This window comes from Pseudomonas sp. R45(2017) (genome assembly GCF_002112305.1).
Taxonomy (GTDB): Bacteria; Pseudomonadota; Gammaproteobacteria; order Pseudomonadales; family Pseudomonadaceae; genus Aquipseudomonas; species Aquipseudomonas paraglycinae.
Genome location: NZ_NEHH01000012.1, coordinates 169,101 through 224,526 on the forward strand (window position 1 = coordinate 169,101; position 55,426 = coordinate 224,526).

At 61.7% G+C, this 55,426-nt stretch carries 55 protein-coding genes (2 of these 55 only partly in view); 27 read left to right on the forward strand and 28 right to left on the reverse strand.

Going from position 1 to position 55,426, the window contains the following annotated elements; all coding sequences use genetic code 11:
* A protein-coding gene (locus CAF74_RS25555; protein WP_085748177.1) for a cysteine hydrolase family protein crosses the window boundary here: on the forward strand, positions 1 to 299 show its 3' portion. Its footprint begins 259 nt before the window's first position; the window shows 299 of its 558 coding nt (coding positions 260-558); its start codon lies beyond the left edge, outside the window; its stop codon occupies positions 297 to 299.
* 149 nt (positions 300 to 448) lie between these two features.
* Here the strand turns inward: CAF74_RS25555 and CAF74_RS25560 are convergent, their stop codons facing one another.
* The 4 genes from CAF74_RS25560 to CAF74_RS25575 are packed head-to-tail and all read right to left on the reverse strand — an operon-like array spanning position 449 to position 2,156.
* Positions 449 to 655, reverse strand: a complete 207-nt coding sequence (locus CAF74_RS25560) for an SEC-C metal-binding domain-containing protein (RefSeq protein ID WP_007955014.1) — start codon at positions 653 to 655, stop codon at positions 449 to 451.
* 5 nt (positions 656 to 660) lie between these two features.
* Positions 661 to 1,146: an LEA type 2 family protein gene (locus CAF74_RS25565; RefSeq protein ID WP_085748178.1), complete on the reverse strand. Its 486-nt coding sequence runs from the start codon at positions 1,144 to 1,146 to the stop codon at positions 661 to 663.
* Positions 1,147 to 1,177: 31 nt separating this feature from the next.
* On the reverse strand, positions 1,178 to 1,654 hold the full coding sequence (locus tag CAF74_RS25570; RefSeq protein ID WP_064382925.1) for a YchJ family protein: 477 nt from the start codon (positions 1,652 to 1,654) through the stop codon (positions 1,178 to 1,180).
* Positions 1,655 to 1,658: 4 nt separating this feature from the next.
* The gene (locus CAF74_RS25575) at positions 1,659 to 2,156 is read right to left on the reverse strand and encodes a DUF6231 family protein (protein WP_011332778.1); all 498 of its coding nucleotides are present in this window, start codon (positions 2,154 to 2,156) and stop codon (positions 1,659 to 1,661) included.
* A 199-nt stretch (positions 2,157 to 2,355) separates the two neighbouring features.
* Here CAF74_RS25575 and CAF74_RS25580 point away from each other — a divergent pair, with 199 nt between their 5' ends.
* From CAF74_RS25580 to CAF74_RS25595, 4 genes are all read left to right on the forward strand, one after another.
* A complete protein-coding gene (locus CAF74_RS25580) occupies positions 2,356 to 3,051 on the forward strand; it encodes an OmpA family protein (protein ID WP_011332779.1) in 696 nt (231 codons plus the stop codon).
* An 89-nt stretch (positions 3,052 to 3,140) separates the two neighbouring features.
* A complete protein-coding gene (locus tag CAF74_RS25585) occupies positions 3,141 to 3,863 on the forward strand; it encodes an OmpA family protein (RefSeq protein ID WP_085748179.1) in 723 nt (240 codons plus the stop codon).
* 162 nt (positions 3,864 to 4,025) lie between these two features.
* Positions 4,026 to 4,304 (forward strand): DUF1145 domain-containing protein, encoded by a 279-nt coding sequence (locus tag CAF74_RS25590; protein ID WP_085748180.1) that lies wholly within the window; start codon positions 4,026 to 4,028, stop codon positions 4,302 to 4,304.
* Complete coding sequence (locus CAF74_RS25595) at positions 4,297 to 5,055, forward strand: collagen pro alpha-chain precursor (RefSeq protein WP_085748181.1); 759 nt, start codon at positions 4,297 to 4,299, stop codon at positions 5,053 to 5,055. The genes CAF74_RS25590 and CAF74_RS25595 overlap by 8 nt, the downstream gene beginning before the upstream one ends.
* 78 nt (positions 5,056 to 5,133) lie before the next feature.
* Here CAF74_RS25595 and CAF74_RS25600 read toward each other — a convergent pair whose 3' ends face one another.
* The gene (locus CAF74_RS25600) at positions 5,134 to 5,598 is read right to left on the reverse strand and encodes a CopD family protein (RefSeq protein ID WP_064382929.1); all 465 of its coding nucleotides are present in this window, start codon (positions 5,596 to 5,598) and stop codon (positions 5,134 to 5,136) included.
* 99 nt (positions 5,599 to 5,697) lie between these two features.
* On the opposite strand from CAF74_RS25600, the gene dinG reads away from it, so the two are divergent.
* The 5 genes from dinG (at position 5,698) to pdxH (ending at position 13,559) form a co-directional block, all read left to right on the forward strand.
* Positions 5,698 to 7,842 (forward strand): ATP-dependent DNA helicase DinG, encoded by a 2,145-nt coding sequence (gene dinG, locus CAF74_RS25605; RefSeq protein WP_007952008.1) that lies wholly within the window; start codon positions 5,698 to 5,700, stop codon positions 7,840 to 7,842.
* A gap of 95 nt (positions 7,843 to 7,937) precedes the next feature.
* Entirely contained in the window at positions 7,938 to 10,418 is a 2,481-nt protein-coding gene (locus CAF74_RS25610; protein ID WP_085748182.1) for a beta-galactosidase, read from the forward strand.
* A gap of 106 nt (positions 10,419 to 10,524) precedes the next feature.
* On the forward strand, positions 10,525 to 11,670 hold the full coding sequence (locus CAF74_RS25615) for an EstA family serine hydrolase (protein WP_011332785.1): 1,146 nt from the start codon (positions 10,525 to 10,527) through the stop codon (positions 11,668 to 11,670).
* A gap of 113 nt (positions 11,671 to 11,783) precedes the next feature.
* Positions 11,784 to 12,887: an OmpA family protein gene (locus CAF74_RS25620; RefSeq protein WP_085605356.1), complete on the forward strand. Its 1,104-nt coding sequence runs from the start codon at positions 11,784 to 11,786 to the stop codon at positions 12,885 to 12,887.
* A gap of 24 nt (positions 12,888 to 12,911) precedes the next feature.
* Positions 12,912 to 13,559, forward strand: a complete 648-nt coding sequence (gene pdxH / locus CAF74_RS25625) for a pyridoxamine 5'-phosphate oxidase (protein ID WP_085748183.1) — start codon at positions 12,912 to 12,914, stop codon at positions 13,557 to 13,559.
* Positions 13,560 to 13,564: 5 nt separating this feature from the next.
* On the opposite strand, the gene CAF74_RS25630 is transcribed toward pdxH, so the two are convergent.
* Positions 13,565 to 13,801 carry a hypothetical protein gene (locus tag CAF74_RS25630; protein ID WP_039771369.1) on the reverse strand — a complete coding sequence of 79 codons (237 nt, stop codon included), beginning with the start codon at positions 13,799 to 13,801 and terminating at the stop codon, positions 13,565 to 13,567.
* A gap of 166 nt (positions 13,802 to 13,967) precedes the next feature.
* On the opposite strand from CAF74_RS25630, the gene CAF74_RS25635 reads away from it, so the two are divergent.
* A complete protein-coding gene (locus CAF74_RS25635) occupies positions 13,968 to 14,432 on the forward strand; it encodes a glycine zipper 2TM domain-containing protein (RefSeq protein WP_007969461.1) in 465 nt (154 codons plus the stop codon).
* 148 nt (positions 14,433 to 14,580) lie between these two features.
* On the opposite strand, the gene nhaA is transcribed toward CAF74_RS25635, so the two are convergent.
* Positions 14,581 to 15,768: a Na+/H+ antiporter NhaA gene (gene nhaA / locus CAF74_RS25640; RefSeq protein ID WP_085748184.1), complete on the reverse strand. Its 1,188-nt coding sequence runs from the start codon at positions 15,766 to 15,768 to the stop codon at positions 14,581 to 14,583.
* Between the two features lie 246 nt (positions 15,769 to 16,014).
* Between nhaA and CAF74_RS25645 the strand changes: the two genes are divergently transcribed.
* The gene (locus tag CAF74_RS25645; protein ID WP_085748185.1) at positions 16,015 to 17,109 is read left to right on the forward strand and encodes a PLP-dependent cysteine synthase family protein; all 1,095 of its coding nucleotides are present in this window, start codon (positions 16,015 to 16,017) and stop codon (positions 17,107 to 17,109) included.
* 66 nt (positions 17,110 to 17,175) lie between these two features.
* Here the strand turns inward: CAF74_RS25645 and CAF74_RS25650 are convergent, their stop codons facing one another.
* The 3 genes from CAF74_RS25650 to CAF74_RS25660 form a co-directional block, all read right to left on the reverse strand.
* A complete protein-coding gene (locus CAF74_RS25650) occupies positions 17,176 to 18,789 on the reverse strand; it encodes an NAD(P)/FAD-dependent oxidoreductase (RefSeq protein ID WP_085748186.1) in 1,614 nt (537 codons plus the stop codon).
* A 95-nt stretch (positions 18,790 to 18,884) separates the two neighbouring features.
* Positions 18,885 to 19,538: a COG3650 family protein gene (locus CAF74_RS25655; protein WP_085748187.1), complete on the reverse strand. Its 654-nt coding sequence runs from the start codon at positions 19,536 to 19,538 to the stop codon at positions 18,885 to 18,887.
* A 59-nt stretch (positions 19,539 to 19,597) separates the two neighbouring features.
* Positions 19,598 to 20,197: a short chain dehydrogenase gene (locus CAF74_RS25660; RefSeq protein ID WP_085748188.1), complete on the reverse strand. Its 600-nt coding sequence runs from the start codon at positions 20,195 to 20,197 to the stop codon at positions 19,598 to 19,600.
* Positions 20,198 to 20,300: 103 nt separating this feature from the next.
* Between CAF74_RS25660 and CAF74_RS25665 the strand changes: the two genes are divergently transcribed.
* Positions 20,301 to 21,209: a LysR family transcriptional regulator gene (locus tag CAF74_RS25665; protein ID WP_085748189.1), complete on the forward strand. Its 909-nt coding sequence runs from the start codon at positions 20,301 to 20,303 to the stop codon at positions 21,207 to 21,209.
* Here CAF74_RS25665 and CAF74_RS25670 read toward each other — a convergent pair.
* The 9 genes from CAF74_RS25670 to CAF74_RS25715 all read right to left on the reverse strand — a co-directional run bounded on the left by CAF74_RS25670 (position 21,158) and on the right by CAF74_RS25715 (position 28,803).
* Positions 21,158 to 21,673: a DoxX family protein gene (locus tag CAF74_RS25670; protein ID WP_085748190.1), complete on the reverse strand. Its 516-nt coding sequence runs from the start codon at positions 21,671 to 21,673 to the stop codon at positions 21,158 to 21,160. The genes CAF74_RS25665 and CAF74_RS25670 overlap by 52 nt on opposite strands.
* Positions 21,670 to 22,428 carry a DUF2063 domain-containing protein gene (locus tag CAF74_RS25675; protein WP_085748191.1) on the reverse strand — a complete coding sequence of 253 codons (759 nt, stop codon included), beginning with the start codon at positions 22,426 to 22,428 and terminating at the stop codon, positions 21,670 to 21,672. Before CAF74_RS25675 ends, CAF74_RS25670 begins: the two co-directional genes overlap by 4 nt.
* Positions 22,425 to 23,312 carry a DUF692 domain-containing protein gene (locus tag CAF74_RS25680; RefSeq protein ID WP_085748222.1) on the reverse strand — a complete coding sequence of 296 codons (888 nt, stop codon included), beginning with the start codon at positions 23,310 to 23,312 and terminating at the stop codon, positions 22,425 to 22,427. The genes CAF74_RS25675 and CAF74_RS25680 overlap by 4 nt, the downstream gene beginning before the upstream one ends.
* 25 nt (positions 23,313 to 23,337) lie before the next feature.
* On the reverse strand, positions 23,338 to 23,643 hold the full coding sequence (locus CAF74_RS25685; protein ID WP_011332799.1) for a DUF2282 domain-containing protein: 306 nt from the start codon (positions 23,641 to 23,643) through the stop codon (positions 23,338 to 23,340).
* 158 nt (positions 23,644 to 23,801) lie between these two features.
* Positions 23,802 to 24,503, reverse strand: a complete 702-nt coding sequence (locus CAF74_RS25690) for an ABC transporter ATP-binding protein (protein WP_003222380.1) — start codon at positions 24,501 to 24,503, stop codon at positions 23,802 to 23,804.
* The gene (gene livG, locus CAF74_RS25695; RefSeq protein WP_007959160.1) at positions 24,504 to 25,271 is read right to left on the reverse strand and encodes a high-affinity branched-chain amino acid ABC transporter ATP-binding protein LivG; all 768 of its coding nucleotides are present in this window, start codon (positions 25,269 to 25,271) and stop codon (positions 24,504 to 24,506) included.
* Complete coding sequence (locus CAF74_RS25700) at positions 25,268 to 26,524, reverse strand: high-affinity branched-chain amino acid ABC transporter permease LivM (protein WP_085605378.1); 1,257 nt, start codon at positions 26,522 to 26,524, stop codon at positions 25,268 to 25,270. The genes livG and CAF74_RS25700 overlap by 4 nt, the downstream gene beginning before the upstream one ends.
* Positions 26,521 to 27,444: a high-affinity branched-chain amino acid ABC transporter permease LivH gene (gene livH / locus CAF74_RS25705; RefSeq protein ID WP_085748192.1), complete on the reverse strand. Its 924-nt coding sequence runs from the start codon at positions 27,442 to 27,444 to the stop codon at positions 26,521 to 26,523. Before livH ends, CAF74_RS25700 begins: the two co-directional genes overlap by 4 nt.
* Positions 27,445 to 27,675: 231 nt before the next feature.
* Positions 27,676 to 28,803, reverse strand: coding sequence for a branched-chain amino acid ABC transporter substrate-binding protein (locus CAF74_RS25715; protein WP_085605380.1), 1,128 nt, complete (start codon positions 28,801 to 28,803; stop codon positions 27,676 to 27,678).
* 352 nt (positions 28,804 to 29,155) lie between these two features.
* Between CAF74_RS25715 and CAF74_RS25725 the strand changes: the two genes are divergently transcribed.
* The gene (locus CAF74_RS25725) at positions 29,156 to 29,461 is read left to right on the forward strand and encodes a DUF2288 domain-containing protein (RefSeq protein ID WP_085748193.1); all 306 of its coding nucleotides are present in this window, start codon (positions 29,156 to 29,158) and stop codon (positions 29,459 to 29,461) included.
* A 250-nt stretch (positions 29,462 to 29,711) separates the two neighbouring features.
* Here the strand turns inward: CAF74_RS25725 and CAF74_RS25730 are convergent, their stop codons facing one another.
* Positions 29,712 to 31,913: a hypothetical protein gene (locus CAF74_RS25730; protein ID WP_011332804.1), complete on the reverse strand. Its 2,202-nt coding sequence runs from the start codon at positions 31,911 to 31,913 to the stop codon at positions 29,712 to 29,714.
* Positions 31,914 to 32,110: 197 nt separating this feature from the next.
* Here CAF74_RS25730 and CAF74_RS25735 point away from each other — a divergent pair, with 197 nt between their 5' ends.
* Positions 32,111 to 33,007 carry an NAD(P)-dependent oxidoreductase gene (locus tag CAF74_RS25735; protein ID WP_176240511.1) on the forward strand — a complete coding sequence of 299 codons (897 nt, stop codon included), beginning with the start codon at positions 32,111 to 32,113 and terminating at the stop codon, positions 33,005 to 33,007.
* Here the strand turns inward: CAF74_RS25735 and CAF74_RS25740 are convergent.
* Positions 32,898 to 35,180: a bifunctional diguanylate cyclase/phosphodiesterase gene (locus CAF74_RS25740; protein WP_085748194.1), complete on the reverse strand. Its 2,283-nt coding sequence runs from the start codon at positions 35,178 to 35,180 to the stop codon at positions 32,898 to 32,900. The two genes, CAF74_RS25735 and CAF74_RS25740, sit on opposite strands and share 110 nt — an antisense overlap.
* 163 nt (positions 35,181 to 35,343) lie before the next feature.
* Positions 35,344 to 35,697, reverse strand: coding sequence for a YkgJ family cysteine cluster protein (locus CAF74_RS25745; protein WP_007959180.1), 354 nt, complete (start codon positions 35,695 to 35,697; stop codon positions 35,344 to 35,346).
* Between the two features lie 303 nt (positions 35,698 to 36,000).
* Here CAF74_RS25745 and CAF74_RS25750 point away from each other — a divergent pair, with 303 nt between their 5' ends.
* The gene (locus tag CAF74_RS25750; RefSeq protein ID WP_085748195.1) at positions 36,001 to 37,350 is read left to right on the forward strand and encodes an MFS transporter; all 1,350 of its coding nucleotides are present in this window, start codon (positions 36,001 to 36,003) and stop codon (positions 37,348 to 37,350) included.
* Positions 37,351 to 37,552: 202 nt separating this feature from the next.
* On the opposite strand, the gene rapA is transcribed toward CAF74_RS25750, so the two are convergent.
* Positions 37,553 to 40,399, reverse strand: a complete 2,847-nt coding sequence (gene rapA / locus CAF74_RS25755) for an RNA polymerase-associated protein RapA (protein WP_085748196.1) — start codon at positions 40,397 to 40,399, stop codon at positions 37,553 to 37,555.
* 242 nt (positions 40,400 to 40,641) lie between these two features.
* On the opposite strand from rapA, the gene CAF74_RS25760 reads away from it, so the two are divergent.
* Positions 40,642 to 40,983 (forward strand): hypothetical protein, encoded by a 342-nt coding sequence (locus CAF74_RS25760; RefSeq protein WP_007959194.1) that lies wholly within the window; start codon positions 40,642 to 40,644, stop codon positions 40,981 to 40,983.
* Here the strand turns inward: CAF74_RS25760 and CAF74_RS25765 are convergent.
* From CAF74_RS25765 to CAF74_RS25775, 3 genes are all read right to left on the reverse strand, one after another.
* The gene (locus tag CAF74_RS25765; protein WP_085748197.1) at positions 40,953 to 42,164 is read right to left on the reverse strand and encodes an aminotransferase class V-fold PLP-dependent enzyme; all 1,212 of its coding nucleotides are present in this window, start codon (positions 42,162 to 42,164) and stop codon (positions 40,953 to 40,955) included. The two genes, CAF74_RS25760 and CAF74_RS25765, sit on opposite strands and share 31 nt — an antisense overlap.
* Positions 42,161 to 42,631 carry a RidA family protein gene (locus tag CAF74_RS25770; RefSeq protein ID WP_085748198.1) on the reverse strand — a complete coding sequence of 157 codons (471 nt, stop codon included), beginning with the start codon at positions 42,629 to 42,631 and terminating at the stop codon, positions 42,161 to 42,163. Before CAF74_RS25770 ends, CAF74_RS25765 begins: the two co-directional genes overlap by 4 nt.
* 88 nt (positions 42,632 to 42,719) lie before the next feature.
* A complete protein-coding gene (locus CAF74_RS25775) occupies positions 42,720 to 43,586 on the reverse strand; it encodes a LysR substrate-binding domain-containing protein (RefSeq protein WP_085748199.1) in 867 nt (288 codons plus the stop codon).
* A gap of 185 nt (positions 43,587 to 43,771) precedes the next feature.
* On the opposite strand from CAF74_RS25775, the gene CAF74_RS29290 reads away from it, so the two are divergent.
* Entirely contained in the window at positions 43,772 to 43,933 is a 162-nt protein-coding gene (locus tag CAF74_RS29290) for a hypothetical protein (RefSeq protein WP_007959203.1), read from the forward strand.
* A 145-nt stretch (positions 43,934 to 44,078) separates the two neighbouring features.
* Positions 44,079 to 44,195 carry a cytochrome c oxidase subunit CcoM gene (ccoM, locus tag CAF74_RS29495; RefSeq protein WP_007959205.1) on the forward strand — a complete coding sequence of 39 codons (117 nt, stop codon included), beginning with the start codon at positions 44,079 to 44,081 and terminating at the stop codon, positions 44,193 to 44,195.
* Between the two features lie 657 nt (positions 44,196 to 44,852).
* Here the strand turns inward: ccoM and CAF74_RS25780 are convergent.
* Both CAF74_RS25780 and CAF74_RS25785 read right to left on the reverse strand, forming a co-directional pair.
* Complete coding sequence (locus tag CAF74_RS25780; protein ID WP_085748200.1) at positions 44,853 to 46,328, reverse strand: inorganic phosphate transporter; 1,476 nt, start codon at positions 46,326 to 46,328, stop codon at positions 44,853 to 44,855.
* Between the two features lie 375 nt (positions 46,329 to 46,703).
* Entirely contained in the window at positions 46,704 to 46,904 is a 201-nt protein-coding gene (locus tag CAF74_RS25785; protein ID WP_007957826.1) for a hypothetical protein, read from the reverse strand.
* Between the two features lie 642 nt (positions 46,905 to 47,546).
* On the opposite strand from CAF74_RS25785, the gene pcaR reads away from it, so the two are divergent.
* The 8 genes from pcaR to CAF74_RS25825 form a co-directional block, all read left to right on the forward strand.
* Positions 47,547 to 48,389, forward strand: coding sequence for a pca regulon transcriptional regulator PcaR (gene pcaR / locus CAF74_RS25790; protein WP_085748201.1), 843 nt, complete (start codon positions 47,547 to 47,549; stop codon positions 48,387 to 48,389).
* A gap of 295 nt (positions 48,390 to 48,684) precedes the next feature.
* A complete protein-coding gene (locus CAF74_RS25795; RefSeq protein ID WP_011332817.1) occupies positions 48,685 to 50,031 on the forward strand; it encodes an MFS transporter in 1,347 nt (448 codons plus the stop codon).
* Positions 50,032 to 50,312: 281 nt separating this feature from the next.
* On the forward strand, positions 50,313 to 51,170 hold the full coding sequence (locus tag CAF74_RS25800) for a CoA transferase subunit A (RefSeq protein WP_003222404.1): 858 nt from the start codon (positions 50,313 to 50,315) through the stop codon (positions 51,168 to 51,170).
* Positions 51,170 to 51,949 carry a CoA-transferase subunit beta gene (locus CAF74_RS25805; RefSeq protein ID WP_011332818.1) on the forward strand — a complete coding sequence of 260 codons (780 nt, stop codon included), beginning with the start codon at positions 51,170 to 51,172 and terminating at the stop codon, positions 51,947 to 51,949. Before CAF74_RS25800 ends, CAF74_RS25805 begins: the two co-directional genes overlap by 1 nt.
* Positions 51,946 to 53,151, forward strand: a complete 1,206-nt coding sequence (gene pcaF, locus CAF74_RS25810; RefSeq protein WP_176240512.1) for a 3-oxoadipyl-CoA thiolase — start codon at positions 51,946 to 51,948, stop codon at positions 53,149 to 53,151. The genes CAF74_RS25805 and pcaF overlap by 4 nt, the downstream gene beginning before the upstream one ends.
* Before the next feature lie 35 nt (positions 53,152 to 53,186).
* Positions 53,187 to 53,891, forward strand: coding sequence for a protocatechuate 3,4-dioxygenase subunit beta (pcaH, locus tag CAF74_RS25815; RefSeq protein ID WP_011332820.1), 705 nt, complete (start codon positions 53,187 to 53,189; stop codon positions 53,889 to 53,891).
* A gap of 1 nt (position 53,892) precedes the next feature.
* Entirely contained in the window at positions 53,893 to 54,459 is a 567-nt protein-coding gene (gene pcaG, locus CAF74_RS25820; protein WP_039771428.1) for a protocatechuate 3,4-dioxygenase subunit alpha, read from the forward strand.
* A gap of 130 nt (positions 54,460 to 54,589) precedes the next feature.
* Positions 54,590 to 55,426 carry the 5' portion of an MFS family transporter gene (locus tag CAF74_RS25825; RefSeq protein WP_039771430.1) on the forward strand. The gene runs 459 nt beyond the window's last position, so 837 of the gene's 1,296 nt are visible here — the first part of the coding sequence; the start codon lies at positions 54,590 to 54,592; the stop codon falls past the right edge of the window.

Consider the following 55,426-nt stretch of genomic DNA (forward strand, 5'->3'; position numbering starts at 1 on the left):
AGCAGGTACCGGATGCGTTTTGTGCCACAGGGCTTGAGGCGAAGTTGCGTGAGTCGGCGATCGGGCAGTTGATCATTGTCGGCGTGGCGACGAACAACTCGGTGGAATCCACGGCACGCACGGCGGGCAATCTGGGGTTCGAGGCGTGGGTGGCGGAGGATGCGTGCTTTACCTTCGACAAGGCCGATTATTTCGGCACCTTGCGTTCAGCTGAAGAGGTGCATGCGATGTCGCTGGGGAATCTGCACGGGGAGTATGCGACGGTGGTCGGCACCGGGCACATTCTGGCGGCAGGCTGAAAAAGCTTCCGGTGAATGGGCCGGCCCCTTCGCGAGCAAGCCCGCTCCCACCTTTGCCTGCATTCCGTCAGAAGGAATACGGTCGAATGTGGGAGCGGGCTTGCTCGCGAAAGCGGTGTCTCAGGCGAAGTAGGCTTTCGCCCGAAACATCAAGCGCCGTGGCACTTCTTGAATTTCTTGCCGTTGCCGCATGGGCAAGGGTCGTTGCGGCCAACGTCTTTCAGGGCGTTGCGCACGGGTTCCTGGTGGGCGTGGCCGCAGTTCGGGCCGTGGACATGGCCATGGTCGTGATCATGGTGGTGATGGTCATGATCGTGGTTGCAGTCTGGGCCATGGACATGAGGTTGCTGGGTCATCGGGGTCACTCCGTAATCAAATCGGCGGGGATTATCACGCCATTGCGCGCCAGGTGCACGTAGTGAGCGATGAATAAACCGGTTTCCATCTCGCCCTCCAGTCGATAGGGAATCTGCTGGTGCGGGTTTTTCAGCATTTTCACCACCTCTTTCACCTTCGGCCACAGGTTGGTACGGATCGGTACGTTGTAAAACGCGCTGCTTTTGGGGTTCACCGTGATCCAGTGCTCGTGCTCGCCTTCGGCCAGCAGCATGTCGGCGAGATGTATGCGGTATTCCAGGCCACGCACGGTCAGGTCGCTATCGTTGGGGTTGTCGATGCGAAAGTGCAGGATGAATTTCTGTTCCAGCAATTTGGCGCGCACGACTTCGACTTTCACCAGGTGCACGGCGGGGTCGCGGGAATCGTCGGTAAACCATGACGCGCAGCCGCCAAGCCCGAGAAACACGAACAGTGTGAAAGCCTGAAATGCGCGCCAATGACCGAGCATGGTTTAACTCCCTTTGCTGCCCAGTCTAGCCTCAGCTGCCGAAATACCCCGCACAGCATTTCTTGAACTTCTGGCCGCTGGCGCACGGGCAGGCGTCGTTGCGGCCCAGCTTCAGTTGCACGGTCGGGTCGATGAAGTACCAGCGCCCGCTGTTCTGCACGAACGACGAGCGCTCGCGGTGGCTGTGCTCGCCCTGACCGTCATGCCAGCGCGCGGTGAAGGTGACGAACGCGTGTTCCGGCTGGCCACCGAGCACTTCCGAACTTTCCACGTCCAGACCGAGCCAGGTGCTCTGGGCGCTCCAGTCGCTGATCGACTGGCGATCCAGCCCCGCTTGCTGAGCGGGCAGGGTGGTCGCCACCAGATAATCGATCAGGCCCAGCACATAGGCGCTGTAGCGCGAGCGCATCAGGGCTTCGGCGCACGGGGCCGGGTGGCCGGCGTGATAGTGACCGCAGCAGGCATCCAGCAGGTTGCCGCTGCCGCAAGGGCAAATGGCTGTACTCATTGCATTACCACCAGTATTTCCCGAAGTTTTCCGGATTGGCCCAGAATCGCGAGTTGAGCCAGTCGGGGACTTGTTTGTAGTCAAGCAGATCGTAGGTGAACAGGGTCAATACCTGCTCATCCCGGGCGAAGCGTTCGCTGGCTTGCAGGGCCAGGGAATAAAAATCGGTTTCCTGCCAGCCGCTGGCCGGCAGGTCTGCCAGCACGGCGATGCGGCTGGCGTTGAGGTTGCGGATCCCGCCCAACAGATTCAGGCCGTCGCGCTTGGGCAAATGTTCCAGGCAGTCGACTACCAGCGCCAGGTCGAAACGGCGGGCCGCCAGTTCCGCCGGCAACGCACCGGGCGCGGCGTGCGCGACGCAGGTGTCCGGGTGCGCTTCCTTAAAGGCAGCCAGCGCCGGGAACTCGCTGGCGCCGATCAGCAGCAGACGTGCCGGAGCGTAGCGGTCGAGCAGGGCGGCCAATGCCTGCTGCGGCGTGCGGGAAGAAATGGCGACGTTCATCGAAGCTCCTCAATCAGAGCGCCAAGACTAGCCTGCCCGGACGCCAAGGCCTAGATCTCTGTCCTGCGGGTTTGCGGCAAATTCGTCGAAGTCCCGTGAACAGGCGCACAAACAGCAATGGCCTATTGCTGGCGGAGATTAAAACTCCGGTCTTTACTCCCTGAATCGGTTCTAAGCCGATCCCTCAGGAGAAAACTAGATGAGCATAGTTCGGACAGCATTACCCTTGGTTCTGCTAACCAGTGTGTTGACTGGTTGCGCAGGTTTGCAGAAAACCGACTGGCCGACCTGTGCGGCAGTCGGTGGTGTCGTCGGTGCGGGGCTCGGTGCGACCGAAAGCTCCGCATGGGCGGGGTATGGCGCGTTACTCGTCGGCGGTACGGCAGCAGCCTATTGCTGGGTTCACGGTGATGGCGATGAAGACGGCGATGGTGTGCCGGACAGTCGCGACAAGTGCCCGGGCACGCCTAAAGGCGTACAGGTCGATGCTGACGGCTGCCCTCCACCAGCCCCTGCACCAGTGGTCGAAGAAGCTGTAGTGGTCAAGGAAGAAACCATTGTCATCCGCGATGTTCACTTCCAGTTCGACAAGGCCACGCTGACCCCGGCCGACAAACTGGTCCTGGATAAGGTCGCTTCGCGCCTGAAACAGGAATCCAGCACGGCACAACTGACCGTGACCGGCCACACCGACAGCGTCGGCAGCGATGCCTACAACCAGAAACTGTCGGATCGCCGCGCGCACTCGGTGGTCAAGTACCTGGTCGAGAGCGGTGTACCGCAAAGCAGCTTCGTGTCGGTGACCGGTGCCGGTGAAAGCCAGCCGGTGGCAGACAACAAAACTGCTGACGGTCGTGCGCTGAACCGTCGTACCGAAATCAAAATCAACCGCTAGCCCCCTCGCATCCGCGGCTTGTGCAGTCGCGGATGCGGGTCTTTACTCCTGTGTAACCGGTATGGGCCGGTGACACAGGAGCTTTAACGATGAGTGTTCTTACAAGGTCCGTCTTGCCGGTTCTGCTGCTGGGCAGCCTGTTGACCGGTTGCGCCACCCACAGCGATGGCACCGCTCCCCTCAATCAACGTACCTGGCCGATCTGCAGCCTTATTGGCGGACTGGTCGGCGGCGGTCTCGGCGCGCTCGAAAGTGGCGGCTGGGCCGGCGGTGGCGCTGCGCTGGGGATCCTCACCGGCGGATTGATCTGCTATGCCCAGGATGGCGATGAAGACAACGACGGCGTGTTCGATCGCCGCGACCGTTGCCCCGATACCCCGGCCAATACCCCGGTCGACCACCGCGGCTGTCCGCTGCCGCAATACCCGGTTACCGAGAAACCCGCCGAACCGGCCCCGCAAACTGAAGTCATCACCCTTAACGATGCCGGCAACGTGCTGTTCGATTTCGACAAGTCCGATCTGAAACCGGCCGCGAAAAGCCAGCTGGACACATTGATGGACAAACTGCGCAATGCCGACGTGGTGAGCATCAAGGTCATCGGCCACACCGACAGCAAGGGTTCGGATGCCTACAACCAGGCGCTTTCGGAACGTCGCGCCAGCAGCGTGGCGGAGTATTTGCTGAGTCAGGGCCTGGCGCCGAACAAACTCACCAGTGAAGGGCGCGGCGAGAGTGAACCGGTCGCCGATAACAACACGGACGAGGGGCGTGCGCAGAACCGTCGGGTGGAACTGCACATCAATCGTTAGGATGAGTCTGTAGTCCGCGGGCTAGAGCTGTCGGTCGATGATCATCGTCGAACCGGCAGCCATCCGGCGGTGGATCGGTTTTTTTCATTTTTCCCTCTGGCTTATCCCCTGCAGAAGCCGTTACTGTGCGCCCAAAGAATAATTCGCAACACGGGGGAGCGTATGAAGGTGTTCTGTGGGCTGGGGCGATTGTTGACCCTGCTGTTCTGCTGCGTGGTGCTGGCCAATCAGCTGGTGCCGTTTGTTCATCCGCTGCACCTGCTGGTCAATCTGGCCGGCGGTCTGCTGCTGTCGATCCACGTGCTCGAAGTGCTGCTGTGCAACCGCAGCCTCAAGGGTCGTCCGCACCCTTGGCGTGATCGTGGCCGCATCCTGTTGTTCGGCGTTTTCCACCTGCAAACCATCCCGGCCCCGGCCGCTCCGGAGGCTTCCCATGCGTAATCTCTGCCTGCTTGCTGCATTCATCAGTCCCCTGGCCTGCGCCCAGGTGGTCAGCGTCGAAACCAACTCGCTGATGCGTCTGCCCAACACTGCCAGCACTCTGCAACTGGAGAAACTGGTGGTCGCCGATTACGGCACTTTGCTGATTCCTTCGAACGTGACCGAGCTGAGTGTCGGCGAATTGCAACTGGGCCATGAAGCGCGCATCGCCATCGTGCCGAGCGAACAGGCGCTGGATATGAAAGTCATCCGCGCTCAACTTGCCGAAGGCAGCCAGATCACCGCCCGTGGTGCACCGGGCACCTACGAAAAAGCCGCCCGCGCCGGGCGCAATCTGAATCTGCAATTCAAGGCGTTGAATGCGCCGAAGCTGGTGGTCGATGCCCGTGGCGGCACCGGTGCGCCGGGTTTTGTCGGGCTCGATGGCGCCAACGGTCAGGAGCCGGGTTGCACCTGGGGCCAGGCGGGACACGGTTTTGATGGCAGCAACGGCAGCGATGGCCAGCCGGGTGCACCGGGCGCGCTGGTGCGTCTTGAAGTGCCGCGCGAGTTTCCGGCCGAGCTGATCAAAGTTGAAGTTGCCGGCGGTGCCGGTGGCCCGGCCGGTCCTGGCGGCAAGCCGGGGGCGGGTGGCAAGTCCAAGGGCTGCCTGGTCTATCGCGCCGACGGCGGCAAGAGCGGCAAGCCGGGGGCCGACGGGCAGCCGGGGCCTGCGGGTGCGGCGGGGTCTGTCACCGTACAGCGCTTGTAATCGATTGCACCTACCCTCTACGTTGATCGTTCCCACGCAGAGCGTGGGAACGATCAGGTATCAGTCAGGGTGCGCTCGTCAGAACGAGGGCCGCGCAGCTGCCACCGCCACCAGCACCACCCCGACCAGCAGATTGAACCCCACCACCTTGCGAATCCGCCCCAGCACCGCCGCACCCGCCGGCCAGTCCTTCGCCTGCACCGCCGTGCGCAGCTCAGGCAGCATCAATGCCTGAATCCGGATGAACAGCGCGGTCATCACCACATACAACCCCATCATCACCTGCACATAGCGCGGCGCGTTATCGAAGGCGATGTGTTGCAGATGCAGCATGCCCACCCCGGTGACCGGCAGCAGAATCACCGCTCCCCACACCCAACGAAAAAAACCTTGAAACACTTCCACCCAGAGCGTCAGGCGCCCGGGGCCGTCCAGTGCCTTCATGGCCGCGGGGCGCAGCACCATCCAGGCGAAAAACATACCGCCGACCCACACCAGCGCGGCCAGTACATGGATGGGGTAAACGAGGCTAAAAGGTGTCATTGGGGTACTCCGTTCTGCGCGGGATCGATTCGCGGGGTATGATAGCCGCCGAACCGAACCACTGAAAATTTATCCAGCGTTTTTTGCGCCCGACACTCAATGATCAGCACTGAACTCAAAACCACGATCCAGGGCGCCTACTCGCGTTTTCTAGAGGCCAAGAGCCTCAAACCGCGTTACGGCCAGCGCCTGATGATCGCTGAAGTCGCCAAGGTCCTCGGGGATATCGACACCGACGACGAAGGCCGGCGCAGTGGCGACCCCGCGATTGTCGCGGTGGAAGCCGGCACCGGTACCGGCAAGACCGTGGCCTACAGCCTGGCGGCGATCCCGACGGCCAAACTGGCCGGCAAACGCCTGGTGATCGCCACCGCGACCGTCGCCCTGCAAGAGCAGATCGTCTACAAGGATTTGCCCGACCTGATGCGCAACAGCGGGCTGAACTTCAGCTTCGCCCTGGCCAAGGGCCGTGGCCGCTACATGTGCCTGTCCAAGCTCGACATGCTGTTGCAGGAAGGCCACGCACAGACCGCCACGGCGCAGCTGTTCGAAGAAGAAGGTTTCAAGATCGAGGTCGATGAGGCCAGCCAGAAGCTGTTCACCAGCATGATCGAGAAGCTCGCCGGCAATAAATGGGACGGCGACCGCGACAGCTGGCCCAACGCGCTGGAAGACGCCGACTGGGCGCGCCTGACCACCGATCACAGCCAGTGCACCAACCGTCATTGCCCGAACTTCGGCCAGTGCGCCTTCTACAAGGCCCGCGAAGGCATGGGCAAGGTCGACGTGATCGTCACCAACCACGACATGGTGCTGGCCGACCTGGCGCTGGGCGGCGGGGCAGTCTTGCCCGATCCGCGCGACACCATTTATGTGTTCGACGAAGGCCATCACCTGCCGGACAAAGCCATCGGCCACTTCGCCCATTACACGCGCCTGCGCTCCACCGCCGACTGGCTGGAAACCACCGCCAAGAACCTCACCAAGCTGCTGGCCCAGCACCCGTTGCCGGGCGACCTCGGCAAACTGATCGAGCAGGTGCCGGAGTTGGCGCGGGAGATCAAGACCCAGCAGCAATTCATGTTCACTGCCTGCGAACAGATTGCTGATTTCAAGCCCGGTGAAGACGTCGAAGGCCGCGAGCGTCCGCGTCATCGCTTCATCGGTGGGGTGATTCCGGAACACATGCGCGAGATGGGCATCGAGCTGAAAAAAGGCTTCGCCCGCCTCAACGACCTGTTCACCCGTCTGACGGATCTGCTCAAGGAAGGCATGGACGGCGAGGTCAACATCGGCATCGCCAGCAATCAGGCCGAAGAATGGTATCCACTGTTCGGCAGCCTGTTGTCCCGTGCTTCCGGCAACTGGGAGCTGTGGACCGCGTTCACCGCCGAAGACCCGGAAGACAACCCGCCGATGGCCCGCTGGCTGACCCTGGCCGAAAGCGGTTCGCTGTTCGATATCGAGGTCAACGCCAGCCCGATCCTCGCCGCCGAAACCCTGCGCCGCAGCCTGTGGAACGTGGCCTATGGCTGTCTGGTGACTTCGGCGACATTGACCGCGCTCGGCACGTTCGACCGTTTCCGCATGCGCGCCGGTCTGCCGAAAAAAGCCGTCACTGCCGTGGTGCCGAGCCCGTTCCATCACGCCGATGCCGGCGTGTTGCGGGTGCCGGACCTGAAGGCCGATCCGCGCGATGCCGCCGCCCACACCGCCGCGATCATCCGTGATCTGCCGGAGCTGGTCGAAGGCTCGCGCGGCAGTCTGGTGCTGTTCTCGTCGCGCAAACAGATGCAGGACGTGTTCGACGGCCTCGACCGCGACTGGCGCAAGCAAGTGTTCATTCAAGGCAACCTGTCGAAACAGGAAACCCTGAACAAGCACAAGGCGCGGGTCGATGGCGGTGATTCCAGCGTGCTGTTCGGCCTCGCCAGTTTCGCCGAGGGCGTGGACTTGCCGGGCGCCTACTGCGAACACGTGGTGATCGCCAAGATCCCGTTCTCGGTGCCGGACGATCCGGTCGAAGCCGCATTGTCGGAATGGATCGAAGCCCGGGGCGGCAATCCGTTCATGGAAATCTCGGTGCCCGATGCCTCGCTGAAGCTGGTTCAGGCGTGCGGCCGACTGCTGCGCACCGAAGAAGACCGCGGCACCATCACCTTGCTGGATCGGCGGCTGGTCACCCAGCGCTACGGCAAGGCGATCCTCAATGCGTTGCCTCCTTTCCGTCGTGAAATATCCTGAGACATCGGTGGGCAGTTTTGCCCGCCGCGCTGTCTATCTCTCTGTCACTGCTTTTCCATTGGCCCTTGCGGGTCGTTAGGGAGAATTCCGTTCTCATGATTCGTCGTTCGTTGCCTGCCGTTTTTGCCCTGGTTTTCGCTGGCCCCTTGTTGGCGGCACCTGCCGGCCAGCAGACCCTGTTCAACTTTGTCCGCCCCGCCGACGTGGTGAAAGTGGCGACCGAAAACGCCGACCTGCCGCAAGCCAACGCCGAGCAGACCCCCGAAGGCGAAGTGCTGCGCCGGGTGACGTTCAACCCGACGGCCCGCCCGACCTTGCGTCTGTCCCCGCAGACTGGCGCCTGGGACTGGTCGCAGTCCGGGATGATGAGCCTGCGCATCCAGAGCGCGATGAACTGGGCGGTGACCGTCTACGTGCAAATCCAGAGCAACGACGGCAAGACTCTGGTCAGCCGCGTCGATCTGCCGGCCGGCCCGGCGCAGACCTTGCTCGTGCCGTTGACCGCGACCTCGCCACTCAGCCAGGGCATGAAAGCCGGGCCGGTGATGCCGATGACGATCGACGGGCAGCGCATTCTGCTGGCGAGCAGCAGCGGTGAGCTGGATCGCAGCCAGGTGGTATCGGTCAGCCTGTCGATGGACCAGCCGAAAGCCGCGCAAAGTCTGCTGCTTGAGCGCTTTGGCGTGCAGGACGAAGGCGAGGTGATCAAATCCGCCTACGGCAATCTGGTGGATGCCTATGGCCAGTCGACTCGCGGCAGGTGGCCGGAGAAAGTCGCCAATGACGAACAACTGAAAAGCGCCGCCGCCAAAGAACAGCAACAACTGAACACCTGGCTGGCCGAGCGCGAAAAGTCGTCGCTGGACAAGTTCGGTGGCTGGAGCAAAGGCCCGGCGTTCAAGGCCAGCGGTTTCTTCCGCACCGAAAAGCGTGACGGCCGCTGGTATCTGGTGACGCCCGAGGGCCATCCGTTCTATTCCCTGGGCGTGAACACCGTCAGCCCGGAGGTCAACCAGACCTACGTGGCCGGCCGCGAGTACATGTTCGAATTCCTGCCAAAACCGGGAGAGCCGCTGGCCAGCCATTTCGGCGAAGGCGACAACCGTGGCGGCAACGGTGTCGATCAGGGTCGTGGCTACAACTTCGGTCGCTGGTACGACTTCTACGGCGCCAACCTTCAGCGTCTGTATGGCGAGCCATGCACCCAGGACAGCGGCAACAAGGCCGGAGTCGCCGAAGCCGCCAAGGCCGGGGCCGTAGAAGAAGCCGCGACCAACGCCAGTGCACCGGTCGCCGCCTCCGAACAGCCGAAAGCCGGGGTCGCCGAGTCGGCAGCCACCAGCGGGCAAAGCGTTGCGACGCCGTGCACGAACACGGTCGACGAGCAAAAGTGGGCCAGCCACACCCTTGATCGCCTGCAAGCCTGGGGCTTCAACACGGTCGGTAACTGGAGCGCCCCCGTCCTCGGTAACGCCGAGCGCATGCCGTACACCTTGCCGCTGTCGATCGTCGGCGATTACGCCAGCATCAGCACCGGCACCGATTGGTGGGGCGGCATGCCTGACCCGTTCGATCCGCGCTTCGCCATGGCCACCGAGCGCGCCGTGGCGATTGCCGCCCGCGATCATCGCGATGATCCGTGGCTGATCGGCTACTTCGCCGACAACGAGCTGGCCTGGGCTGGCCCTGGTGATGATCCGAAATCCCGTTACGCGCTGGCCTACGGCACCTTGAAAATGACCACCGACGTTCCGGCCAAACGTGCGTTCCTCAAGCAGTTGCGCGACAAGTACCGCAATCAGGCGGGGCTGTCGAAGGCCTGGGGCATTGATCTGCCGGCGTGGGAATTGATGGAAGACCCGGGTTTCGAAGCGCCGCTGCCGAATCCTGAGCATCCGGAAATCGAGGCCGACTTCAAATACTTCCAGAAGGTCTTCGCCGACACGTACTTCAAGACCATTTCCGACTCGCTGAAATGGCACGCGCCGAACCAGTTGCTGCTCGGTGGCCGTTTTGCCACCAGCACCCCGGAAGCGGTGGCGTCCTGCGCCCAGTATTGCGACGTGCTGAGCTTCAACATGTACACCCTGCAACCGCAGGACGGTTATGACTTCGCCGCGCTGCGCAACCTCGACAAACCGGTGCTGATCACCGAGTTCAACTTCGGCTCCACCGACCGTGGCCCGTTCTGGGGCGGCGTGACGCCGTTGAGCAAGGAAGAAGACCGCGGCCCGGCCTACGCCAACTTCCTCAAACAGGCGCTGAGCGAGCCGTCGATTGTCGGCGTGCACTGGTTCCAGTTTCTGGACCAACCGGTGACCGGGCGCCTGCTCGATGGTGAGAACGGGCACTTTGGTCTGGTCGGTGTCACCGATCTGCCGTTCCAGGGTTTTGTCGAAGCCGTGCGCAAGAGCAACCTGGCGACCGTCGATCAGTTGAGCAAAGAGGCGCAGAAAGCGGCTGCCGCAGCGGACAAGACCGGCCACGAAGCCGAAGGCGGCCGCAAGGCAGACGCCGGCAAAGGCCCGGGACAGGGGGCTGGCCACACAGGCGGGCATTCCGGCAACGGTCACTGATCGATACGAAACCTGAAGACCGCCCGGCCCGCAGCGGTTCCCAAAACCCTCACGGGCTGGAACAATGCGGGCCACTTTGTAGAGCGTTTTCGCGGGGGAGTTGCGGGTGCAGATTCAGGGACATTACGAGCTTCAATTCGAAGCGGTGCGCGAAGCCTTCGCCGCACTGTTCGACGATCCCCAGGAACGCGGCGCCGCGTTGTGCATTCGGGTCGGCGGCGAAACCGTCCTCGACCTCTGGTCCGGCACCGCCGACAAGGACGGCGCCGAGGCCTGGCACAGCGACACCATCGCCAACCTGTTCTCCTGCACCAAGACCTTCACCGCCGTCACCGCGCTGCAACTGGTTGCCGAAGGCAAGTTGCAGCTCGATGCGCCGGTCGCCCGTTACTGGCCGGAATTCGCCGCTGCCGGCAAGGAATCCGTCACCCTGCGCCAACTGCTTTGCCATCAGGCCGGTCTGCCGGCCCTGCGCGAGTTGCTGGCGCCGGAAGCGCTGTATGACTGGCAAACCATGGTCGACGCCCTCGCGGCCGAAGCTCCGTGGTGGACGCCGGGCACCGGTCACGGTTATGCCGCGATCACCTACGGCTGGCTGATCGGCGAATTGTTGCGGCGCGCCGATGGTCGCGGGCCGGGGGAATCGATTGTGGCGCGGGTCGCCAAACCGCTGGGGCTGGATTTCCATGTCGGTTTGGCCGACGAAGAATTCCATCGCGTGGCGCACATCGCCCGGGGCAAGGGCAATACTGGCGACGCCGCTGCCCAGCGCCTGCTGCAAGTGACCATGCGCGAACCGACGGCCATGACCACCCGGGCCTTCACCAATCCGCCGTCGGTGCTCACCAGCACCAACAAGCCGGAGTGGCGCCGTATGCAGCAACCGGCGGCCAACGGCCACGGCAATGCACGCAGCCTGGCCGGGTTCTACGCCGGTCTGCTCGACGGCAGCCTGCTGGAAAGCGAAATGCTCGACGAACTGACCCGTGAACACAGCCTCGGCGAGGACAAAACCTTGCTGACCCGCACCCGTTTCGGTCTCGGTTGCATGCTCGATCAGCCTGATGTGCCAAACGCCACCTACGGCCTCGGCCCGCGTGCATTCGGCCATCCGGGTGCAGGCGGTTCCATCGGTTTTGCTGATCCGGAGCACGATGTGGCCTTCGGATTTGTGACAAATACACTGGGGCCGTACGTCTTGATGGATCCGCGCGCGCAGAAGCTGGCGCGGGTACTAGCCACTTGTCTGTAAAGCGTCGTCCGAGGTTCCAGGGCCGGAACCTCATGGCGAATTTCGTTTCAAAGCGTCTGTTTATCCGGGCGAAAGTCCTCTGATTGTTCACTACTTCTTTTTGTGGGTTTCCAATGTCGTCCAAACAAACTCTCGCCCTGGCCCTGTGTTTCGCAATCACCGGTTGTGCACAGACTCCGAAGAACGACGCCGATGGCGGCAGCTGGTGGCCGTTCGGTTCTTCCGACAAAGTCGCAGCCAAGGAGCCGGCTCCGGCGCCTGCGCCGTTGAAACCGGCCGCCACCGCGCCTGTGGCCAAGGCCGAGAGCAGCAGCCCGTGGTACTGGCCGTTTGGCTCGGACGACTCGGCGGCCAAGGCTGAAGTGAAAGCTGAAGCCAAACCCGAAGCCAAGCCGGTCGAAGTTGCCAAGGCCGAGGCCGACAAGGGTGGCAAATGGTGGTGGCCGTTCGGCGGCAAGGAGCAGGACACGGCCAAGGTCGTACCGATGCCTGATCCGAAAGTGACTCAGGCCTGGCTGGATGACTACGAGCCGCGCCTGCGCACCGCGATCAAGGACAGCAACCTGCAACTCGAGCGCCGTGAAAACGTACTGGTCGTGACCGCCCCGGTGGAAGGCTCGTTCAACCCGGATCGTCCGGCGATGCTGCTGCCAGTGACCCTCGGCCCGTTCACCCGCGTTGCGAAAATCCTCGAAGCCGACCCGAAAACCGCCGTACTGGTGCTCGGTCACAGTGACACCACCGGTGCCGCTCCGGCCAACGTCAAGTTGAGCCAGGAACGCGCCCAGGCTGTGGCGGCAATCTTCCGCCTCAGCGGTCTGCAGCGTGATCGCCTGATGTTGCGCGGCATGGGTTCCGAAGCGCCGCGTGCCGCCAACGACAGCGTTGAAGGCCGTGCCCTGAACCGCCGTGTCGAACTGCTGGTGACCCCGCAGAACACCATGGTCGCGCTGCTGAGCAAGTACAACATGCCAGCACCGAAGCCAGTGACCATGGTTGCTGCCCAGGACGTCAAGCCTGCCGCCAAACCGGTGACCCCGGCGCCGGCTGCTAAGAAAGCCGCTGTACCGGCCACCAAAAAGGCTCCAGCCAAGAAAGCTGCTGCCAAGGCTCCAGCGAAGAAGGCCCCGGCCAAGGCTCCGGCGAAAAAGACCGCGCCCGCCAAAGCCGCCGCAACCGACAAAAAAGTCGCAGCGACCGATACCACCAAAAAGTGATCCGCTAACGAAAAGGAATGCGCCGTGACCCAGTCTCTGGCAGATATGCGTCGTGATTACACCCGGGACGGCCTGACCGAGGCGCAAGCCCCGGCCGAGCCCTTTGCGTTGTTTCACCAGTGGTTTGCCGAAGCGGTGAAAACCGAACAGGCGCCAGTGGAAGCCAACGCCATGACCCTGGCCACGGTGGATGCGGATGGCCGTCCGCATTGCCGCATTCTGCTGCTCAAGGGGCTGGACGAGCAGGGCTTCACCTTCTTCACCAACTATGAAAGCGCCAAGGGTCAGCATCTGGCGGCGAACCCGTTCGCCGCGATGACGTTCTTCTGGCCGACCCTGGAGCGCCAGGTACGGATCGAAGGGCGGGTGGTGAAGGTCTCGCCTGAAGAGTCCGACGCGTACTATCAGGTGCGGCCGCTGGGCAGCCGACTCGGCGCTTGGGCCTCCCCGCAGAGCCGGGTCATCAACGGCCGGGGTGAACTGGAAGACTTGCTCAAGGCTACCGAACAGCGCTTCACCGACACCCAGCCCGATTGCCCGGAGCACTGGGGCGGCTACCGCTTGCACCCCGAGCGCATCGAGTTCTGGCAGGGTCGCGCGAGCCGTCTGCACGATCGCCTCAACTACCGTGTGCAGGGCGCCAACTGGATTCTTGAACGTCTGGCACCCTGAGCAGTCTACCGAGCGGGATAGCCTGCCGCAGCGGCCTCGAGCCACTTCGGCAGGTCCCGGCGCTTGATCTTCTGCGCCTGTGCCTGCTCCAGCCGTTCGAGCATGAACGCGCGTTTGCCTTCATCCTTGCCGGCCAGTGACAATGCCAGATCGCGATCCATCCAGCGTTTGATCCGCACATACAGCCACCAGTGGAAGTACAGACCGGCGGCGGTGGTGACGACAATGATGAAGTAATCCATGGAAATCCTTGGTTCGGCGGCGCAGGAAACGGATTTTGGCGCTACTGTTGGGTGAGTTCGCGGGTGCCTGTACCGGGCCTGAATGAAAGCAATTTTATCCGGGCGACGCCGTGACAGGCGTCAAGCTGCGGAGTTTAATGAATACCTGTCCTTTGGAGTTGATGCTATGCGTAAGTCTGTTCTGCTGGTTGCTTCCTTTTCCACGATGGCGATGTTGCTGACCGGCTGCCAGTCGAGCCTGACCGGTGACTCCTACTCCCGTGACGAAGCGCGTCGCGTGCAGACGATTCGCATGGGCACCATCGAATCCCTGCGTCCGGTGAAAATCGAAGGCACCAAAACCCCGATTGGTGGTGCAGCCGGTGCAGTGGTTGGCGGTGTTGGCGGCAGTGCCATCGGCGGCGGCAAAGGCAGCATCGTTGCGGCCGTTATCGGTGCCGTGGCCGGCGGCTTGATCGGTTCGGCCACTGAAGAAGGCCTGACCCGCACCCAGGGCGTTGAAATCACCGTGCGCGAAGACGACGGCAGCATGCGCGCCTACGTGCAGCAGGTTCAGGAGAATGAAGTGTTCCGCGTAGGCGAGCGGGTACGGATTTCGACCGTTGGCGGCACCAGCCGCGTTTCGCACTAAGCGCGAACAAGCGGTAAAAGAAAACCCCGATCAGGTGACTGGTCGGGGTTTTTTGTTGGTTTGCGGCATTAACGAAGCAGGAAAATCGTGGCTGCAGGACGCGTCTCTAAAGACGTGGGGATTGTTCTCTACAGTGATCCACGGAGTATCAGGAAGGCAGCGCGCTGTTCTTTCTGCTCGCCGCCAACGTCACCGCATAACCGATCAATGCCGCAAACACCGACCCGGTGAGAATGCCCATCCGGTCCATCCCGGCGTATTCACTGGCGCCCGGCACGAAGGCGAGGGAGCCGACAAACAGGCTCATGGTGAAGCCGATCCCGCAGAGGATCGCCACGCCCAGCACCTGGCCCCAATTGGCGCCCTGGGGCAGGGCGGCGATGCCGGTCTTGACGGCGAGCCAGGTCAGGCCGAACACGCCGAGGGTCTTGCCTAGCAGCAGGCCGACGGCGATGCCCATCGGGACGTGGTGGGTGAAGCTTTCGGCGGTCACGCCGGTCAGCGACAGGCCGGCGTTGGCGAAGGCGAACAGCGGCAGGATGCCGTAGGCGACCCACGGGTGCAGCGCGTGTTCGAGGGTCAGCAGCGGCGAAGGTTCGGCATTCCTGGTGCGCAGCGGGATGCAGAACGCCAGGGTCACGCCGGCCAGCGTCGCGTGGACACCGCTCTTGAGTACGCAGACCCAGAGGATCAAACCAATGATCATGTACGGCCCGAGCTTGACCACGCCGAGCCGGTTCATCGCCACCAGCGCCGCGATGCACGCCGCCGCCAGGCCCAGCGACAGGGTCGACAGTTCGCCGGAGTAGAAGATCGCGATGATCACGATGGCGCCGAGGTCATCGATGATCGCCAGGGTCATCAGGAACAGCTTCAGCGACACCGGCACGCGCTTGCCGAGCAAGGCCAGAACGCCGAGGGCGAAGGCGATGTCGGTGGCGGTCGGAATCGCCCAGCCGTCGAGGGCGGCCGGGTTGTCGCGGTTGAGGAACCAGTAGATCAGCGCCGGCACCAGCATGCCGCCGATAGCCGCCGCGCCGGGCAGGACGATCTGCGACGGTTTCGACAACTGGCCGTCGAGGACTTCGCGCTTCACTTCCAGGCCGATCAGCAGGAAGAACAGCGCCATCAGGCCGTCGTTGATCCACAGCAGCAAGGGTTTGGCGATCTTCAACGCGCCGATCTGCGCCACCACCGGGGTGTCGAGCAGGCCGGTGTACAACCACGACAGTGGCGAGTTGTTGATGATTAGAGCCAGGATGGCCGCGGCGATCAGTAACAGACCGCTGGCAGCTTCCAACTGAAAGAAACGCGTGAAAGTGCTACGCAGAGGCAAGGTCGCTCTCCATCGATAAAGTCAAAAGGTGGCACACCCTAACCCGTACCGTTAGTTGTTAAAACAAAAGTTATATTCTTTTTTGTTATATGCGGTTACAGAGCGCCAGGCCGACATGCAGCAGAGCCTAGCAGTTGCCCGAGGGATTGAAGCTCAGCTGTATCTGTCGGTGCCGTGGGATTTTTCCTAAGCTTGGGGGCTGAGCCTGTGAAGGCACTTCTGCCCGATTCAACGAGAACGACAGCCATGAGCGACAACCGACAGTGGGCCCGCGAAGCCATCCGGATCATCGAAGCGGACTTCCAGCGCAGCGCCGACACCCACCTGATCCCCTTGCCGCTGCCGGGGTTCCCGGGCATCGAGTTGTACTTCAAGGACGAGTCCAGCCACCCGACCGGCAGCCTCAAGCATCGGCTCGCCCGTTCGCTGTTTCTCTACGCCTTGTGTAATGGCTGGCTCAAACCCGGCGCGCCGGTGATCGAGGCGTCCAGCGGTTCGACGGCGATTTCCGAAGCGTACTTCGCACGGATGCTTGGCCTGCCGTTCATTGCGGTGATGCCGGCGACCACCTCCAAGGAGAAGATTGCGCAGATCGCCTTCTACGGTGGCCAGAGTCATCTGGTGGAGGATCCGACCCAGATCTACGCCGAATCGGAACGCCTGGCCCGCGAGCACGACGGTCACTTCATCGACCAGTTCACCTACGCCGAGCGCGCCACCGACTGGCGGGCGAACAACAACATCGCCGAGTCGATCTTCCAGCAGATGCGCTATGAGCAGCATCCATGCCCGGCCTGGCTGATTTCCAGTCCCGGCACCGGCGGCACCACCGCGACCCTCGGGCGTTACGTGCGTTATCGCCAGCACTGCACCCGCGTGCTGTGCGCCGATGCCGAGCGTTCGGTGTTCTTCGACTTCTACCAGACCGGCGACGCGAGTTTGCGTCTGGACCACGGTTCACGCATCGAAGGGATCGGCCGGCCACGAGTGGAAGCGTCGTTCCTGCCGAAGGTCATCGATGCGATGGTCAAGGTGCCGGACGCCTTGTCGCTGGCGGCCATGCATTACCTGGCGCAGCGTCTGGGCCGGCATGTGGGCGGGTCGAGCGGCACCAACCTGATCGGCGCGCTGATGGCGGCGCAGCAGATGAAAGCGGCGGGGGAGTCGGGCTCGATCGTGGCGATTCTGTGCGATGGCGGCGAGCGTTACGCAGACACCTATTACGATCCAGCGTGGCTCAAGGCGCAGGGCTATGAGCTGGAGGGATTGATGGCGGCTGTGGCAGCGAGTGCCGAGCAAGGTGACGCGCTGCCGGCCTCGGTTCTGCGCGCCAATATCTGACGCCGAAAACGACTGTGGGAGCGAATTCGCTCCCACAGGTTTTTGTATTGCTTCAGGTGTTGCGGATCAGTCTTTCAAACCGAGGATGTCACGCGCCACGGCTTCCGCGATGCGAATGCCATCGACACCCGCCGACAGAATCCCGCCCGCATAACCCGCGCCTTCACCGGCCGGGAACAGACCTTTGATGTTCATGCTCTGCAGCGATTCATTTCGTGTGATGCGCAGCGGCGACGAGGTGCGGGTCTCGATCCCGGTCAGCACCGCATCGTGCAGCGAATAACCGCGAATCTGCTTCTCGAACGCCGGCAGGGCCTCACGAATGGCTTCGATGGCGAAGTCCGGCAGGGCCAGGGCCAGATCGCCCAGCGAGACGCCCGGTTTGTACGACGGCTCGACTTCGCCCAGCGCGGTGGATGGTGTGCCGGCGATGAAGTCGCCGACCAGTTGCGCCGGCGCCTTGTAGTCGCTGCCGCCGAGGATGAAGGCGTGGGATTCCAGACGTTCCTGCAACTCGATACCGGCCAGCGGACCGCCCGGATAATCGACTTCCGGGGTGATGCCGACGACGATGCCGGAGTTGGCATTGCGCTCGTTACGCGAGTACTGGCTCATGCCGTTGGTGACCACGCGGTTCGGCTCGGAAGTCGCCGCCACCACGGTACCGCCCGGGCACATGCAGAAGCTGTAGACCGAACGGCCGTTCTTGGCGTGGTGCACCAGTTTGTAGTCGGCGGCGCCCAACTTGGGGTGGCCGGCATACTTGCCGAGGCGCGCACGGTCGATCAGCGATTGCGGGTGCTCGATCCGGAAACCCACCGAGAACGGCTTGGCTTCCATGAACACGCCACGGCTGTGGAGCATGCGGAAGGTGTCGCGGGCACTGTGGCCGAGGGCCAGGACCACGTGTTTCGAATGCAGGGTTTCGCCGCTGGCCAGTTCGACGCCGACCAGTTGGCCGTCTTCGATCAGCACGTCGGTGACGCGTTCCTGGAAGCGCACTTCGCCGCCCAGAGCGCGGATCTCTTCGCGCATGGTCTCGACCATGCCGGTCAGACGGAACGTACCGATGTGCGGTTTGCTGACGTAGAGGATTTCTTCCGGCGCGCCGGCCTTGACGAATTCGTGCAGAACCTTGCGGCCGAGGAATTTCGGATCCTTGATCTGGCTGTACAGCTTGCCGTCGGAGAACGTGCCCGCGCCACCTTCGCCGAACTGCACGTTGGACTCGGGATTGAGCACGCTTTTGCGCCACAGGCCCCAGGTGTCCTTGGTGCGCTGGCGCACTTCGGTGCCGCGCTCGAGGATGATCGGCTTGAAGCCCATCTGCGCCAGCAACAGGCCGGCGAAGATCCCACACGGGCCGAAACCGACCACGATCGGGCGCTGGCTCAGGTCGCTTGGCGCCTGGCCGACGAATTTGTAGCTGACATCCGGCGCCACGTTGACGTTACGGTCGTCGGCGAACTTGCCCAGCACTTTGGCCTCGTCGCGCACTTCGAGGTCGATGGTGTAGATGAAGCACAGTTCGGAGGACTTTTTGCGCGCATCGTAGCTGCGCTTGAACAAGGTGAAATCGAGCAGGTCATCGCTGGCGATGCCCAGGCGTTGCACGATGGCAGCGCGCAGGTCTTCGTCGGGATGGTCGATCGGCAGCTTGAGTTCGGTGATTCGTAACATGACAGGATCCGGTTCGCGGGGCGCACAACTGCGCCAGGGCGTTTGAAGGCGGCGATTATAAGCCGCATCGGCCGGATCCCGTGAGGGTAAAACGATCAGTCGTTACGCGAACCGCCGAAATACCCGCAACCACGCTGCACCTTGCCGTCGATACGCAGCTCGGCGCTCATGTGCTGCACGCTGCCGGTGCTGCTGTCGACGCAGCGCTGCGGCGCCACCCACAGCTCGATGCGCTGGTTGTTGGCTTCGCTGCTGAGATTGAAGCGACCGTCGCCCAGCTGCTCTTCGACGTAGGGCACGGCGAGCGGTGGCTGACCTTCGCGATCGATGACCAGGCCTTTGCCGCTGACTTTTACGTTCCACTCCGGGCCATGACCGGCGGCGCGCAGGATCAACTGTTTGAAGTTGGGATCGTCGCAGGCAGTGCCGGAGCGTTCGACACGGTACAACTGGGTCAGGTCGAGGCGGTCGCCGGCGATCTTCCCGCGCACGTCGGCAAACAGCTTGCCCTGTTGATCGGCCAGGGTGGCGGCCTCTTGCAGGACGCTGGTGCCGCCGATGTCATTGACCACGTACTGGCGCTGCTCGCCGCAGGCCTGGAACACCAGTTTGCCGTCGGCAGCGGTCAGTTGCCCCTGCATCCGCGTCTGGCCGACGTGGGAGGCGCTTTCCCGCGCACCATCGAACAACTGGCACGCGGCAAACAACGGGAGCAGGGCAACAACGATCAGGGAACGGGCAACACGCATCTTTGGCTCTCCAGACAAGTGCCGTCACGTTACGCAGGCTGACCGTTCATCACAAGGGTTTAGCCCACGTGAAATGTCTGACCTGTCTGCAAGCCTTCGACACTTTTGGCGTAGGCCAATGCCACATCCGCCGCAGGAACCGGCTTATAGCCACGGAAGTACGGGGCGTAGCTGTCCATGGCTTCGACCAGCACGGTCGGGCTGATCGAGTTCACCCGCAGGCCGCGTGGCAGTTCGATGGCCGCTGCGCGGACGAAGCTGTCCAGCGCGCCGTTGACCAGTGCAGCCGAAGCGCCGCTGCGGATCGGATCGTGGCTGAGCACGCCGGTTGTGAAGGTGAACGATGCGCCGTCGTTGGCGAACTCACGGCCGATCAGCAGCAGATTGACCTGGCCCATCAACTTGTCTTCCAGACCGAGGGCGAAGCTGTCTTCGGTCATTTCACCCAGTGGGGCGAAGGTCACGTTGCCAGCGGCGCAGACCAGTGCGTCGAACTTGCCGGTCTGTTCGAACAGCTTGCGGATCGATGCGCTGTCGCTGATATCCACCTGGAAATCGCCGCTGCTGCGACCGATACGAATGACTTCATGACGCTGCGACAGCTCTTTGTCCACGGCCGAACCGATGGTGCCGCCCGCGCCGATCAACAGAATTTTCATCGTGATTGCCTCAAGTGATTGAACGAGGTTTCAGTCTAGAGTGGTTTTTTCTGCGGATAAGCGCACTAATGGGCAACCTTTGGTTTTCAAATGGAAACAATCCATGAGCGAGATGGATGATCTGGCGGCGTTCGCGGTGTTGATCGAAGCCGGCAGTTTTACCTTGGCAGCGCAGCAATTGGGGTGCAGCAAGGGGCAGTTGTCCAAGCGCATCAGTCAGCTGGAGGCACGATTTTCCGTGGTGTTGTTGCAACGTACTACGCGTCGGCTGAGCCTGACGGCGGCCGGTGCGGCGTTGTTGCCGCAGGCTCAGGCGCTTGTCGTCCAGGTGGAGCGAGCGCGTCAGGCATTGGCGCGATTGAAGGACGACATGGCCGGTCCGGTGCGTATGACGGTTCCGGTTTCGCTGGGGGAAACTTTCTTCGATGGCCTGCTGCTGGACTTCTCGCAGAAATACCCCGAAGTGCAGATCGAACTGGAGCTGAATAACAGCTACCGCGACCTCTCCCGCGACGGCTTCGATCTGGCGATCCGCACCGAGGTCGCCAATGACGAGCGACTGGTGGCCAAGCCGCTGCTGGCCTGGCAGGAAATGACCTGTGCCAGCCCTGAATATCTGGAGCGCTTTGGCGAACCGCTGACGCCGCAAGCATTGGCCGAACACCGTTGCCTGCTCAACAGTCATTACAGCGGTCGCGAGGAATGGCTCTATCACCAGCAGCACGAACTGCTGCGGGTGCGGGTGTCGGGACCGTTCGCCAGCAATCACTACAACCTGTTGAAGAAAGCCGCACTGGCCGGCGCCGGGATCGCTCGCTTGCCGTCCTATCTGTTGCAGACGGAATTGGCTGACGGCCGATTGCGCTGGCTCCTGCGTGATTTTCAGACCCGGCGCATGCCGATGTATCTGGTGCATCCGTATCAGGGCGGGTTACCGAAACGCACCCAAGTGCTGGCGGATTACCTGATCGGCTGGTTCAAGCTCAGCGGCGAGGCGCTGGACCGGTTGTAGTGCCTGGCGATCAGGTGATCGATCGACAGTTTGCCCGGCCCGGTGGCCATCAGGTACAGCAACACCGCCATCCAGGTGCCGTGGGTCGGGTAGGCATCCGGGTACACGAACAGTTGAATGGTCAGGGTCATGCCCAGCAAGGCCAGCGCCGAAAAGCGTGTGGCGAAGCCAATCAGGATCAGGATCGGGAAGAAGTGTTCGGCAAACGCGGCCAGATGTGCAGCGATTTCCGGCGACAGCAGCGGCACGTGGTACTCGCTCTTGAACAACGGAATCGTCGATTCCGCCAGACGTGGCCAGCCGAACTCGAAGGTGCCATCGATCAGGTCGACGGCCAGCCCTTCGACCTTGGTCTGCCCGGATTTCCAGAACACCGCCGCGATGGAAAAACGCGCGATGAATGCGATGAGGCTGTGAGGGATTTTCTCCAGCAGCGCGATGGCGCGGGCAATGAGACTGTTCATGACAACACCTTTGGGTGGAAATGAGTGATGACGTGGCGGCTGATGAGCAGGGCGAGGGTCTGGCTGAGGTCGAAGGTCTCGGCGGATTCCAGCGCCTGGGTCAGTGACAGGCCAGACTTGAGCTGGCGAATAAACTGGCTGGCGCCGCGATCCACGGTGAACACCTCGACTTCCAGTCCATTGCGCAGGATCAGCGCGTGTTGGGCGTGATGCAGATCGATCCCGGCCAGCGTCGCGTCGTGTTGATGCGCGGCCCAGATGTCCACCACGGCGAAGTTTGAATCGAGCAGATGCAGCGAAGGGTGCAGGCTGATGCGCAGTTCATTCAGCGCATCGGCATCTGCAAACAGAGCAGCGATCCGCTCCTGACTCAGGGGCAACACATCGGCAGCGTGGTAGGCCTGCGTGCGCAAGCGTTCCAGCCGCGCGACATCGGCCAGATAGGGAACGCTCGCGGCTGGTTCGAACTCACTGATGAAGTCCGCCAGCCCGCTGCCGTAGTCGCTCATCAACGGACTGTGTGGCGGATGGCTTTGCACGAAAATTCCGGCCATGGTCCGGAAGAATTCGTCACCCACCAACTGCATCACCACGGGATAACTGTCGGCCAGTGCGTTGATCAACGAGCTCTGAACATTGTTGCGGTACACCGCGAAACGGCTGGCCGGGTCGGCACCGTTGGCGCTGCACAAACCGTCGGGGCAGGGCAGGTCGATATCGAGCAGCGCGACGCTGAATGCGGCTTGAGTGCTCATGGCCGACCTCCCGCGCACAGCAACAGCTCATCGGCCTGCTGCGCTTCCGCCAACAGCACGTTGAAGGCAGGCAACTGATTGTCCCGTTCGATCAACGTCGCCACCGGGCCGACGCGTTCCAGCGTCTGCCGGTACAACGACCAGACGGCCTGATCGATCGGTGCGCCGTGATCGTCGATCAGCAAGCGATCACCGAGGCTGTCGGAATCTTCGGCAAACCCGGCCAGATGAATCTCGCCCACCGCTTGCAGCGGCAATGCTTCGAGATAAGCCAGGGGATCGCGCTGATGGTTGATGCACGAGACGTAGACGTTGTTCACGTCCAGCAACAGACCGCAGCCACTGCGCTGGATGACTTCACGGATGAAATCGGCTTCGTCGATGGTCGAGCGCTGGAACGCCAGGTAGGTCGCCGGGTTTTCCAGCAGCATCGGACGCTTGAGGGTGTTCTGTACCTGGTCGATGTGGTCGCAGACGCGGTTCAGCGTCTGCGTGTCGTAAGCCAGGGGCAGCAGGTCATTAAGGAACACCGGGCCGTGGCTTGACCAGGCCAGGTGTTCGGAAAAGGAGTGGGGTTGATAGCGCTCGATCAGCGCCGCCAGGCGTTTGAGGTGCTGGACATCCAGCGGTCCTTCGGCACCGATGGACAGCCCGACGCCATGCAGCGACAGCGGGTACGCCTCGCGAATCAATCCCAGAAAATGATGAAACGGGCCGCCGGCCACCATGTAGTTTTCGGCGTGGACTTCGAAGAAACCGATGTCCGGACGTGAATCGAGCACTTCGCTGAAGTGCTCGCTCTTGAGCCCCAGCCCGGCACGGGACGGGAGCCCGGTGAGGGCTGCCCGAGTGCGGCGCAAGGCATGGTCGCAGGATGTGATCATGATCGACACTCGGGCGGCTCCCGGATCAGGACTTGGCTTTGAACGCTTCGAGCTGACCGAAACCGGTCGGCGAGGTTTTGCTTTCGGTGGTGGTGCAGGTGCCTTTCGGAACCAGTTTCCAGGCGTTGGCCTGATGATCCATTTTCGCGGTGCCGGCACAGGTGGTGCCTGCACCTGCGGCGCAATCGTTCTTGCCTTTCATGGCCACGCCGAAGCATTTTTCCATGTTGTCGTCAGCGGCGTGGGCGGTGGAGACGGCAGCGATGCTCAGAGCAGAACCGAGGGCCAGAACCAGGGCGGTGGCGGACAGGGTGCGGGTGGTAGCAGTCATGATGTTTCTCCGGTTTTAACTTGGGTTTGAACAAGCGATTGCGCTTGCTTGCCCCACTAGAGAAACGACTCGGCGATGCGTTACAGCGATCGGTAGAAGTTTTTTGCCGGGCACAAAAAAAAACGGCCCGAAGGCCGTTTTCTGTTTGAAGCGATCAATCAACCGCCGAGGTACGCCTCGCGCACTTTCGGGTCGGTCAGCAGCGCTTCGCCGGTGCCTTGCATCACCACCCGGCCGTTCTCCAGAACGTACGCGCGGTCAGCGATTTTCAGCGCCTGGTTGGCGTTCTGCTCGACCAGGAACACCGTTACACCGTCCTTGCGCAGCTGTTCGATGATGTCGAAGATCTGCTGGATGATGATCGGTGCCAGGCCCAGCGACGGCTCGTCGAGCAGCAGCAGTTTCGGCTTGCTCATCAGTGCACGGCCGATGGCGAGCATTTGCTGTTCGCCGCCGGACATGGTGCCGCCGCGCTGGTTGAAGCGTTCTTTCAGACGTGGGAAAAGTCCGAGAACCTTGTCCATCTGTTCCTGATAGTCGCCCTTGTCGGTGAAGAATCCGCCCATGGACAGGTTTTCTTCGACGGTCAGACGGGCAAACACCCGACGACCTTCCGGCACCACGGCGATGCTCTTGCGCATGATTTGCGACGAGTCCTGGCCGACCAGTTCCTCACCCATGTAGCGGATGCTGCCGCTGTGGGCCTGCGGCGAACCGCAGAGTGTCATCAGCAGCGTGGACTTGCCTGCACCGTTGGCGCCGATCAGGGTCACGATCTCGCCCTGGCGGACTTCGACGTTGACGCTGTGCAGGGCCTGGATCTTGCCGTAGAAGGTGGAAACGTTTTCGAACTGCAGCATTTACGCTTCCCCCAGGTAGGCTTTGATCACTTCAGGATTGTCGCGGATCTGTTCCGGCGTGCCGTCGGCCAGGGGCGTGCCCTGGTTGATCACGACGATGTGGTCGGAAATGCTCATGACCAGTTTCATGTCGTGTTCGATCAGCAGCACGGTCACGTTGTGCTCTTCACGCAGCACGCTGATCAGCGCCTTGAGGTCTTCGGTTTCCTTCGGGTTCAGGCCGGCGGCCGGCTCGTCGAGCATGAGGATCCGCGGACGGGTCATCATGCAGCGGGCGATTTCCAGACGGCGCTGCTGACCGTAGGCCAGGGTGCCGGCGGGGCGGTTGGCGAACTCTTTCAGGTTGACCTTTTCCAGCCAGTACTCGGCGAACTCCATGGCCTCGCGCTCGCTCTTGCGAAACGCCGGGGTCTTGAACAGGCCGGACAGGAAGTTGGTGTTCAGGTGACGGTGCTGGGCGATCAACAGGTTCTCGACCGCCGTCATGTCCTTGAACAACCGCACGTTCTGGAAGGTGCGCACCACGCCTTTGAGGGCGATCTTGTGGCCCGGCAGGCCGTGAATCGGCTCGCCGTCCAGCAGGATGCTGCCGCCCGATGGCTGGTAGAAACCGGTCAGGCAGTTGAACACGGTGGTCTTGCCCGCGCCGTTCGGCCCGATCAGTGCCACCACCTGTTTTTCCTTCACGGTCAGGGCCACGCCGTTGACCGCCAGCAGGCCGCCGAAGCGCATGCTCAGATTTTCGACTTTCAGGATCTCGCGGCTCATTTGCGCAGCTCCATGTGAGGACGTTGCATGGGCAGCAGACCTTGAGGTCGCCAGATCATCATCAGCACCATCAGGGCGCCGAACATCAACATGCGGTACTCACTGAACTCACGCATCATTTCCGGCAACAGGATCATCACCACGGCCGCGAGAATCACGCCCAGCTGCGAGCCCATGCCACCCAGCACCACGATGGCGAGGATGATCGCCGACTCGATGAAGGTGAACGATTCCGGCGTTACCAGACCCTGACGGGCGGCGAAGAAGCTGCCGGCGAAACCGGCAAATGCCGCGCCGAGGGTGAACGCCGAGAGCTTGATCACGGTCGGGTTGAGGCCCAGCGCACGGCAGGCAATTTCGTCTTCACGCAGCGCTTCCCACGCACGGCCGATCGGCATGCGCAGCAGGCGGTTGATCACGAACAGCGCCGCCAGTGCCAGCAACAGAGCAACCAGGTAGAGGAAGATCACCTTGTTGATCGAGTTGTACTGCAGGCCGAAATACTCGTGGAAGGTTTGCATCCCTTCTGCGGCTTTACGTTCGAAGGTCAGGCCGAAGAACGTCGGTTTCTCGATGTTGCTGATACCGTTCGGGCCGCCGGTGATGTCAGTCAGGTTACGCAGGAACAGGCGGATGATTTCCCCGAAGCCCAGGGTCACGATCGCCAGGTAGTCGCCGCGCAGACGTAACACCGGGAAGCCGAGCAGGAAGCCGAACGTCGCCGCCATCAGGCCGGCAATCGGCAGGCAGATCCAGAAGCTCAGGCCGTAGTAGTGCGACAGCAGCGCGTAGCTGTAGGCGCCGACGGCGTAGAAGCCGACGTAACCCAGGTCGAGCAGACCGGCCAGACCGACCACGATGTTCAGGCCGAGGCCGAGCATCACGTAGATCAGGATCAGCGTCGCGATGTCCACCGCGCCACGGGAGCCGAAGAACGGCCACACCAGCGCACCGATGATCAGCGCGATGATGAAGTAGCGTTGGGTGGTCGGCAGGGTCAGGAAGTTGCTGGCCTTGGCCGGAATCAGCGGCATGCCCGGCGACGAGCGCCACGCCTTGCTGATCTGCTGGTTGAACAGCACCCGCAGGAACATCAGCACCGAGCAGATGGCGATGGTCGCCAGAATGGCCGGGCTGGTGTTGTGCACTTCCAGGTTGATGCCGACGATGGTCAGTTTCAGACCCAGTACCGGATAGGCCACGGCCCAGACCAGCAAGGCACTGAACAGCGCCTGTTTAAGATTCCTAGTCATACTTTCTCAACCTCCGGACGGCCCAGAATGCCGGTCGGACGGAACAACAGCACCAGAACCAACAAGCCGAAAGCCACGACATCCTTGTACTGGTCGCCGAAGATATCGGCGCCAAAGGCTTCCGCCACCCCGAGCACCAGCCCGCCGAGCATGGCGCCGGGGATGCTGCCGATCCCGCCCAGTACCGCGGCGGTGAAGGCCTTGAGGCCGACGAGGAAACCGGCGTTCGGGTTGATCACGCCGTATTGCATGCTCAGCAGCACGGCCGCGACGGCCGCCAGCGCAGCACCGATGACGAAGGTCAGGGCGATGATGTTGTTGGTGTTGATGCCCAGCAGGTTGGCCATCTTGATGTCTTCGGCGCAGGCGCGGCAGGCGCGGCCCAGGCGAGAGCGGGAGATGAACAGCGTGAGGCCGAGCATGGCGATCAGGGTCACCACGAACACCACGATTTGCATGTAGGAAATCAGCACTTCATGTGCGCCACCTGGGCCGAAGGCGAAGTTGCCCGGAATCAGGTTGGGGATTGCTTTGTCCTTGGAGTCTTGCGCCAGCAGAACCGTGTTCTGCAGGAAGATCGACATACCGATCGCGGAAATCAGCGGGATCAGACGGTTGCTGCCGCGCAACGGGCGGTAGGCAATGCGTTCGATGCTGTATCCGTAGGAACTGGTGACGACGATGCTGGCGATGAACGCCACGGTCATCAACAGCGGGACGTTTTCGAGTCCCATCATGGTCAGCCCGGCGATGGCGATGAACGCCACGTAGGAACCGATCATGTACACCTCGCCGTGGGCGAAGTTGATCATTCCAATGATGCCGTAGACCATCGTGTAGCCGATGGCGATCAGGGCATACATGCTGCCAACGTTCAAGCCGTTAACCAGCTGTTGGAAGAAGTGATAGATGTCAGGCATTACAGCGCTCCTAAAAACCTGATACGCATTTCACTGGTGGAGTCATTTTCCCGCCCGGTCCCGTGGATCTTTATCCACTTCGAATCCGGGTTTTGCCAGCGAACCGCTGATGACGGTTTTGAGATTTTCAGGTGGGGAGACTGGCGGATCACGCCAGCGCGGCCCAATACATTCGTAAAACAAAGCCCACGGCACGCCGTGGGCTTTATTGGCAGTCAGTCAGGCAGGGCCTTACTGAGGCGACACTTCGGTTTTAGGTTTGCCTTCGTGCCATTCGTAAACCACGAATTTGAAGTCCTTCAGGTCGCCCTTGTCGTCGAAGCTCAGGTCACCGGTAGGCGTCTTGAAGGTGCCTTTGTGGATGGCTTCAGCCACCTTGGCAGCATCTTCGGACTTGGCAGCCTTGATACCTTCGGCAATTACTTCAACTGCCGAGTAGGACGGGAACACGAACGGACCGCTCGGGTCTTCTTTCTTGGCCTTGAATGCATCGGCCAGGGCCACGTTGGCCGGATCCTGGTCGAAGGATTTCGGCAGGGTCACCAGCAGGCCTTCGGCAGCGCTCTTGGCGATCTGGGTGATCGAGTCGTTACCCACGCCTTCCGGACCCATGAACTTGGCTTTCAGGCCTTTTTCCTGGGCTTGACGCAGGATCAGACCCAGCTCCGGGTGGTAGCCGCCGTAGTAGACGAAGTCGACGTTGGCTTGCTTGAGCTTGGCGATGATCGCGGAGAAGTCTTTGTCGCCGGCGTTGATGCCTTCGAACACGGCAACCTTGGTGCCTTTCTTCTCGAGAGTGGATTTGACGGCGGTGGCGATGCCTTCACCGTACTGCTGCTTGTCGTGCAGCACGCCGACGATTTTCGGCTTCACGTGATCGGCGATGTAGTTACCGGCGGCAGGGCCCTGGGCGCTGTCCAGACCGATGGTACGGAAGATCATTTTGTAACCACGAGCGGTGATGTCCGGGCTGGTGGCAGCCGGGGTGATCATGATCACGCCTTCGTCTTCGTAGATGTCCGAAGCAGGCTGGGTGGAGCTGGAGCACAGGTGACCGACCACGAACTTGACGCCGTCGTTGACGACCTTGTTCGCAACCGCTACCGCTTGTTTCGGATCGCAAGCGTCATCGTATTCAACGGCTTCGAGCTTCTTGCCGTCGACGCCGCCTTTGGCGTTGATCTGTTCGATGGCCATTTTCGCGCCACTGAACTGCATGTCGCCGTACTGGGCTACTGGACCGGTTTTAGGGCCGGCGATACCGATCTTGATGGTGTCAGCTGCGAACGAATGGCTGGCAACCCCGGCCAGAACCATAGCGGCAAACAGTTTGGAAATCTGCTTAGTAGCCTTAGTCATAGTGCTCCACTCTTACTGTTGTATTTTTTTAGAGTCCTGACGCCGTAGCAGCAGAACCGGGACAGATATCTAGGCGATACCCTCCGGAAAAGCCCCCGGCAACTGTACCGGTACAGTGTAGAGCGCCGGTTGTTGGCCTGGGAAGCTGGCGCCAGGGGGCAAAACCTGAGGGTGTCGCTTAAATGAAAGAAAAAGACAGAATTGCGGCGGGACGTTCAGAGGGCTTATACCCCAATCATCAGCATTCCTTGGCGTTCCTGCTCTTTTCGTTCGGTACGGCCTTTTGCAACCGGGTTTTTCTGCCGGACCACCGACGTTATCATTCGCGCCGATTTCTTTTCCGGACAGTCCCATGAATCAAGAACCTAGCACCCTCTATGCCAAGCTGCTTGGTGAAACCGCATCTATTGCCTGGAAAGAGCTGGAGCGCTTCTACGCCCAAGGTGCCCTATTGTGGGTCGACGCCAGCCTGGATTTGATCGCGGTCGCCGAGGCCGTGGCGTCGGATCAGGGCGAGAAAGTCGCTGCCTGGCTGGCCGAAGACAAGGTCGCCAAGCTGTCTGAAACGCGGGCGCTGGATATTTTCGAGCGCGATCCCGAGATGTGGGCGGTGGTGGTCCGGCCGTGGATCCTGGTCCAGGAAAGGGCAGCGGCCTGACGGGTTGCACCTTGTTGGTGCGAGTGCCGGCCGGCAAAAAGTGTGTAGCGGAGTAGCGTGATGGCACGTTGCCGTAGAGAAATGCCACAGGCGGGGGTGGCATAACGGTGACGTAAACGTAACGGGCACAGTTTAGTAAGCAGCCTAACGGCTGCTTAATTGTTTCGGGATGTTGGAAAGGCTGAAATTTTCAGTGAATTTCAGGGCCTCATCGCTGGCTTGCCAGCGATGAGGGCGACCCGGTCCCGGATCAGACAGAATAAGACTTGCCGGTATGGTTATTGAGGGAAATAACCTTGGTCTTGCCGATCCGGTGACGGTAGATCTCGCGCAGGTACTTGATCGACTTTTTCACGCAATCGCGCGACAGGCGAATGTCATTGATCGAGACAAACTTCTCTTTGTCGTTGATCAACTCGCGGTACTTCTTCTCGTACATCGGCTTGATCGCGTACCAGTTGGTATCGAGGATCTTCGCCGGGTTTTCGAATTCGTTGAGCAGGTCGTCGATGCGGTCTTCGTCGAACTCTTCCTGAATGATGAAATCGAGGATCGAGTTGTCCAGGGTCTCGTCGAAACGGTACGGGGTCTTGGCGAAGCAACGCTTGATGAATGCCACGATCAGCGTCAGGAAGTCGTCCGACAGGCACGGGCTCTTGGCGATCAGGGTGGTCAGCGACAGGTTGGCCGAGGCGCCGATCACCAGCGCGTAGCGCTTGAGCGTGGTGTTGGGGAACAGGCTGTTGAGGTGGGTCTTCAACCGGTTCAGGTCCATGTACGACAGCTTGTAGTCTTTTGGCAGCGAAACGATCGAGACCACCGACGAGCAGTTCTTGAAGAAGTGCAGGTCGTGCAGCGCAGCCGCGTCGTAGCCGGAGTTCTTGTATTGCTCCAGCGACGCACGATAACGCTTGGATTCGATCGGCAGCAGGCTGATGCCTTCGATGGCCTGGGTCACCTTGTTGAAGTGCGGCAGGTCGATCGAGCGGAAGAACAGGTCGTCGATGTTCAGGCGCTGCGGCTCTTTGTCGAACACCTTGAACTTGTCGCTGCTCGGCGGCGGGGTTTCCGGCACTACCGATTCTGCATAGGCAATCGCCACCGGGCCGGCCAGACTCATGAACAGGTCGTTGGCGTCCAGGCGAATGGTCTCGCCGATGTCGATGCCGGCGCGACGGAAATAGTTCTGGTCGTAGTCGGTCGTGACGGCCTGGGCCGTCAGAATGTTGAAGATCTGCTGCGAAATGTACTGGTTGGCGTGCTTCTCCATCGCATTGACATCAATGTTCTGGATGTTGCCGTCATCGCTCTCTTCGGCATAACGCATGATGTCGTTGGAGATCAGCATCATTGCGTTCCATGGGCGGATACGGCCCATGACGCTGGCTTCGCTGCTGTCTTCGTTGGCGAAGTTGTACGAGAAATCCCATTCTTCCGAGAGGTATTTGCACAGCAGCCGGCCGGCGTTGATGTGCAGCGCCTCGGACATTTCGCTGCGGTGGTCGGAAATGTTCGGCAGCACGCAGATGCCGCTGGTGAAGATCGGTTCGAACACGAAGGAATGACCGCTCTTGCCGTCATGCTCGTCCATCGGCTTGGTGTCGAACGTCTTGTTCATGTACGAGTGCTGCTGGGCCAGGCCGAATTCAGAGGCCATGCCCGAACCGGTACCGCCGCCGGCACTGAAGATCGAGAAATACAGGCGCGACTGGTTGGCCTTGATGCCGCAGCTGTCGATCAGGTACGAGTGGATCATTTTCCAGTCAGGGCTGGAGAAACGCTGGGTGTCCTTGTTCAGGATGATCTTCGCCAGGTACTGGCCGAGGATCGGCGCGTTACCGGCGCCACCGGCGTGGACTTCCGACAAGTCCATGATCTTCATCTTGCTGTAGTCGCGCAGGAAACCGCTTTTTTCGCCCTTGCGCGAGAAACGGATACGCCCGGCAATGTCCTTGTCGAGATCGCCGAGCATCACCAGCGGTTCCACGAGGAACACCGGTTTGGTCGACTTGTTCGGGCCGATCCGCAGGTTCTGCTTGATCCATTGGGCCGGGCTGTAGCCTTTGTCGGAGGCCAGGCGACGGTCAGCCGCGCGATCTTCGTTGTTGAATTCGTTGAGGTAGAACTTGCGCGCGTTGTACACCAGCTCCGCCACGTCGAGGGCGATGTTGGAGCCGCAGCGACCGAGGCCGATCAGGCACACCGACGGGAATTCCTGATCGTTGTGCTGTTCGTTGTCGCCTTCCAGGTGCGGCGGGCGCGGGAACACCAGGTCACGCAGGCCATCGAGGTTGTCGAGGATGCGGTCGGTGTTGGTTTCGGTGAAGTACAGGTATTGCTGGGTGCCCAGCGGGCGCGAAGGTGGCAATGGCTTCATCGGGGCAGGGCTGTTCGCCGCAGGGCTCAGAGTCAGATCGGATACCGCAGTGGCCGGATTGTTTTTAGAAGTCATTGTGCGCCATATACCTGGACTGGTTGGATCAACGACCGCTGTCGTCGAGCCTCACGGAATGGGAATCTCGCGTCTTTTTTCTGCGCGTGCTTTGCCCGTGCGTCAGGGACTTTGCCTGAGTGCCGCGCGGGGGAATCCTTTCCTGATTGATGATGGATCGGCCATTATTCGGCGATCTTTAATCAAAAGGAGGCTAAATGATGTCAACGCGACCTTCGTTGGGGTTTGCCGGAATCGGCCTGATGGGCCTGCCGATGTGCCGCCGTCTGCTGGCCGCCGGTTACCCGCTGACCGTGTGGAACCGCAACCCGGCCAAGTGCGCGCCGCTGGTCGAGGCCGGCGCCCGGCAGGTGGCGACTCCCGCTGAACTCTGTGAACAGGCTGACGTGGTGATGCTGTGCCTGGCGGACACAGCGGTGGTGCGCGAGGTGGTGTTCGGCCCGGCCGGCGTGGCTGAAGGGGCGAAACCCGGTCAGTTGCTGGTGGATTTTTCCAGCCTCGAACCGACGGCTACCCGTGAAATGGCGGCCGAGCTGGCCGACAAGACAGGCATGGCCTGGCTCGACTCGCCCGTCTCTGGCGGTGTTGTCGGGGCCGAAGCCGGAAGTCTGGCGATCATGGTCGGCGGTGATGCAGCGGATCTTGATCGCGTACGCCCGGTGTTGCTCGCCCTTGGCCAGCGCGTTACGCACATGGGTGGCGTCGGCGCCGGTCAGGTGACCAAGGCCTGCAATCAGATGATCGTCGCCTGCAACGCTTTGGTGATCGCCGAAGTGGTGGCGCTGGCCGAGCAGGCCGGGGTCGATGCCGGTCTGATTGCCGAAGCGCTGGCAGGTGGTTTTGCCGATTCCAAACCGTTGCAGATCCTCGCCCCGCAAATGGCCGAAAGCCGTTTCGAGCCGGTGAAGTGGCACGTGCGCACGCTGCTCAAGGATCTGGATACCGCAGTGAAGTTTTCCCGGGAAACCGGCTCGGCCACGCCGATCAGCGGATTGGCCGCACAACTGATGCGCCTGCATGGGGCACAAGGCTTTTTGCAGAAGGATCCAGCGACACTGGTGCAAATGTACCGCGCGCCAGACTCAGCGGATTGACCGTGTGCGCGTGTTTGCGCTGGTTGATTTCCTCCAGCACCGGGCGCAGTTCGGCCAGTGGCACCGGGCGGCTGAGCAGGTAACCCTGAATGAAGTCGCAGCCCGAGCGCTCCAGGAATTCGTATTGCTCCAGGCTTTCGACGCCTTCGGTGACCACCTGCAAGTGCAGGGTATGCGCCATGACGATGATCGCCTGGACGATCTCCATGTCGGCGCTGGCCTTGGGAATATCGAGGATGAACGAGCGGTCGACCTTCAGGGTGTTGAGCGGCAGGCGCTTGAGATAAGCCAGCGACGAATAGCCGGTGCCGAAGTCGTCGATCGACAGTGACACGCCGAGGGCGCGGATCTGCCGCAATAACACCAGCGTGTTGGCGATGTTGCCCATCAAGGCGTTTTCGGTGACTTCCAGTTCCAGCCGTTCCGGGGCGACCCCCGCGCTGCGCAAGGCGTGCTCGATTTCATTGGCCAGTTCCTCCCGGGCCAGATTCAGCGGTGAGCAGTTCCAGGCGATCTTCAAGTCTTCGCAACCATGGCGCGACAGTTCACCGAGGTCTTCACAAGCCTTGCGCAGAACCCAGTTGTCGAGCTCGGCAATCAGCCCGTTGTTTTCGGCGATGGCGATGAATCGATCCGGGGTGAGCAGGCCGTGCACCGGGTGCTGCCAGCGGATCAGCGCTTCGAGCTTGGTGACCTTGCCGGTCTTGAGTTCGAAGATCGGCTGGTAATACAGCAGCAGACCGTTCTCCTGACGCAGGGCATGGCGCAGTTCCTCTTCCAGTTGCAGTTCGAGGCTGGCGCGATTCTTCAGGTTGGAATCGAAGAAGTGTACGCCGTTGCGCCCGGCGCCCTTGGACTGGTACAGCGCCAGATCCGCATGCTTGAGCAGTTCATCGCAGGTGGACCCGTCTTCGGGAAACAGGCTGATGCCGATGCTGGTGGTCATCACCATGCGTCGTCCGGCGAGTTCAATCGGCTCTTTCATCTTGAGCATGATGCGCTGGGCCAGGTTGCGCGCTTCCTCGCGGTCGCGCAGACCGATGAGGATGCAGAACTCGTCGCCGCCGAACCGCGCGACCACGTCTTCATGGCTGCGCACCGAACCCTTGATGTGCTGGGCGATAACCTTGAGCAGTTCGTCGCCGGCGTCATGGCCGAGGCTGTCGTTGATGCGTTTGAAGTGGTCGATGTCGAGAAACATCACCGCGAGCATCCCGCCTTCGCTGGATTTCTGGCTGAGTTTTTCAGCGAAGATCTGATTGAAGCCGCGCCGGTTGATCAGATTGGTCAGGGCGTCGTAATTGGCCACGTGTTGCAGCGACATGCGCGCCTGATCGAGCTGGCTGAGCAGGGCGTTGACCCGGCGCAGATCGTGCTCCTTGTTCTGCAGCTTCTTGTCGGCCAATGCGGCGCTGATGGCGCTGCCGAGAATCAGCAATGTGATCAGCGCAACAGTCAGGCCCAGTTGCAGGTGACTGGTTTGCGACGCCAATGTCGGCGATTGCCCCTCGGGCAGCACCAGTTGCAGCGCCGCCATGCCGGTGAAATGCATGCTGAGGATGCCCGCACCGAGAATCAGCGCCGCCACGTACTTGAGCATCTGGATGTGCAGGCCGCTGCCTTCGCGCAAATAACCGGCCACCCACAGCGCGGCGAAGCTGGCGCCGATGGCGATCACGATCGATGACACGAACAGGATGGGCTCGTAGTAAGCCGTGGCGGCGGATTCGATGGCGGCCATGCCGACGTAGTGCATGCCGGCGATGCCCAGGCCGATGACGATAGCGGTCTTGAGGTATTGCAGCAGGCTCGGCTGTGGATGGCTGAGGGTGTGCATGGCCAGCCAGGACGCCAGTAACGCGATCACCAGGGAAAACAGGGTCACGGGCAGGTCGTACTGGATGTCGATCGGCGCCTGAAACGCCAGCATGCTGATGAAGTGCATGGCCCAGATGCCGCCGGCCAGGCAGGTTGCGCCGATCCAGCGCCACAGGCGTTGCGAACCGGGCTCTTCAGCGTGGACGACCCGCTCGGCCATGTCTAGGGTGGCGAAACTCGCGGCGCAGGCGACCAGGTAAGCCACCAGCACCAACAGGGGATTGTGAGTGCAATTGAGGATGACCTGCCCGCTCTCCGGCTGCTCGGCAACAAATTGCAAACCAAGCCACTCCATAGCATGCCCCGTCTCTGAGTACGTCCTTACTGCGTCATCAACGCAGGCGAATGTTTGCAGTATAGAGGCGGTTTTTGGCGTGCAAGCGGTAGTGGCACATTGGCGCTAATGATTTTGGCATGAGCGTCATAGCGTTTGGCGCTAAGCGTTGAAACGCCTGAACTCAGGCGACTTCGTTCCAGTGCGGTTGCAGCGGCGGCAGGCCGAAACGGGCACGCGCCTTGTCGCAGTCGGTGTTCTGTTCGCCGTTTTCCCACGACGCTTCGAACTCGCGGCAGGGGCTGGAACGCTTGTCGTAGATCGTGCAAGCCACCGACTTTCCGACTTCGCCCTCCAACGCAGTGCAGCGCGGTGCCTTGCGGTCGGTGCCGATCATCGCGACCCGGCTGGGCGTGATCTGGGTGACCAGTTCATCGGGTACGGTCCCGCCGGAGGATGCACATTCACCCCAGAAAAAAGAAACACGAAAATGGGAACAGCAGGCACCGCAATTCAGACACGGACTGACTTCGGACATGGGCGGGGGTATCAAAGGGATTGATCGGCAGGATCCGGACGGATCCGGCGGCCATTCTAGGCTTTGCCACGGCGTTGGGAAGGGGGGCGAGAAAGTATTTTTTCATTGCCGAATTTTTCCGCAAAACCCCCGGTTTTAGGGGGATTCGAAGCATTTCAAGGGCTTACGTTTCGTTACACGGCCATGGCCCGTCATCAGGCTGACGAATGATCACAGACAGCCCCGACGAGCGTGACTAGATTGCAGGTTCCGGGCTCGGATGCGTTGGCAGTGAAGCCCTAATAACAATAAAGAGACGGACCCATGCAGAACTCGACCCAAGCGGCGAATGCCTGGCGCATTCTGTTCCTGCTGTTCCTCGCCAACCTGTTCAACTTCTTCGATCGCACCATCCCGGCGATCATCATCGAACCGATCCGCATGGAATGGCACCTCAGCGACTTTCAGCTGGGGATTGTCGGCACTGCGTTCACCATCGTTTATGCCATTGCCGGCCTGCCGCTGGGGCGCATGGCCGACACCGGTTCGCGCAGCAAGCTGATGGGCTGGGGCCTGGCGACCTGGAGCGCGCTGACGGCGGTCAACGGTCTGGTCGGCAGTTTCTGGAGTTTCCTGCTGGTGCGCATGGGCATCGGCATCGGTGAAGCGAGTTACGCACCCGCCGCCAACTCGCTGATCGGCGACCTGTTCCCCGCTCACCGCCGGGCCCGGGCCATGGGCATTTTCATGCTCGGCCTGCCGTTGGGGCTGCTGCTGGCCTTCTTCACCATCGGCTGGATGGTCAAGGCGTTCGACAGCTGGCGCGCGCCGTTCTTCATCGCCGCCGTACCGGGGCTGCTGCTGGCGGTGTTCATGTTCTTCATCAAGGAACCCAAACGTGGCGCGGCGGAAACCGTGCAGGTGTCGCAGGAGAAAGTCGACAAGCCGATCCGCCGGATTCTCGCCGTGCCGACCTTCCTGTGGCTGGTGATGGCCGGGCTGTGCTTCAACTTTGCGACCTACGCCTGCAATTCTTTTCTGGTGCCGATGCTCCAGCGTTACTTCCTGATGCCGTTGCAGGAAGCGGCAGTGGCGACCGGGGTGATCGTCGGTGTAACCGGGTTGATCGGCCTGACCCTCGGCGGCTGGATCGCCGACAAGATTCACCAGCGGGTGGCCAACGGCCGACTGCTGTTTGCCGCGTTCAGTCTGATCATCTCCACCCTTTGTACGGCGTGGGCGCTGCATGCCGGGCGCATCGAGATCGGGGTGTTTGTCGCGGTGTTCAGCGTCGGCTGGCTGTTCGCCTACAACTTCTACACCTGTGTGTACACGGCGATTCAAGACGTGGTCGAACCACGCCTGCGAGCCACGGCGATGGCGCTGTTCTTTGCCGGGTTGTATTTGCTCGGTGGCGGTCTGGGGCCGGTGGTGGTCGGCGGTTTGTCGGATCACTTCGCGAAATCGGCGATGGTCTCGGCAGGCGCCGAGCAGATGACCGAGGCGTTCAAGGCCGTCGGCCTGCATGATGCGATGTACCTGATCCCGGTGGCGTTGTTCCTGACCATGGTGTTCCTGTTCCTCGCGGCACGCTGTTTTGTGCGGGATGCGAAGCGGATGAAGGAGGGGCTGGTGGCGGTGGTTGAGCCGCAGAGTCAGGCCGTTACCGCTTGATGACCTGCATCGCCTGATCGTTCCCACGCTCCGCGTGGGAACGCAGCCCGGGACGCTCTGCGTCCCATTCGAGAGCTGGAACGCGGAGCGTCCCTTGAGGCATTCCCACGCGGAGCGTGGGAACGATCGGCGGGGGGACAGGCAAACAAAAAGGCCCGCATCGCTGCGGGCCTTTTCGTTTTTGGCGATGGAGCAGGGCGGTTTAGCCCGCCACCAGCACCCGGATCGCTTCCAGTCGCAGTGCTGCCTTGTCGAGCATCGCCAGACCTTGTTCGCGCTGCTTGCGCAGTGCGTCCAGTTCGCTGTCGCGTACAGTCGGGTTGACCGCCTGCAATGCGGTCAGGCGTGCAAGTTCTTCGTCGGTGTCGGCTGCCAGACGGCGGCGGGCCTCGGCCACGCGCTCGGCGTGGCGCGGGGTGACCTTGTCTTCACCGGCGTTGATCCGTGGCGTCAGCTGATCGCGCTGGGCCTGGATGAACTTGTTGGCGCTGGCGCGCGGCACGCTTTCCAGTTGATCGTTCAGGGTTTCGAACGCCACGCGCGACGACAGGTCGTTGCCGTTGGCATCGAGCAGGCAGCGCAGGGCGGCCGGCGGCAGGTAACGGCCCAGTTGCAGCGAACGCGGGGCAACCACTTCGCTGACGTAGAGCAATTCCAGCAGCACCGTGCCTGGCTTGAGCGCCTTGTTCTTGATCAGCGCGACGGCGGTGTTGCCCATCGACCCGGACAGCACCAGATCCATGCCGCCCTGCACCATCGGGTGTTCCCAGGTGATGAACTGCATGTCCTCGCGCGACAGCGCCTGGTTGCGGTCGTAGGTGATGGTCACGCCTTCGTCGTCGCCCAGCGGGAAGCTGGCGTCGAGCATCTTCTCGCTCGGTTTGAGGATCAGGGCGTTTTCCGAATGGTCTTCGCTGTCGATGCCGAACGCGTCGAACAGGGTTTCCATGTAGATCGGCAGGGCGAACTGATCGTCCTGTTCGAGGATGGCCTCGACCAGCGCCTCACCTTCGCCGGCGCCGCCGGAGTTGAGCTCCAGCAGACGGTCGCGACCGGTGTGCAGCTCGGCTTCCAGACGTTCGCGCTCGGTGCGCGCCTCGTCGATCAGCGCTTGCCACTCGCCGTCGTCGGCTTCTTCGAGCAGCGGCAGCAGGCGCGGGCCGAACTGATGCTGCAAGGCGTTGCCGGTCGGGCAGGTGTTAAGGAACGCGTTCAGGGCTTCGTGGTACCACTGGAACAGGCGCTCTTGCGGGCTGGTTTCCAGGTACGGCACGTGCAGTTCGATGATGTGCTTCTGGCCGATCCGGTCGAGACGACCGATCCGCTGCTCCAGCAGGTCCGGGTGCGACGGCAGATCGAACAGCACCAGATGGTGGGCGAACTGGAAGTTGCGACCTTCACTGCCGATTTCCGAGCAGATCAGCACCTGCGCGCCGAACTCTTCGTCGGCGAAGTAGGCGGCGGCGCGGTCACGCTCGAGGATGTTCATGCCTTCGTGGAACACCGTGGCCGGGATGCCGGAGCGCACGCGCAGGGCGTCTTCCAGGTCCATCGCGGTTTCGGCGTGGGCGCAGATCACCAGCACTTTGGTGCGCTTGAGCATTTTCAGCTGGTCGATCAGCCACTCGACGCGCGGGTCGAATTTCCACCAGCGTTCTTCTTCGCTGGCGTCCGGCTGGGCCTGGAAGCTGACTTCCGGGTACAGCTCGGCGTGTTCGCCCAGGGGCAGTTCGAGGTATTCGTCCGGGCACGGCAGCGGGTACGGGTGCAGTTTGCGCTCCGGGAAACCCTGCACGGCGGCGCGGGTGTTACGGAACAGCACACGGCCGGTGCCGTGGCGGTCGAGCAGTTCACGCACGAGGCGGGCGCTGGCTTCGGTGTCGCCATCGTTGACGGCGGTGAGCAGGGCTTCACCTTCATTGCCGAGGAAACCGTGGATGGTCTTGTGCGCGGCCGGCGACAGGCGACCCTTGTCCAGCAGCTCCTGAACGGCTTCGGCCACCGGGCGATAGTTTTCGCTCTCGGCGCGGAAGGCGGCCAGGTCATGGAAACGGTTCGGGTCGAGCAGGCGCAGGCGGGCGAAGTGGCTGTCCTGACCGAGTTGTTCGGGGGTGGCGGTGAGCAGCAGCACGCCGGGAATGACTTCGGCCAGCTGTTCAACCAGCGAGTATTCCGGGCTGACTTTGTCTTCGTGCCAGACCAGGTGGTGGGCTTCGTCGACCACCATCAGGTCCCAACCGGCAGCGAACAGGGCGTCCTGGGCCTTTTCATCGTCGACCAGCCACTCCAGCGCCACGAGGGCCAGCTGGGTGTCTTCGAACGGATTGGTGGCATCGCTTTCGATGAAGCGTTCTTCGTCGAACAGCGCGACCTGCAGGTTGAAACGGCGGCGCATTTCCACCAGCCATTGGTGCTGGAGGTTTTCCGGTACGAGGATCAGCACGCGGTTGGCGCGGCCCGACAGCAGCTGGCGATGGATCACGAGACCGGCTTCGATGGTCTTGCCCAGACCCACTTCGTCCGCCAGCAATACGCGCGGCGCGATGCGGTCGGCTACTTCACGGGCAATGTGCAACTGGTGGGCGATCGGTTGTGCGCGCACGCCGCCCAGGCCCCAGAGCGAAGACTGCAACTGGCGGCTGGTGTGTTCCAGGGTGTGATAGCGCAGGGAGAACCAGGCCAGCGGGTCGATCTGGCCGGCGAACAGACGGTCGCTGGCCAGACGGAACTGAATGAAGTTCGACAGCTGGGTTTCCGGCAGGGTGACCGCTTCGTTTTGCGCGTTGAGGCCGTGATAGACCATCAGGCCGTCGACGTCGTCGACTTGCTGGACAGTCATCTTCCAGCCTTCGAAGTGAGTGATCGAGTCGCCGGGCGAGAACCGCACGCGGGTGAGGGGCGCATTCCGTAGCGCGTACTGGCGAGTCTCGCCAGTGGCCGGGTAAAGCACGGTCAACAAGCGGCCGTCCTGTGCCAGAACGGTGCCTAAACCAAGCTCTGCTTCGCTGTCACTGATCCAGCGTTGCCCCGGTTGATACTGCTGCGCCATGCTGCCTGACTCCCACCTTGAAAAAGCGGGCTATCTTAACGGAATGAGGGCCCGAGGCCAAAGGATAAGGAGCCTCGGCCCGGCTTTTAACCGCAATCGGCCAATTGCAGGGAAGATTAGGTCATGCATCGGTTTTACGGGATGTTGCGGCACCCTTGAGTGCCAAACCGGTCACAAGTTTGCGACCGATGGCTCAAGGCACCCCTGGCGCCGCCGATAACCTGCTGACAGGAGACCCTCATATGCTGCCACCGATGCTCCCCCTGAGCGCCGTGCCGATCACCTCCCAGCAGGATCCGATCCGCCAGCGACCGGATATTCCCCCTGTGGTGCCGGTGCAGGAAAGCTCCAACGAAAGCACCATCGACCTGCAAAAACGCGACCCGGAAGAGGACGGCTATCTGCTGCGCGAAGAGCAGCGCCGCCAGCAGGAACGTGATCGCCGGCGCCGTGAAGCCGACGACGACCCCGAAGCGCACCTCGCCGTGCCCGGCACCGAACTGAATGCCGACAACACCGTGCCGGTGGCGCCGTTGATGGAGGATCAGCCGCGTCAGGGGCTTTGGGTCGATATCGAAATCTGAGGCCGGGCGGCCAGTTCCGTCAGGTTTTCCAGCAACACGTCGATCTCTTCTTGCGTGTTCAAGTAGCTCACCGCCACCCGCGCAATATTCGTCAGCCTGCGCGCCTGCATGTCCAGCGGCGTGTAGGCCACGCCATTGGCGCCGATGTTGATTCGCCGTTCGGCCAACGTCTGCTTGAGCGCCACGCTGTCCCAGCCTTCAAGCGTGAAGGCGATCAGCCCGGATCGTTGATTGGCCGCTCCGAGATCCCGCAGCGTCAGGCCGGGAATCGCCTTCAGGCGTTGGCGCAATCCGTTGCTCAATTGTTCGATGCGCTGGCGGACGGGGATCGCGCCGAGGCGGTTGTACTCCTCCAGTGCATTGGCCAGCCCGGCCAGCAGCGCCAGTGACACTTCACTGGTTTCAAAGCGGCGCGCGTCGTCGCGCAGGGTAAAGCGCTTGCCGTCCCATGGCGCCGACAACACATCGCGTTGCACGGGGAGCAGCCGTTGCAAAAAATGCGGCCGGATGTACATCAGCGCCGTGCCGCGCGGCCCGCGCAGGAACTTGCGACCCGCACCCTTGAGCACATCGCACTGTAAGGCCTGAACATCGCAGGGCAACTGCCCCAGCGCCTGACCGGCGTCGATGAAATAAGGAATGCCGTGGCGCCGCGCCACGCTGCCGATCTGCGCGGCGGGGTTGATCAGGCCACCGTTGGCCGGCAGCCAGGTCAGGGCGATCAGGCGTACCTGGCCGTCGATCATCTGCGCCAGGGCTTGCGGGTCGACCGCGCCGTGGGCGTCACAAGGAATCACTTCGAGCCGCGCGCCGGCCTTCACCGCTTCGGCCATGCACGCCAGGTTGCCGGCCCATTCATGGCGACCCACCAGAATCCGCTCGCCGAGCTGCCACGGCCCCAGTGCGTTGAACGCCTGACTCCAGGCTGCCGAGCCGCTGCTGGCGAAGGCAATGTCCTCGGGCTGGGCGTTGAGCAGGGCGGCGGCCGCGTTGCGCGCGCGTGCCTGTACCCGGTTGTCTGCCGCTTCCATCGGCCCGCCGAGTGCTTCGTGTTGCAACTGTTCGATCACTGCATCGAGGGTGGCTTGGCTCGGCAACGAGGCGCCGGCGTGGTTGAAGTGGATCACCTGAGCGCAGCCGGGCGTGGCGGCGCGCAGGCGCGAGAGGTCGTCGAGGTTCACGGCTTGAGCTCGAAGATCGCGTCGATTTCCACCGCGACGCCGGCCGGCAGACTCGACACGCCGACTGCGGTGCGCACGTGCCGGCCCTTGTCGCCGAGGGCGTTGACCAGCAGGTTCGACGCGCCGTTGGCGACAAAGCCCTGAGCTTTGAATTCCGGTGTGGCGGCCACGAAAACTCCGAGGCGCAGGATGCGCACCAGTTTCGACAGGTCATCGCCCAGTGCATGGCTCAACTGGGCGAGCAGGCCCAGGGCAGCCAGTTCAGCGGCGTTGGCCCCTTCTTCGTCGGAGATCGCTTCGCCCAGTCGCCCGATGAACGCAGGTTTGCCGTCGAGCAATGGAATCTGCCCGGAGATGAACAACTGATTCTGACTGACCACATGGTTGACGTAATTGGCGATCGGCTGGCTCGGTTCGGGCAGGCGCAGGCCGAGTTGTTGCACGCGTTGGCTGAGGGAATCGGTCATGGGAAGTCCTCCTGAGTGAGGGCTTCAGCATGTTGGTGAGAGCGAAGGGCGACAAACGGATAGATTTAATCCGACGCATCCAAAAAACTCATGCGTTCGCGGTTTCCTCCAACCACTGGCAGAAACTGTGCGCCGCCGATGTGGGCGGGCGTTGCGGGGTGACCAGCCAATAACCGATCTCGCCGAGCATCGGCGGCGTGTCGAAGGCCGGCACCAGCGCGCCTTCCTTGATCCGCCGTTCGATCATTCGCTGGCGACCCATGGCAATGCCCTGACCGGCGACGGCCGCTTCGACGACGATGTTGTAGTCGTGCAGCATGACGCCGGGCACATGAGCCAGATCGATGCCGCTGTGTTGCTGCCAGTCGATCCATTCGAACGGCTGGTGCGACTTGGCCATCAGCAAGGGCCCGTTGTTCACGCCTTTGGCCTTGAAGGCCGGGCTGCAGACTGGCGTCAGGGTTTCAGCCATGAACCGGCGGGCCTGGACTTTCGGCCAGCCGCCCTTGCCGTAGCGGATCGCCAGATCCACCTCGCCGGCATCGACGTCGGCCAGTTGCACGGCGGGCAGCAGTTCGACATGGATGTTCGGGTATTTCGCGTTGAAGTCTGCCAGACGCGGTGCCAGCCACAGAGTTGCGAAAGAGGCGAGCAGACCGATGCGCAGGGTGGTGGGGCGTTCGCCGCGCAGGTCGTGGGTGGCGGCGGCAATTGCGGCGAGGGCCGGCTGGATTTGCCGGTAATACTGTTCGCCGGCAGGTGTCAGATCGATCGCCCGGGTGCGGCGCACGAACAGTCGCTGATCGAGGAATTTTTCGAGTTTGTGCACCTGATGGCTGATCGCGCTTTGGGTCACCGACAGCTCATCGGCAGCCTTGATGAAACTCAAATGGCGGGCCACGGCCTCAAAGGCGCGCAAGGCCATCAGCGGTGGCAGATCCTGATGCAGGGGCACGGCGCAGATCCTTCGGGTTCAGGGCGAGGCGCCGATTGTGCGGGCAAATCCGGTGGGCGGTACATGAATTGTTGTAGAGCGTTTAGGTCAGTGGCTGGTCAGCGCCTGCGTCAGGCCGCATTATTGGCGCAGTCCTGTCGGTGATCCGGCAGTTGTGATTCAGTCCAAGCGATGCACCGAACGCCATGAGCCAAGACGACAAGCTGATTGACCTCAACACCGAACGCGCCAAGCGGGTTCATGACCTCAACGAGAAGCGCCTGAATGAAGTTCGCCAGGCTTTCGAGCAGGCCATGCCTTTGGGTAAGCCGAAGAAAAAGCCGAAAAACAAACCGAAAAAGCGTTGATCTCCCCTGCATCCGTTGATGCAGGTCAGTTATTTCCCTTCCTTTCCTCCCCATGGTGACCGGCATTGATCCCGGTCAATTCCTGCGCCTGCCTGATTGGTTAACTTAGTTCCATCGCAGCAGAGCAGGGGCCAGGAGGCCAGTCATGTTTTTCGATAACGTGGTGTTTGCCGGGGTCCTGACTGTGGGGCTGATGGTTCTGTTTTTTGCAGGGTTTGGATTTTTTATCTGGAAGGATGCGAACAAGCGCAAGAAGCCTTGATTCTTCCGGGTTTGATGAGCACGCAAGGCATTTTGGGCAACTTCGGTTGCCCTTTTTTTTGTGTCTTGGCGGCCTTTGGGCCGACCATGCTCTTGGGTTTTTGGGTGAATATCCATTTCTCCGGGGGGTGCGGCTGGCGGTTCCGCTCTTACAGCGGCTCACTTTTTCAAACGCCAAAAAGTAAGCAAAAGGCTTGGCCCCTGCGTTCGGCGCCTCGCTTTGGCTCGGCGTTCCTTCGTTCCGGGATTCATCCGGGGGCATCGCCTACGGTTTGCTTCGCTGCACCTCCTCTCGATGCATGCGGCTTCGCCGCACGGTCGCTGCGCTCCCACCCCCGGATAAATCCCTCCACTCAGCCTTCCGATGGGGCTGGCACGTCAAAAGCTGTACTCGAGCTAACGCTCATCGTGTTGAGTGGTGGGAAGCCAAGGCAAAGGCAGGCTTTAGATGTTTGCTTTTTAAGACCTGAGTACACCTCGGTATCTCACGTCGGCGTACCTCTCCCAAACAACTCGGTCAGTCCCCTCTCCCTACGGGCGGTCCGACGTTTCGGGAGGGTTAGGGTGAGGGCGCTCTTGATCTTCAGCCCCTCTTTACCGCGCCCAACAAAAAAGGCGTGATCCTTTCGAATCACGCCTTCTTCACTGCAGCGATCTATCAGCTACCCAGCGCCTTCGACGCCAGCCAGAACAGGCCGGCCGACAGGGCCACGGTGGCTGGCAGGGTCAGGATCCAGGCCAGCAGGATGGTTTTCACTGTGCCGCCTTGCAGGCCGCTTTTGTTGGCGACCATGGTGCCGGCCACGCCCGAGGAGAGGACGTGGGTGGTGGACACCGGCAGGCTGAAGATGTTGGCCAGGCCGATCAGGCTGGCGGTGGTGATCTGGGCCGACATGCCTTGCGAGTAGGTCATGCCTTGTTTGCCGATCTTCTCGCCGATGGTCAGTACCACGCGTTTCCAGCCGACCATGGTGCCCAGGCCCAAGGCCAGGGCGACCGCCAGAATCACCCAGAACGGGGCGTATTCGGTGGTGGTGGTCAGGTCTTTGCGCAGTTTGTCCAGGTCGGCTTTTTCACGCGGCGCCAGGCCTGGCAGTTTGCTGACTTTCTTCGCGGTGTCGTCCAGGCAGAGCAGGTAGCGACGCACTTCGATGCGGCTTTCAGCGGACAGCGAGTGGTAGTCCGCCACACCTTTTAGGGTGTCGAGCAGGGCGGCGATGGTCGGTTCGGTCTGTTGCGGGTTGCAACGGAATTTTTCCGGCAGGTCGCCTTCCACGCTTTTACCCAGGGCCAGGAATTCGCCCAGGGTGTCGGCGTTGCGCTTGTAGAACTGGCTCAGGTGCAGGGTCGCGTCGCGAGTGCGTTCGATCTGGTAAGTGGTGCTGTTCAGGTCGAGTACGAACTGCGCAGGCACGATACCGATCAGTACCAGCATGATCAGGCCGATACCTTTCTGGCCGTCGTTGGAACCGTGCACGAAGCTCACGGCCATGGCCGAGATTACCAGGACCAGGCGGTTCCAGAACGGTGGGTGCTTCTTGTCGTCGATCTTGCGGCGCTGTTCCGGCGTCTTGTGCATCTTCGACAGCGGTCGCCACCATTTCAGGCCGATCAGCACCAGCGCGGCGATCAGGAAGCCGGCCATCGGCGAGAACACCAGCGAGGCGCCGATATCGATCGCTTTCTGCCAGTTGACGCCGTCAGCCAGTGGAATTTCGTTGATCAGGGCGTTGGCCAGGCCGACACCGAGGATCGAACCGATCAGCGTGTGCGAACTGGAGGCCGGGATACCGAAGTACCAGGTGCCCAGGTTCCAGGCGATCGCGGCGGCGAGCAGCGAGAACACCATTGCCAGACCATGGCCGGTGTTCACGTTGATCAACAGTTCTACCGGCAGCAGGTGCACGATGGCATACGCCACGCCAACGCCGCCCAGCAGTACGCCGAGGAAGTTGAACACGCCCGAGAAGAACACCGCCAGGTGAGGCGGCATCGCTTTGGTGTAGATAACAGTGGCTACCGCGTTAGCGGTGTCATGAAATCCATTGATGAACTCGAAGGCGAGGACAAATGTCAGGGCGAGCAGGAGGCTCACAAGCACCCAGGCATCCAGTCCGCTGAATAAATCGATCATGAAGGTTTTCTGACCCGGTCATAAGGGGGCGCGATTATGCCAGAAAAGACTGGAAATCGATCCCCTACCTGCTCATCGGTAAGCGTCTTCGCCAAATTAATTTGTATCAAGGTGCATTACCCAAGCTTTTTACAGGGTTTTGCAAGGTGTTGATTCCATTGATAAAAATGCGAGACGCCGGCGGATTGGCCGGTTGTCGGGAGGGGGCTGAAACTTGTATGAAATATCTGAGAAACGCGTCTGACATGCTCCAGACCTGTGCACTACAGGGGAGTTGGCCGCTGCCCGCGGGTAGCGGGCGCGCAAGGCATCGTCAGTCCACCGTGCTTGTAACCCGGTGAGTACGCTTACCCTTGAAAGTCTCAAAGGAAGGCATCACGGCTCTTCGGCTTTGAGTTCCTCTTCCATTTTTTTCAGTTCTTGCTGGAAGACCTGATCCTGAACGGTAGGGCGTTTTCGCCAGGCTTTGCGTTCTGGTTCGGGCTGGGCGGCGTAGGTGGTGACTTCCCCGCCGTAAACTTCCTTGTAACGTTGTTCCTGGCGCTCAAGTTCCGCGCGCAGTTCGTCTTTCGTCACAGTGCTACCTGTATGAGTTGAGATAAACGTCTGGTGAACGCACTGCAACGAATCATTTAACCGGTTCACCAACAAGCGCTCGCCCGGACAGGCAGCGGTGTTGTCGCGAAGACGGTCAGGACTTCCATGTTGCAGGCGGCTACGGCACCAGATTAAAACTGACGCAGCATCAGTTTCCTGTTTCAGCGAGCGCGCTGGCGGTGCATGAATAATGAGCATCAGGCGCTGGCCGGGGCCGGCAGCGATGGACATCGCGCCAGCGGGTGGCACCGTCGGCAAATAAAAGCGCGGTGTCACTAAGGTGCATTATAGCGGCCGAATCGGGATTGCCTATCTTTGCCAAGTTAAAAACGGTTCTGAATGTGTGATTGTTTTGTGACGTGCAACTTTCATCAATAGTTGCATCGTCGTTGCGCAGTGTTTGATTTCTGGCGCCATTTAGTCGGACAACTAAGGCGCTTAAACCGCACCGGCGTTCCAAGTTCAAATCCGTTCCGCACTGCCTTAACGAGGAGACGAGGGCGATTGCGATTATCGGTCGACGGTTCGATAATCGCCCGGTGTTGGCGGTCTGTCGCTTGTGTATCCGCCAGCGAGCCGCTTGTATAGCCGTTGACCCGAACAAGAAAAAAAGGACCTGACATGAACGATCAAATGCGCAATTCCTTCACCTCGGTAGCGCCGCCGATCGTCGCTTCGCCGGCCAAGCGTATCCAGGCCCTGACCGGTGATCCGGATTTCATGACCTCCTTGGCCCGCGGCCTGGCGGTGGTGCAGGCGTTTCAGGAGCGCAAGCGCCACCTGACCATCGCCCAGATCAGCCATCGCACGGAAATTCCCCGCGCCGCCGTGCGCCGTTGCCTGCACACGCTGATCAAGCTCGGCTACGCCACCACCGACGGGCGCACTTATTCGCTTCTGCCCAAAGTGCTGACTCTCGGTCACGCCTATCTGTCTTCGACGCCGCTGGCGGTCTCGGCCCAGCCGTACCTCGACCGCATGAGCGAGCAACTGCACGAGGCCTGCAACATGGCCACGCTGGAAGGCGACGACATTCTCTACATCGCCCGTTCGGCCACCACTCAGCGTCTGATTTCGGTGGACCTCTCGGTGGGCGGGCGTTTGCCGGCGTACTGCACGTCCATGGGGCGGATTCTGCTGGCGGCGCTGGACGACACCTCGCTGCGCGAATACCTCGACCACGCCGAATTGGTGGCCAAGACCAGCCGCACGATTCACACCCGTGACGCCTTGCTCGAATGCCTGCAGGAAGTGCGGCAGCAGGGCTGGTGCATCGTCGATCAGGAACTGGAGCAGGGCCTGCGTTCGATTGCCGTGCCGGTCTACGACGCTTCCGGCCAGGTAGTGGCCGCGCTCAACGTCAGCACCCACGCCGGTCGCGTCAGCCGCACCGAGCTGGAGCAGCGCTTTCTGCCGGGTCTGTTGAGCGCCAGCCGCGACCTCAGTGCGCAATTGTTTGCCTGATGAAGCTGTTCGATAAACGCACAGAGTTGCGTTTATCGAATTGACGCTAAAACCCCCGGATCATTAATGTCGCGGCAGCGTCATCCGGCGCGAATGTGAATGAGCCCGCCGGATTGTCGACTCTCATAATAATGACAAGAGGCAACTTCCCATGCGCACGTTCCCCGACTGTCGCCGCTCCCGTTCCTTTTGCCGGTATTAGCGCAACGCCTGATTTCTTCCTTATATAGTTGTGACCGTGCCGCTCTCTGGCCGGCCGCCGTTCGACTGCGTTTTCTTGCGTGGAATAAAAATAATGAACCAGCCTCAGTCCGCTGTAGGTCACTGCCTCGATGTGCAGTCCTTCATCAATGCCCAACCGATCTCGCGCTATCAATGGCGAGTGGTGATTCTGTGTTTCCTGATTGTGTTCCTCGATGGCCTCGACACCGCGGCCATGGGTTTTATTGCGCCGGCCCTGTCCCAGGACTGGGGCATCGACCGCGCCAGCCTCGGCCCGGTGATGAGCGCCGCGCTCATCGGTATGGTCTTCGGCGCGTTGGGCTCCGGGCCGTTGGCTGACCGCTTCGGGCGAAAAGTCGTACTCGTCGGCGCGGTGTTTCTGTTCGGTGCTTTCAGTCTGGCGTCGGCCTACGCCACCAATGTTGATCAACTGCTGGTGCTGCGTTTCCTGACCGGTCTGGGGCTTGGCGCCGGCATGCCGAACGCCACCACGCTGCTGTCGGAATACACCCCCGAGCGTAAAAAGTCGCTGCTGGTGACCAGCATGTTCTGCGGCTTCAACCTCGGCATGGCCGGAGGCGGATTCATCTCGGCCAAGCTGATCCCGGCATTCGGCTGGCACAGCCTGTTGCTGATCGGCGGGATCCTGCCGCTGATCCTCACCGTGGTGCTGCTGCTCTGGCTGCCGGAGTCGGCGCGTTATCTGGTGGTGCGCAATCGCGGCACCGACAAGGTGCGCAAGACCCTCGCACCCATTGATCCTGCCATCGTCGCGCAGGCCGCGAGTTTCAGCGTGCCGGAACAGAAAACCGTCAAAGCGCGCAACGTGTTTGCGGTGATTTTCTCGGGCACCTACAGCGTCGGCACGTTGCTGCTGTGGCTGACCTATTTCATGGGCTTGGTCATCGTGTACCTGCTGACCAGTTGGCTGCCGACCCTGATGCGCGACAGCGGCGCGAGCATGGAGCAGGCGGCGTTTATCGGCGCGTTGTTCCAGTTCGGCGGGGTGTTGAGCGCGGTCGGCGTAGGCTGGGCGATGGACCGGTTCAATCCGCACAAGGTCATCGGCATTTTCTACCTGCTGGCCGGGGTGTTTGCCTACGCCGTGGGGCAGAGCCTGGGCAACATCACGCTGCTGGCGACGCTGGTGCTGGTGGCGGGCATGTGCGTCAACGGTGCGCAATCGGCGATGCCGTCGCTGGCGGCGCGGTTTTATCCGACGCAGGGCCGGGCGACCGGTGTGTCGTGGATGCTCGGGATCGGCCGGTTTGGCGCGATTCTCGGGGCGTGGATGGGCGCGACCCTGCTGGGGTTGGGCTGGAATTTTGAGCAGGTGCTGACGGCGCTGGTGATTCCGGCCGGGCTGGCCACGGCAGCGGTGGTGATCAAGGGCCTGGTCAGTCACGCGGACGCGACCTGAGTTTCATTGCAGGATCGTTCCCTCGTCGAACTGGCTTCAGAGGTTGCTTCGCGCTCGGCTCCGGAAGGACGCGGAGCGTCCCGGGCTGCATTCCCACGCAGAGCGTGGGAACGATCAGTGACGGAACGATAGGTTGATAACAATCTGTTCGATAAACGAACACTCAGTCGATTATCGGATTGTTTGGCGAAAATCAGCGGCTTAATCTTCAGTGACTCCGGCGCAGAACCTCGCGCCTTTTTATTCACTGGCGATTCATTACAAAAACGGGAGCCCGCTCCATGGCTGAGATCCTTTCGCTGCACGACGCGGTGAAGCAATTCGTCAACGACGGCGACACCGTCGCGCTCGAAGGTTTCACTCACCTGATCCCTACGGCGGCGGGTCATGAAATCATTCGTCAGGGCAAGAAAGATCTGACCCTGGTGCGGATGACGCCTGACCTGATCTACGACCAACTGATCGGCGCCGGCTGTGCACGCAAGCTGATCTTCTCCTGGGGTGGTAACCCTGGCGTGGGTTCGCTGCACCGTCTGCGCGACGCGGTCGAGAAGCAATGGCCGCACGCGCTGGAAATCGAAGAACACAGCCACGCCGACCTGGCCAACGCCTACGTCGCCGGCGCCTCCGGCCTGCCGTTCGCGGTACTGCGGGCCTACGCCGGTTCCGACCTGCCGAAGGTCAACCCGCTGATCAAATCCGTAACGTGCCCGTTCACCGGTGAAGTGCTGGCGGCGGTGCCGTCGGTGCGTCCGGACGTGACCGTGATTCACGCCCAGAAGGCCGACCGTCAGGGCAACGTGCTGCTGTGGGGCATCCTCGGCGTGCAGAAAGAAGCCGCACTGGCCGCCAAGCGGTGCATCGTCACCGTCGAAGAAATCGTCGACAACCTCAACGCCCCGATGAACGCTTGCGTGCTGCCGACCTGGGCATTGAGCGCGGTCTGCCATGTACCCGGTGGCGCGCATCCGTCGTACGCCCACGGTTACACCGAGCGTGACAATCGTTTCTATCAAGCGTGGGATCCGATCGCCCGCGACCGTGAGACGTTCACCGCGTGGATCAACGAATACATCCATGGCTGCGCTGACTTCAGCGAGTTCCAGGCCAAGTTGGCCGCTGCTTCGGAGGCCAAGTAATGACTTACACCACCAATGAAATGATGACCGTCGCCGCGGCCCGTCGCCTGAAGAACGGCTCGGTGTGCTTCGTCGGCATCGGCCTGCCGTCGAAAGCCGCCAACCTGGCGCGCCTGACGTCGTCGCCGGACGTGGTGCTGATCTACGAGTCGGGCCCTATCGGCGCCAAGCCAAGCGTATTGCCACTGTCCATCGGTGACGGCGAACTGGCAGAAACCGCCGACACTGTTGTGCCGACCGGTGAGATTTTTCGCTACTGGTTGCAGGGCGGGCGCATCGACGTCGGTTTCCTCGGCGCAGCGCAAGTCGACCGTTTCGGCAACATCAACACCACCGTGGTCGGCGACTATCACCAGCCGAAAGTGCGTCTGCCGGGTGCCGGTGGCGCGCCGGAGATCGCCGGTTCCGCCAAAAGTGTGCTGATCATCCTTAAACAGTCGGCGCGTTCGTTTGTCGACAAGCTCGATTTCATCACCTCGGTCGGCCATGGCGAGGGCGGCGATTCGCGCAAACGTCTGGGCCTGCCGGGCGCCGGCCCGGTCGGGATCATCACCGACCTGTGCATCATGGAGCCGGAAGAGGGCACCCATGAATTCGTGGTCACCGCACTGCACCCGGGCGTGACCCGCGAGCAAGTGATCGCTGCCACCGGTTGGGCCATTCGTTTTGCCGACAACGTTGACACCACCGCCGAACCGACCGAAGTCGAGCTGACCGCCCTGCGCGATCTTGAAGCCCGCACCGCAGCGGCCCACGGCCAGGCACCGGGAGAAGCATGATGCGTGACGTTTATATCTGCGATGCGATTCGTACCCCCATTGGTCGTTTCGGTGGCGGTCTGGCGGCGGTTCGCGCCGACGACCTGGCCGCCGTGCCGATCAAGGCCCTGATGGAGCGCAATCCGTCGGTGGACTGGAACGCCATCGACGAAGTATTCCTCGGCTGCGCCAACCAGGCCGGCGAAGACAACCGCAACGTGGCGCGCATGGCGTTGTTGCTGGCGGGTCTGCCGGACAGCGTGCCCGGTGTCACCCTCAATCGCCTTTGCGCGTCGGGCATGGATGCCATCGGCACCGCGTTCCGCGCCATCGCCAGCGGTGAAATGGAGCTGGCGATTGCCGGTGGCGTCGAGTCGATGTCCCGCGCACCGTTCGTGATGGGCAAGGCCGACGCGGCGTTTTCGCGCAACATGAAACTGGAAGACACCACCATCGGCTGGCGTTTCATCAACCCGTTGATGAAGGCCCAGTACGGCGTCGATGCGATGCCGCAGACCGCCGACAATGTTGCCGACGATTACGAAATTTCCCGCGAGGATCAGGACGCTTTCGCCCTGCGCAGTCAGCAACGTACTGCCGCTGCCCAGGCTGCCGGCTACTTCGCCGAGGAAATCGTCGAAGTGCGGATCGCCCACAAGAAGGGCGAAACCGTGGTCAGCCAGGACGAACACCCTCGTGCCGACACCACTATTGAAGCCCTGACCAGACTGAAACCGGTCAACGGCCCGGACAAGACCGTCACCGCCGGCAACGCTTCGGGCGTCAACGACGGTGCCGCCGCGCTGATTCTGGCCTCGGCGGAAGCGGTGAAAAAACACGGTTTGACTGCCCGCGCCAAAGTGCTGGGCATGGCCAGCGCCGGGGTGGCGCCACGGGTGATGGGCATCGGCCCGGTGCCGGCGGTGCGCAAACTCACCGAACGCCTCGGCGTGGCGGTCAGCGATTTCGATGTGATCGAGCTCAACGAAGCGTTTGCCAGCCAGGGTCTGGCGGTGCTGCGCGAACTGGGGCTGGCGGACGATGCGGCCCAGGTCAACCCGAACGGCGGCGCGATTGCCCTCGGTCACCCGTTGGGCATGAGCGGCGCGCGTCTGGTGCTGACCGCGCTGCATCAGCTGGAAAAGACCGGTGGCAAGAAAGGTCTGGCGACCATGTGCGTCGGTGTCGGCCAGGGTCTGGCCCTGGCCATCGAACGCGTCTGACGCAAGCCGTGATGAAAAGAACAGAGGAAAGCGAAATGACTGACAAGCCTGGTTACCGCCGCCCGCAGGAAGGCACCCAGCCGCCGTACCTGCATCCGACCTATCAATCCACCAATCTGCGCTCGCCGTCCAAGCCGTTGGTGTTTCTGCCGCATTCGCTGTCGGAAATCACCGGCCCGACCATCGGCGCTGAGCGTGTGGCCGATACCGACAACGATCTGACCGCCCAGCATCAGGGTGAACCGCTCGGCGAGCGGATCATCATTCACGGGCGTGTGCTCGACGAAGACGGCCTGCCGGTGCCGGGGATTCTGGTGGAGATCTGGCAGGCCAACGCCGCCGGTCGCTACAACCATGCCCGTGACCTGCACGACGCACCGCTGGACCCGAACTTCACCGGCACCGGCCGCACCGTGACCGACGCCGACGGCTGGTATCAGTTCCAGACCATCAAGCCCGGCGCGTATCCGTGGGGCAACCACCACAACGCCTGGCGCCCGGCGCACGTGCATTTCTCGTTGTTCGGACCGAGCATCCTGACGCGCTTGGTCACGCAAATGTATTTCCCGGGCGACCCGCTGCTGGCCTACGACCCGATCTATAACTGCGTGCCGGACACCTCGGCCAAGGAACGCCTGATCGCCGCTTTCGATCTGGAAAAAACCATTCCGTCCTACGCCCTCGCTTATCGCTGGGACATCGTGCTGCGCGGCCGCGAAGCCACGCCGATGGAGAAATGAGATGACCCTGACTGCGACCACGTCCCACACCGTCGGGCCGTATTACCACATCGGCCTGACTTGGCTGAACCGTGAAAACCTCGCCAACGAACTGACCCTCGGCCAGCGCGTGGCGATCACCGGGCAAGTGGTGGACGGCAACGGCGATGTCGTCAACGACGCCATGCTCGAAGTCTGGCAGGCCAACGCCGCCGGCAAATACGATCATCCGGAAGACGAGCAGGCCAAACCGCTCGACCCGAATTTCGAAGGCTTCGGCCGGGTGCCGGTGGACGCCGAAGGGCGCTTCCGTTTCACCACCATCAAGCCGGGCACGGTCGAAGGCCTGAAGGGCTCGACCCAGGCGCCGCATCTGGTGGTGCTGGTGTTCGCGCGCGGTCTGGTGAAGCACTTGCTGACGCGGATCTACTTCGAAGGCGATCCGGCGAACGTCAATGATCCGCTGCTCGAATGCGTACCGGCCGAGCGCCGCGATACGTTGCTGGCGAAGCCGGATGCGGCGGGGGTTTATCAGTGGAATGTGATTCTGCAGGGCACTGATGCGGAGACCGTGTTCTTCGATTATTGAACCGGATACTGATCGTTCCCACGCGGAGCGTGGGAACGATCAGAGATCGGGTCTGGTTGGTGATCCAATGTGGAACGGGACTGTTGCGAAGTGTGTCTAGACTCTCACTGTCCCTATCGAGTGAAAAACAATGACAACCCTCACCTCCCATTACACCGGTGAAGAGCGCAGCAAGCGCATCTTCGCCATTGTCGGCGCATCGTCCGGCAACCTCGTCGAATGGTTCGACTTCTATGTCTACGCCTTCTGCGCGATCTATTTCGCCCCGGCGTTTTTCCCCTCCGACAACCCCACGGTGCAGCTGGTCAACACGGCAGGCGTGTTCGCCGCCGGGTTCCTGATGCGACCGATCGGCGGCTGGATTTTCGGCCGGGTCGCGGACAAGCACGGGCGCAAGAACTCGATGCTGATCTCGATCCTGATGATGTGCTTCGGCTCGTTGCTGATCGCCTGTCTGCCGACCTACAAGGACATCGGCGTCTGGGCGCCGCTGCTGCTGTTGTTCGCGCGCTTGCTGCAAGGCCTGTCGGTGGGCGGTGAGTACGGCACCACCGCGACCTACATGAGTGAAGTCGCGCTCAAGGGCCAGCGCGGGTTCTTCGCCTCGTTCCAGTACGTGACGCTGATCGGCGGGCAACTGCTGGCGGTGCTGCTGGTGGTGATCCTGCAACAGTTTCTGTCCGAAGAAGAGTTGCGTGCCTACGGCTGGCGGATTCCGTTCGTGGTCGGTGCGGCCGCCGCGCTGATTTCGCTGTTCCTGCGTCGCTCGCTGAAAGAAACCACCAGCAAGGAAATGCGCGAGAACAAGGACGCCGGCAGCATCCGCGCACTGTTCCGCGACCACAAGGCCGCGTTCATCACCGTGCTCGGCTACACCGCCGGCGGCTCGCTGATTTTCTACACCTTCACCACGTATATGCAGAAGTACCTGGTGAACACCGCCGGCATGCACGCCAAGACCGCCAGC

Bases quoted from the DNA above. Each gene is read 5' to 3' on its own strand.
- CAF74_RS25560 (WP_007955014.1), bottom strand. From the start codon at position 655: ATGACCCAGCAACCTCATGTCCATGGCCCAGACTGCAACCACGATCAT.
- CAF74_RS25565 (WP_085748178.1), bottom strand. From the start codon at position 1,146: ATGCTCGGTCATTGGCGCGCATTTCAGGCTTTCACACTGTTCGTGTTT.
- CAF74_RS25570 (WP_064382925.1), bottom strand. From the start codon at position 1,654: ATGAGTACAGCCATTTGCCCTTGCGGCAGCGGCAACCTGCTGGATGCC.
- CAF74_RS25575 (WP_011332778.1), bottom strand. From the start codon at position 2,156: ATGAACGTCGCCATTTCTTCCCGCACGCCGCAGCAGGCATTGGCCGCC.
- CAF74_RS25580 (WP_011332779.1), top strand. From the start codon at position 2,356: ATGAGCATAGTTCGGACAGCATTACCCTTGGTTCTGCTAACCAGTGTG.
- CAF74_RS25585 (WP_085748179.1), top strand. From the start codon at position 3,141: ATGAGTGTTCTTACAAGGTCCGTCTTGCCGGTTCTGCTGCTGGGCAGC.
- CAF74_RS25590 (WP_085748180.1), top strand. From the start codon at position 4,026: ATGAAGGTGTTCTGTGGGCTGGGGCGATTGTTGACCCTGCTGTTCTGC.
- CAF74_RS25595 (WP_085748181.1), top strand. From the start codon at position 4,297: ATGCGTAATCTCTGCCTGCTTGCTGCATTCATCAGTCCCCTGGCCTGC.
- CAF74_RS25600 (WP_064382929.1), bottom strand. From the start codon at position 5,598: ATGACACCTTTTAGCCTCGTTTACCCCATCCATGTACTGGCCGCGCTG.
- dinG (WP_007952008.1), top strand. From the start codon at position 5,698: ATGATCAGCACTGAACTCAAAACCACGATCCAGGGCGCCTACTCGCGT.
- CAF74_RS25610 (WP_085748182.1), top strand. From the start codon at position 7,938: ATGATTCGTCGTTCGTTGCCTGCCGTTTTTGCCCTGGTTTTCGCTGGC.
- CAF74_RS25620 (WP_085605356.1), top strand. From the start codon at position 11,784: ATGTCGTCCAAACAAACTCTCGCCCTGGCCCTGTGTTTCGCAATCACC.
- CAF74_RS25630 (WP_039771369.1), bottom strand. From the start codon at position 13,801: ATGGATTACTTCATCATTGTCGTCACCACCGCCGCCGGTCTGTACTTC.
- CAF74_RS25635 (WP_007969461.1), top strand. From the start codon at position 13,968: ATGCGTAAGTCTGTTCTGCTGGTTGCTTCCTTTTCCACGATGGCGATG.
- CAF74_RS25645 (WP_085748185.1), top strand. From the start codon at position 16,015: ATGAGCGACAACCGACAGTGGGCCCGCGAAGCCATCCGGATCATCGAA.
- CAF74_RS25650 (WP_085748186.1), bottom strand. From the start codon at position 18,789: ATGTTACGAATCACCGAACTCAAGCTGCCGATCGACCATCCCGACGAA.
- CAF74_RS25655 (WP_085748187.1), bottom strand. From the start codon at position 19,538: ATGCGTGTTGCCCGTTCCCTGATCGTTGTTGCCCTGCTCCCGTTGTTT.
- CAF74_RS25660 (WP_085748188.1), bottom strand. From the start codon at position 20,197: ATGAAAATTCTGTTGATCGGCGCGGGCGGCACCATCGGTTCGGCCGTG.
- CAF74_RS25665 (WP_085748189.1), top strand. From the start codon at position 20,301: ATGAGCGAGATGGATGATCTGGCGGCGTTCGCGGTGTTGATCGAAGCC.
- CAF74_RS25670 (WP_085748190.1), bottom strand. From the start codon at position 21,673: ATGAACAGTCTCATTGCCCGCGCCATCGCGCTGCTGGAGAAAATCCCT.
- CAF74_RS25675 (WP_085748191.1), bottom strand. From the start codon at position 22,428: ATGAGCACTCAAGCCGCATTCAGCGTCGCGCTGCTCGATATCGACCTG.
- CAF74_RS25680 (WP_085748222.1), bottom strand. From the start codon at position 23,312: ATGATCACATCCTGCGACCATGCCTTGCGCCGCACTCGGGCAGCCCTC.
- CAF74_RS25685 (WP_011332799.1), bottom strand. From the start codon at position 23,643: ATGACTGCTACCACCCGCACCCTGTCCGCCACCGCCCTGGTTCTGGCC.
- CAF74_RS25690 (WP_003222380.1), bottom strand. From the start codon at position 24,503: ATGCTGCAGTTCGAAAACGTTTCCACCTTCTACGGCAAGATCCAGGCC.
- livG (WP_007959160.1), bottom strand. From the start codon at position 25,271: ATGAGCCGCGAGATCCTGAAAGTCGAAAATCTGAGCATGCGCTTCGGC.
- CAF74_RS25700 (WP_085605378.1), bottom strand. From the start codon at position 26,524: ATGACTAGGAATCTTAAACAGGCGCTGTTCAGTGCCTTGCTGGTCTGG.
- livH (WP_085748192.1), bottom strand. From the start codon at position 27,444: ATGCCTGACATCTATCACTTCTTCCAACAGCTGGTTAACGGCTTGAAC.
- CAF74_RS25715 (WP_085605380.1), bottom strand. From the start codon at position 28,803: ATGACTAAGGCTACTAAGCAGATTTCCAAACTGTTTGCCGCTATGGTT.
- CAF74_RS25725 (WP_085748193.1), top strand. From the start codon at position 29,156: ATGAATCAAGAACCTAGCACCCTCTATGCCAAGCTGCTTGGTGAAACC.
- CAF74_RS25730 (WP_011332804.1), bottom strand. From the start codon at position 31,913: ATGACTTCTAAAAACAATCCGGCCACTGCGGTATCCGATCTGACTCTG.
- CAF74_RS25735 (WP_176240511.1), top strand. From the start codon at position 32,111: ATGATGTCAACGCGACCTTCGTTGGGGTTTGCCGGAATCGGCCTGATG.
- CAF74_RS25740 (WP_085748194.1), bottom strand. From the start codon at position 35,180: ATGGAGTGGCTTGGTTTGCAATTTGTTGCCGAGCAGCCGGAGAGCGGG.
- CAF74_RS25745 (WP_007959180.1), bottom strand. From the start codon at position 35,697: ATGTCCGAAGTCAGTCCGTGTCTGAATTGCGGTGCCTGCTGTTCCCAT.
- CAF74_RS25750 (WP_085748195.1), top strand. From the start codon at position 36,001: ATGCAGAACTCGACCCAAGCGGCGAATGCCTGGCGCATTCTGTTCCTG.
- rapA (WP_085748196.1), bottom strand. From the start codon at position 40,399: ATGGCGCAGCAGTATCAACCGGGGCAACGCTGGATCAGTGACAGCGAA.
- CAF74_RS25760 (WP_007959194.1), top strand. From the start codon at position 40,642: ATGCTGCCACCGATGCTCCCCCTGAGCGCCGTGCCGATCACCTCCCAG.
- CAF74_RS25770 (WP_085748198.1), bottom strand. From the start codon at position 42,631: ATGACCGATTCCCTCAGCCAACGCGTGCAACAACTCGGCCTGCGCCTG.
- CAF74_RS29290 (WP_007959203.1), top strand. From the start codon at position 43,772: ATGAGCCAAGACGACAAGCTGATTGACCTCAACACCGAACGCGCCAAG.
- ccoM (WP_007959205.1), top strand. From the start codon at position 44,079: ATGTTTTTCGATAACGTGGTGTTTGCCGGGGTCCTGACTGTGGGGCTG.
- CAF74_RS25780 (WP_085748200.1), bottom strand. From the start codon at position 46,328: ATGATCGATTTATTCAGCGGACTGGATGCCTGGGTGCTTGTGAGCCTC.
- pcaR (WP_085748201.1), top strand. From the start codon at position 47,547: ATGAACGATCAAATGCGCAATTCCTTCACCTCGGTAGCGCCGCCGATC.
- CAF74_RS25795 (WP_011332817.1), top strand. From the start codon at position 48,685: ATGAACCAGCCTCAGTCCGCTGTAGGTCACTGCCTCGATGTGCAGTCC.
- CAF74_RS25800 (WP_003222404.1), top strand. From the start codon at position 50,313: ATGGCTGAGATCCTTTCGCTGCACGACGCGGTGAAGCAATTCGTCAAC.
- CAF74_RS25805 (WP_011332818.1), top strand. From the start codon at position 51,170: ATGACTTACACCACCAATGAAATGATGACCGTCGCCGCGGCCCGTCGC.
- pcaF (WP_176240512.1), top strand. From the start codon at position 51,946: ATGATGCGTGACGTTTATATCTGCGATGCGATTCGTACCCCCATTGGT.
- pcaH (WP_011332820.1), top strand. From the start codon at position 53,187: ATGACTGACAAGCCTGGTTACCGCCGCCCGCAGGAAGGCACCCAGCCG.
- pcaG (WP_039771428.1), top strand. From the start codon at position 53,893: ATGACCCTGACTGCGACCACGTCCCACACCGTCGGGCCGTATTACCAC.